Source organism: Modicisalibacter ilicicola DSM 19980 (genome assembly GCF_900128925.1).
GTDB lineage: Bacteria > Pseudomonadota > Gammaproteobacteria > Pseudomonadales > Halomonadaceae > Modicisalibacter > Modicisalibacter ilicicola.
This window is the reverse complement of the sequence record NZ_FQUJ01000003.1, coordinates 147,439-203,962: the sequence shown is the minus strand read 5'-3', so window position 1 is coordinate 203,962 and position 56,524 is coordinate 147,439. Positions and strand designations below refer to the sequence as shown.

Sequence of the window (56,524 nt, the reverse complement as noted above, 5' to 3'; positions counted from 1 at the left end):
AGGGAGGGCAGGCCGTAATCGTCGGCGAGTAGCGGTGCCGAAGGAGCGGCGAATGTCAGGGCGCCGACCAGCACCGAGATTGTCACAGAACGCAGCATGGCTATCCTCGCGATCGGGTAGCGCCAGTATCGGCCTCCCTTCTCGACATTGATTCGAGAAACAAAGTGCCTTTAAATCGAAACGATTTTCTATTTTCACGGGAGATGACATGGCTCTGCAACCTGACGATGTGCTCGATGCGCGCGGCCTGCATTGCCCGCTGCCGCTGCTCAAGGCGAAGCAGGCCTTGGCCCGTCTCGACACCGGCGCCGTGCTTTACGTGATGGCGACGGACCCGGGGTCCTGGAAGGACTTCGAAACCTTCGTCGGCCAGAGCAACGACGTCGAGCTGGTTTCCCGCGAGGAAGCCGAGGACGAATACCGTTACTGGATTCGCAAGGGTGCCGCCGTTACATGAAGATGAAGGAGGTCCTGAGAACCTGGGCCGAACGCTACTTCTCCGACGAGGAGGCGGTGGTCCTGTTGCTGGTGCTGATCCTGGGCTTCGCCATCGTGATCTGGCTGGGCAAGATGCTGGCCCCCTTCTTCACCGCCCTGATCATCGCCTTCCTGTTGCAGGGGATCGTCGGCTGGCTGGAGCGTCGCGGGATTCCTCGCCTGTTGTCGGTGCTGACGGTTTTCCTGATCTTCATGGGCACCCTGCTGGCCCTGGCGCTCGTGGTGATGCCGCTGGTCTGGAACCAGCTGGTCGAGCTGGTCCAGGAGACTCCGCGGATGTTCGCGCGAGTGCAGCAGCTGCTCGATGGCTTGCAGGCGCGCTATCCCACGCTGGTCACGCCGGATCAGATCCAGGCCTGGATCGCCACGGCGGGGCGCGAGGCCACCCAGCTGGGCCAGCGGGCGTTGACGCTCTCGCTGGCCTCCCTGGGGAACCTGCTGGGCCTGATCATCTATCTGGTGCTGGTGCCAATCCTGGTGTTCTTCCTGCTCAAGGATCGGGAGTCGCTCACCCGCTTCCTGCTTTCGCTGCTGCCGCAAAAACGCACCCTGATGACCGTCGTCTGGCACGAGATGGATCACCAGATCGCCAACTACGTGCGCGGCAAGGTGATCGAGATCTTCATCGTGGGCGTTGCGGCCTATGTCACGTTCTGGTTCTTCGGGCTGCCCTACACGGCCTTGCTGGGCCTGACGGTCGGGCTCTCGGTGCTGGTACCCTACATCGGGGCGGCGATCGCGACGATCCCCGTGGCGGCGGTGGCGGGTTTCCATTTCGGCATCAGCGACGAGTTCCTCTACGTGATCATCGCCTATGGGGTGCTGCAGGCGCTGGATGGCAACGTGCTGGTACCGGTGCTGTTTTCCGAGGCGGTCAACCTGCATCCGGTATCGATCATTCTTGCGGTCCTGTTCTTCGGCGGGATCTGGGGATTCTGGGGCATCTTCTTTGCCATTCCCTTGGCCACGCTGATGAAGGCGCTGGTGCGGGCCTGGCCCCGCACCGTGGGGCAGCGAGGCCAGCCTGTTCGCCAGGTCGATCTCGAAAACTGACATCACCTGGCCGCATGGAGCTCCCGGGCCGCTTCGAGCACCTCCTCGGCGTGCCCCGGGACCTTCACGCCGCGCCACTCCCGGGCCAGCTTGCCCTCCCTGTCGATCAGGAAGGTACTGCGCTCGACACCTAGATGCTCCTTGCCGTACATCTTCTTGAGCTTGATGACGTCGAACAGTCGACACAGCGATTCGTCCTTGTCGGAGATCAGCTCGAAGTTGAACTCCTGCTTGGCCTTGAAGTTCTCGTGGGCACGCAGACCGTCCCGGGAGACCCCGAAGACCCGCGTATCGACCTCGTCGAAGGCCGCCTTGCGATCGCGGAAATCGCCGCCTTCGGTGGTGCATCCCGGGGTGCTGTCCTTGGGATAGAAATAGATGACCACCTGCTTGCCCCGAAGCTGCGAAAGGGTGACGGTGGTGTCGCCGGTGGCCTGGGCGGTGAAATCGGGGACCGGTTGGCCGACGTTGATGCTCATGAGGTACTCCTTGCGGGTGGCAGAAAAGGTATCGAAGAGAGTATACGCAAGCACGCTCGGGCACCTGTACAGGCTTTCTTCGCCTGAGTACCATTTGCCCCTCGAACAGCGTGTCGAACGCAGCGGCCGTGACAGCCCCCATGACCTCGCCGAGGTGAGGTAACATGGCGGCTGGTCGCAGCATGGCCAAGGGCGGTTTCACAAGAGGACACCCCGAATGATCACAGGCAGCATCGTCGCGTTGGCGACGCCGATGAAGGTTTCCGGCGAGATCGACTGGGAGGCCCTGCGCCACCTGGTGGGCTTTCATCTCGACCACGGTACCGATGCCATCGTTGCCGCCGGCACGACCGGCGAGCCCACCACCATGTCCTTCGCCGAGCATTTCGATGTCATCCGTACCATCGTCGAGGAAGTGGCGGGTCGCATCCCGGTGATTGCCGGCACCGGCGCCAATGCCACCTCCGAGGCCGTCGAGCTGGCTCGCTACGCCCGGGAAGTGGGGGCCGACTACTGTCTGTCCGTCTGTCCCTACTACAACAAGCCGACCCAGGAAGGGCTGTTCCAGCACTTCAAGGCGGTGGCCGAAGGGGGTGACTTGCCGGTGATCCTCTACAACGTGCCCGGTCGCACCTGTTCGGATCTCTACAACGAGACGGTCTTCCGGCTGGCGGAGGTGCCCAACATCATCGGCCTCAAGGACGCCACCGGCAACCTGGAACGCGCCGAGGATCTCATCGAGCGTCTCAAGGGCAGCGACTTCGCCCTCTATTCCGGTGACGATCCCACCGCCTGCGAGTTCATGCTGATGGGCGGGCATGGCGACATATCGGTGACCGCCAACGTGGCACCCCGGGCGATGCACGAACTGTGCCAGGCCGCCGTGGCCGGCGACAGCGACAAGGCCCACCAGATCAATACGCGCCTGATGCCGCTGCATACCGCCCTCGGGGTCGAAGCCAACCCGATTCCAGCGAAATGGGCGCTCAACCGCATGGGCTATGCCGAAAAGGGTATTCGCCTGCCGTTGACCTGGCTCTCCGAGAAATATCACGCCACCGTCGATGAGGCCCTGCAGCTTGCCGGCGTGCTGGAAGAGTGACACCGCGCCGTGGCATCCAGGCAAGGCCTTGCAGGCCTTGTCGACCGCGCCCCCAAGAAAAGGTAGATGCATGAACCCCGTCTTCAAGTGGATACCGCTGGCCGTCGCGTTCGCCCTGGCGGCAAGCGGCTGCAGCCGCAGTGGCTATTACTACGATCGCAACGAGGAGTATCGCGAGGCCGAGCTGGCCGAGCCGTTGCAACTGCCCGAGACGCGTCGGGCCAGCCGCTACCAAGATGCCATGCCGGTCCCGCCGGCCAGCAACGACTTTCTGGCCGAGGGTGAGTTCGAGGCCCCGCGCCCCCAACCGCTGGCGGGCAGCCGCCAGGGCGAGCAGGCCTTCATCGAGGAGCGTGAGGCCGGTGCGGACCGCTGGTTGCTGGTCAACGCCGCTCCGGCCGCCATCTGGCCGAGGCTGCAGGCCTTCGTCGATCAGCGTGGGCTCGCTACCCAGGCGCTGGACGCCTCCAGTGGTCGCATCGTCACCGACCAGGCCACCCTCAGCGTACGCCAGGGGCTGCGTGGCAACACCAGCGAAGTGCGCTGCGAAAACGCTGCGGGTGTCCACTATGCCCAATGTCTGTCGGCCTTGAACGACTACCTGGCGTCCTTCGGCGAGCAGGAGCAGAGTGTCTCTCTGGCGGCCCAGAACCTGTCCCGGGATGATCGCGTGCGACTCGAGAATGCCGGTGGCGAATGGCAACTGCTCATGGCGCTGGGCTTCGATCGCGCCTGGTCGGAACTCTTCTACCAGCTCGAGAACAACTTCGCGGGCGAGGGTCGCCGGTTGCTCGACCAGAATCGCAGCCGTGGCGAGTTCCTGGTCGAGTATACTCCGCGCGGCGAGGAAGGCGGTTTCTTGGGTCTGTTCGGCGATGACGCGGAAACGCGGCGCTACCGGCTCGAGGTCGACGAACCCGGGCAGGGGACGACGCGAGTGCGCGTCGCGGCAGCGGACGAAGCGCCACTGAGCGGCAGCGACGCCCGGGAGCTGCTCGATACGCTGGCCGCCACCCTGCGCTGATGGGAACGCCACAGCCTGCCCGAGCCGGGGGGCAGCAGCTGCGCTTTGCCTCATTGGGCAGCGGCAGCAAGGGCAACGCAACCCTGGTCAGCGATGGCGAGACGCATATCCTCATCGACTGCGGTTTCGGCCTGCGGGAAACCGAGGCGCGTCTGGCCCGGCAAGGGTTGCACCCCCGACAACTGGCGGCGGTGCTGGTCACTCACGAGCATGGCGACCATATCCGGGGCGTCGGCGCCCTGGCGCGGCGTCACGGTCTGCCGGTCTATCTGAGTGCCGGCACCTGGCTCTCCGGGCGACTCGGTGACGTGCCCCGGCATCGGTTGATCACGCCCCAGACACGTTTCGCGATCGAAGGGCTGGAGATCGACCCGGTGACCGTGCCTCACGATGCCCGGGAGCCGGTGCAGTTCCGTATCGACGCCTGGGGGCGGCGGCTCGGGGTATTGACCGATCTGGGCCATCCCAGCGCCCACGTGACAAAGGCTTTCCGGGGCTGCGATGCGCTCATTCTGGAGTGCAATCATGACCCGGGGATGCTTGCCGAGGGGCCTTACCCGCCGCATCTCAAGCGCCGTGTCGGCGGCGACTGGGGGCATCTGGCCAATGGCCAGGCCCATGCGCTGTTGCGTCAGGTGGGACTGGACCGCCTGCAGCATATCGTCTGCTCGCATATATCCGAGCAGAACAACCGCCCCGAGCTGGCCCGGGAGACCCTCGACCCGCTGCTCGATGGCGACGAGAGGCGACTGGTCGTCGCCGCCCAGGACAAGGGAATCGATTGGCAATTCATTGCCTGAAGCGCGATCTTTTATGCCTGACCCAGGTGTTCCTTCCATCCACGACGTACCCTTTCGGAGACCCCCATGGAAAAACGCGACGCGCTGTATGCCGGTAAGGCCAAGTCCGTCTACCGCACCGACGATCCCGGTCGCTTGATCCTGCACTTTCGCGACGACACCAGCGCCTTCGACGGCAAGAGGAAGGAAGCCCTGGCGCGCAAGGGCATGGTCAACAACAAGTTCAATGCCTTCATCATGGGCAAGCTCGAAGAGGCGGGCATCCCCACCCATTTCGAGAAGCTGCTGTCGGATACCGAATGCGTGGTCAAGAAGCTCGACATGATCCCGGTGGAATGCGTGGTGCGCAATCTCGCCGCCGGCGGCCTGGTGCGTCGTCTTGGCGTGGAGGAGGGTATCGTGCTCGATCCACCGACCTACGAACTGTTTCTCAAGAACGACGACAAGGGCGACCCGATGATCAACGAGTCCCTGGCCGAGACCTTCGGCTGGGCGACACCGGCGCAGCTCGAGCGCATGAAGGCGCTGACCTTCCGGGTCAACGACGTGCTCAAGAATCTGTTCCTCGAGGGCGGCATGCTGCTGGTCGACTACAAGCTCGAGTTCGGCATGGTCGATGGCGAGGTGGTGCTGGGCGACGAGTTCTCGCCGGATGGCTGCCGGCTTTGGGACGCCAGGACTCGCGAGAAGATGGACAAGGACCGCTTTCGCCAGGGGTTGGGCGGCGTCATCGAGGCCTACGAGGAAGTGGGCCGGCGACTGGGCATCGATTTCGCCTGAGCGCTACGGCCGGGGTCGGGCGATTTCCAGCACCCTCATGACGAGGGTGTCGCTCGCTCTGGCCTCGGCACGAAAACGCACATCGACATCACGCAGGCGTACGCCGTAGACCCGCTCGTCGGCGACGTCGCCGCGATAGGCCGGGCGCGGGTCCTGGGCCAGTACCTGGATGATCAGCTCGCGCAGCGAGTCGCGGTCGGGGCGCCGGGCGAGAGCCGCCTCGGCCTCCGGCGAGAAGTCGACGGGGTGGCTCGGCGGCGCCGCCGGCGCGAAGCCGGCGTCGGCATCGGGGCGCGATTCCGCCCAGGGCAGGTAGGGCTTGATGTCCAGCACCGGGGTGCCGTCGATGAGGTCGTGGCCGCGCAGGTACAGGCGCACGCCGGCATCGATCTCGATGCTTTCCAGCTCCACCAGCGAGAGGCCCAGGCGATTGGGGCGGTGGGTACTGCGGGTGGCGAAGACGCCGGTTCGGGCATTGCCCCCCAGGCGCGGCGGCCTCACCAGCGCCGTCCAGCGTTTCGGGCTACGATGAAAGACGAAGGTCAGCCACAGATGACTGACCCGCTCGAGGCCTCGCACCGCATGGGGGTCGTCGAACGGCGGCAGCAGATGCAGCACCGCTCTTCCGGCGGGGGCTAGCCCGGGTTGACGGGGTACGCCGAACTTGTCGGGGTAGTCGCTGGCGATACGCCCGATGGGTGTCAGGGTGAAGGCGACCTCATGAAGAAGGTCTGAAGCGTGGTCGGTCATGGCACCATTATGCCGTGGGTGGACTCTTTTTTCTTGGCAAGAGGCATGAAGTGATCGATCTGGAAAAACTGGCCCGCGACCGCCGGGAACGTCTCGGTGCCCCTGGGGCGCGCTTCGAAGTCCCGACAGGAGACCGGGTGACATGATTCGCGCCATCGTCATGGATATCGAGGGCACCACCGGCTCGATCCGCTTCGGGCGTGATGTGTTGTTTCCCTATGCCCGTCGTCGCATGGCGGCGTTCGTTCGCCAGCGCGGGGAGGACCCGGCAGTGGCTGACCAGCTCGCCGCGACGCGTGAACTGGCCGGCGAGCCCGAGGCCGACCGGGAGCGGTTGGTCGCGATCCTCGACGAGTGGATCGCGGCGGATCGCCGGGTCACGCCGCTCAAGGCACTGCAGGGCATGATCTGGGAAGAGGGGTACCGTCGGGGAGACTTGACCGGCCATGTCTATCCCGATGCCGTCGAAGGCATGAAGGCATGGCACGCCGCCGGCATCCCGCTCTACATCTTTTCGTCCGGATCGGCCAGGGCGCAGAAGCTGCTGTTCGCCCATTCCGAGGCGGGGGATCTCACGCCACTGCTGACCGATTACTTCGACACCACCACCGGCCCCAAGAAGGAGGCCGAGAGCTATCGACGCATTGCGGCGCATCTGGGGCTGGCCGGTCACGAGATCCTCTTCCTGTCGGACGTGGTCGATGAACTCGATGCCGCTGCGGCGGCGGACTTCCACACCACGCAGCTGGTGCGCGAGGCAGGCATGATCACCGGTGACCATCCGGTGGCGGCAAGCTTCACGGCTGTAAGGCTCCCCGAGTCATGAACAGCATGCTCGATCGTGTGATCTTTCGCGTGGCCGTGCCGGGCGATGCGGCGGACCAGGGAGAAGTATTCCATCACGCCGTCATGCAGGGGGCGGCAGGACACTACACTCTGGCACAGCGGGAGGCCTGGGCCTCGGCGTTGCCCCGGGAAGCCAGTGCCTGGGCGACCCGACAACTGTTCTACCCGACCCTGGTCGCGGTCTGCGACAGACATTGCGTCGGCTTCGTCGAGCTCGATAGGGAGGGGGAGCGCATCGAGACGCTGTACGTCTGGCCCTCCCTGGCCCGGCGGGGCATCGGGTCACGTCTGCTGAGCTACGCCGAACAGGCGATGCGCGAGGAAGGGGTTTCCATGCTGCGCATCGAGGCCAGCCTGATGCTGTGGGCGGGCCTTGAGAGCCGCGGCTGGAGGCGCATCGGCGAAGAGTGGGTCGAGCGCCAGGGGCAGCGCCTGATCCGGGTGCGGATGGAGAAATCGCTGAGCAACTCTGAACCCTAGCGGGAATCGACCTGGATGACCCGCATCGACAGATCGATGGCCTTGACGTCCTTGGTCAGCGCGCCGATCGAGATGCAGTCCACGCCGGTGGCGGCGATCGCTTCCAGGGTCGTCTCGCTGACGTTGCCCGACGCCTCCAGGGTGGCCCGTCTGGCGGTGATGCGCACCGCCTCGCGCAGCTCCTCCAGCGAGAAGTTGTCAAGCATCACGATGTCGGTTCCGGCTTCGAGGGCCTGTTCGAGCTCCTCGAGATTCTCCACTTCCACCTCCACCGGCAGGTCTCTGGCGATGTTGCGCGCTTCCTTGACCGCGGCGGCGATGCTGCCACAGGCGGCGATATGGTTTTCCTTGATCAAAAAGGCGTCGTACAGGCCGATGCGGTGGTTGTGACCGCCCCCGCAGGTGACCGCGTACTTCTGGGCAAGACGCAGCCCCGGCAGCGTCTTGCGGGTGTCCAGCAGGCGCACGCCGCTGTCGGCGACACGCTGCACGTAATGACGCGTACGCGTCGCGGTGCCCGAGAGCGTCTGCAGCAGGTTGAGGGCGGCGCGTTCGCCGGTCAGCAGGCTGCGTGCCGGGCCTTCGAGCTCGAGGAAGACGTGGTCGGCGCTCAGGGAGTCGCCGTCGGCGGCATGCCAGGTCAGGTTGACCCGGGCGTCGAGACGCCGGTAGAGCTCGTCGACCCAGGCCACGCCGCAGAGCACGGCGTCTTCCCGGGAAATGACCCTTGCCCTGGCCCACTGGCGCTCGGGAATCAGTTGCGCCGTGATGTCGCCCGGACCGACATCTTCCGCCAGCAGATGCGCGGCACTGGTGCGGATCTCTTCAGCGAGTGCTTCGTAATAGTGCATGGGGACCTTGCTCCAGCATGTGCGACAATGGCCACCAGTATAAAGAAAGCCACCGGCATACGGCAGGGGAGAGCCTTCATGCGGATCGAAGCGCATTGGCTGCGGGAGGCCAGGCGAGTGCCATCGCCCAATTTCAACGAGCGACCCGACGACGAGATATCGGCCCTGGTATTGCATTCCATCAGCCTGCCGCCCGGGCGTTTCGGCGGTGACGCCATCGAGCGCCTGTTCACCAATTCCCTTGATCTTTCGGCCCATTCCTACTTTGCTAACCTCGAAGGCTTGAGAGTCTCGGCTCATCTCTTGATTCGCCGGGACGGTGAGCCGGTGCAGTTCGTGCCCTTCGACAAGCGCGCCTGGCATGCGGGCCGATCGCACTGGTGGGATAACGGGAGCGTGCGCAGTGGACTCAACGACTTCAGCATCGGGATCGAGCTCGAGGGGGACGAGGTCTCGCCATATCGGGAGCGTCAGTATCTCACCCTGAGTCGCTGCATCCGGGCGCTGGCGAGGGCCTATCCAGGCATCACGGCAAGGCGTATCACCAGCCATGCGCACATAGCGCCGCTGCGCAAGAGCGACCCGGGGCCAGCCTTCGATTGGGCTTATCTACGCCAATCCCTGTTGCGCGATCGGTGATCGTGTAGCTGGATTACATGACGTACGACTTCTGTCGAGGGGTGAGCCGTGTTCCGCAAATGCTCATGGTGCCGTGCAACAAGCTGTTTGGAAATAATTTCCACATTGCTTTCAATTGGCAGAGGGGGTGCTTTACGGTATCTTCGTCGCCAACGTTGGTGCATTCGTGGTGCACCTTTGTAAATAAATTACACGAGGCTTTCGGCGACGTCCCGGCGACATGGGGCTATACCGAAAAGCATCATGGCCCTTTTCGACAAGAGCAAGGGCGGCTGACATCACATCGTCATTCGGAGAGACGTCTATGAGTCTGGAGGCAAGAGAAGATATCGATCCGACCGAAACCGCGGAATGGTTGGAATCCCTGGAGTCGGTCCTGGATCATGAGGGCGAGGAACGCGCCCAGCACCTGTTGAGCCGTTTGGCCGACCGTCTGCGCCGTGACGGTGTGAAGGTGCCTTTCTCGGTGACGACTCCCCATCGCAACAGCATCCCCGTGCATCGCGAGGCGCGCATGCCCGGGGACATGTTCATGGAGCGACGCATCCGTTCGTTGATCCGCTGGAACATGGCCGCTCAGGTCATCCGTACCAACAAGAAGCACAAGGGCCTCGGCGGCCACCTGGCCAGCTACATGTCGAGCGCGACCCTCTACGAGGTAGGTTTCAATCACTTCTTCCGTGCCGCCAACGGCGATTTCAAGGGCGACATGGTCTACATCCAGGGCCACAGCTCGCCGGGCATCTACGCGCGCTCCTTCCTGGAGGGGCGCCTGACCCAGGAGCAGATGGACAAGTTCCGCCAGGAGGTCGACGGCGACGGGCTCTCCTCCTATCCGCACCCCTGGTTGATGCCGGACTACTGGCAGTTCCCCACGGTTTCCATGGGCATCGGCCCGATCACCGCGATCTACCAGGCCCACGTCATGAAGTACCTGGACGCGCGTGGCCTGCAGCCGATGCAGGATCGCAAGATCTGGGCCTTCCTGGGGGATGGCGAATGTGACGAGCCGGAGTCCCTGGGTGCCCTGCACCTGGCGAGCCGCGAGAAACTCGACAACCTGATCTTCGTCGTCAACTGCAACCTGCAGCGTCTCGACGGCCCGGTGCGCGGCAACTCTCGGGTCATGGACGAGCTCGAGGGCGTGTTCCGCGGCGCCGGCTGGAATGTCATCAAGGTGGTCTGGGGCCGGCTTTGGGACCCGCTGTTCGAGCAGGACAAGAAGGGCGTCCTGCAAAAGCTCATGGACGAGACCGTCGACGGCGAGTACCAGAACTGCAAGGCCCAGGGCGGTGCCTACACCCGCGAGAACTTCTTCGGCAAGTATCCCGAGACCAAGGCCATGGTCGAGGACATGACCGACGAGGACATCTGGAAGCTAAACCGCGGGGGGCACGACCCGCACAAGGTCTACGCGGCCTATCACGAGGCGGTCAACAACGCCAACGAGCGTCCCACCGTGGTGCTGGCGCACACCGTCAAGGGCTACGGCATGGGCGGCGGCTCGGGTGAGGCCGACATGGAGGCCCACCAGATCAAGTCGATGGATACCGAGGCGCTCAAGAAGTTCCGCGACCGCTTCAGTATCCCGATCACCGACGAGCAGCTCGACAGCGGCGACATGCCGTACTACAAGCCGGCGGACGACAGCCCGGAAATCAAGTACATGCACCGTCGCCGCGAAGAGCTCGGCGGCTACCTGCCGGCGCGCAAGAGCGACTTCGAGGCCATCGAGATCCCCGGGCTCGACGACAAGATGTTCGCGAGCCAGACCAAGGGCACCGGCGACCGGGAAGTCTCCACCACCATGTCCTTCGTGCGCATCCTGAACGGCCTGGTCAAGAACAAGCGCTTCGGCAAGCAGGTCGTGCCCATCGTGCCCGACGAGGCGCGCACCTTCGGCATGGAGGGCATGTTCCGCCAGCTTGGCATCTACACCTCCGAGGGCCAGAAGTACGAGCCCATGGATGCCGGGCAGATCATGTACTACCGCGAGGACAAGGCCGGCCAGATTCTCGAGGAAGGCATCACCGAGGCGGGCGCCATGTCGGCGTGGATCGCCGCGGCGACCTCCTACGCCAACAACCACCTGCCATTGCTGCCCTTCTACATCTACTACTCGATGTTCGGCTTCCAGCGCATCGGTGACCTGGCCTGGGCCGCCGGCGACATGCAGGCCCGTGGCTTCATGATGGGGGGTACCGCGGGGCGCACGCCGCTGAACGGCGAAGGCTTGCAGCACCAGGATGGCCATAGCCATATCCTGGCCTCGACCATCCCCAACTGCCGCAGCTACGACCCGACCTACGGCCACGAACTGGCAGTGATCATCCAGGACGGCCTGAAGCGGATGTATCAGGACAAGGAGAACTGCTTCTACTACATCACCCTGATGAACGAGAACTACCAGCATCCCGAGATGCAGGAGGGCACCGAGCAGGACATCATCAAGGGCATGTACCTGCTGCGCGAGGTAACGGGCAAGAAGGGCAAGGGCCACGTGCAGCTGATGGGGTCCGGGACCATCCTGCGCGAGGTAGAGGCCGCCGCCGAGATTCTCAAGGAAGAATATGGCGTGGGTTCCGACATCTGGAGCGTGACCAGCTTCAACGAACTGCGTCGCGAGGCCCTGGAAGTCGATCGCCAGGCGTTCCTCAAGCCCGACGACGAGCCGGGCAAGCCTCATGTCACGCGCTGCCTGGAGGGTCGCAAGGGGCCGGCCATCGCCTCCACCGACTACATGAAGCTGTTTGCCGATCAGGTGCGCGCCTGGGTGCCCACCGACTATCACGTGCTCGGCACCGACGGCTACGGTCGTTCGGACACCCGTGAGAAGCTGCGCCACTTCTTCGAGGTCGACCGCTACTTCGTCACCGTGGCGGCACTCAAGGCGCTGGCCGAGCGTGGCGAGATCGAGCGCAAGGTCGTGACGGATGCCCTCAAGAAGTACGGCATCGATCCGAACAAGCCCAATCCGCTGGTCTCTTGAGGCAGCGGTGACTGGCTTGGCGGCAGGACGGGCTACGCTAGAAGGGAAAGTGGCCCGACTGCCCCAAGTACGAATTGCGCCTGCGGCGAGCACGATAAGAAAGGAGCGCGACCTTGAGTAGCGAAATCATCAAAGTTCCCGACATCGGCGACAGCACCGACGTCGAAATCATCGAGATTGCGGTCTCCGAGGGTGATGTCATCGAACCCGAGGACACCATGATCACCCTCGAATCCGACAAGGCCAGCATGGACGTGCCGGCGCCCAAGGGCGGCAAGGTGGTCAAGGTGCTGGTCAAGGAGGGCGACACGGTCTCCGAGGGTGATGATATCCTCGAACTGGAAACCGAAGGCGGGGGTGACACCGAGTCCGACCAGGGCGACGAGGACGCTTCCGAGAAGTCGTCCAGCAAGCAGGACGCCAAGGAAGAGGAGTCGGCGGCCAAGAAGGAGGACGAGAAGCCGTCCAGGAAGAAGTCGTCGGGCGGCGGCAAGCGCACCGTCGAGGTCAAGGTGCCGGACATCGGCGACAGCACCGACGTGGAAATCATCGAGGTGGCGGTTTCCGAAGGGGACGAGATCAGCGAGGAAGACCCCCTGATCACCCTGGAGTCCGACAAGGCCAGCATGGACGTGCCCAGTCCCTACAGCGGCAAGCTCGTTTCCCTGGCGATCAAGGAAGGCGATACGGTCTCCGAGGGTGACCTGATCGGCACCATGGAGATCGCCGGCGAGGGCGACGAAGGTGACGACGGGGAGGACGGTGCCGAGAAAGAGACTGAACAGGCGTCGGCAGAGGCAAGCGATGACAGTGCCGAGGACGACGAGGGCGAGCAGGAGGATGCCAGCGGCGGAGAGCCCGAGCGCAAGGAGATTCGCGTGCCGGACCTCAGCGGCAGCGAAAACGTCCCGATCATCGAGATGGCCGTGGCCGAGGGCGACGAGGTCAACGAGGAGGACCCGCTGATCACCCTGGAGTCCGACAAGGCTTCCATGGATGTGCCCAGCCCCTACAAGGGCAAGCTCGTCGAGCTGGCGGTCAAGGAAGGCGATACCGTCTCCGAGGGGGACCTGATCGGCTACATGGAGGTGGCCTCCGAGGGCAAGGCCAAGCCGAAGAAGGCGGCGCAGTCCGACCAGAAGACGGCCACGTCCGAAAAATCCGAAAAGTCCGAGAAGCGCAAGGGCGACGAGGCCTCCAAGCCGAGTGCTCCTGCGACGCCGAGCCCGGAAGCGCAGATGGCCGAACAGAAGCCGCGCGAAGGCAAGCTGGTGCATGCCGGCCCGGCGGTACGCATGCTGGCACGAGAGCTGGGGGTCGATCTGACCCAGGTGACGCCCAGCGGGCCCAGGGAGCGGGTGCTCAAGGAGGACGTCCACGCCTACGTCAAGCAGGCGATGAAGCGTCAGGGCGAGGCGCCGGCGGCTGGCGCTGCCGCCGCCTCGGGCGGTGCGGGCATTCCGCCGGTACCTGCCGTCGACTTCAGCCAGTTCGGCGAGGTCGAGGAGCAGCCGATGGGACGTCTGCTCAAGCTGGGGGCCGACAACCTGCACCGCAGCTGGCTGAACGTGCCGCATGTAACCCAGTTCGACAAGGCCGACATCACCGAGCTGGAAGCCTTCCGCAAGTCGATGAAGGCCGAAGCCGAAGCCCAGGGGGCCAAGCTCACGCCGTTGCCGTTCCTGATCAAGGCCTGCGCCTATGCCTTGCGCCAGTATCCGCAGTTCAACGTCAGCCTGCATCCCGACGGCGACAAGCTGATCTGGAAGAAATACGTGCACATCGGGGTCGCCGTGGACACCCCGAACGGGCTGATGGTGCCGGTGATCCGTGACGCCGACAAGAAGTCGCTGATCGATCTGGCCAAGGAGTCCGTGGAGCTGGCCAAGAAGGCCCAGTCCAAGAAGCTCAAGCGCGAGGAGATGCAGGGCGGGTGCTTCACCATCTCGAGCCTGGGCTCGATCGGCGGGACGGCCTTCACGCCGATCGTCAACGCCCCGGAAGTGGCCATCCTGGGCATTTCCAAGTCCCAGATGGAGCCGGTCTGGAACGGTCAGGAGTTCGCCCCGCGGCTGATGATGCCGCTATGCCTCTCCTATGACCACCGGGCGGTCAATGGTGCTGATGCGGCGCGCTTCACCGCCCTGCTCGGGCAGCTGTTGAGCGATATCCGTCGGTTGTTGATGTAAGCGCCGACACCCCCGGCTAAGGAATTGCTGAATAAATCGCCGAGCGAAATGAAGTGCAAGGCGCACGGAGCGCAGAAAACGAGACATAACATGGGGTTAGGCGAGTTTTCGAGCACCGCGCAACGCAGTAATTCGTTCGTGTAGGCATTTATGCAGTGATTCCCTAAGGCGGCCTCGCAAGGCCGCCTTTTTGTTGGGTGTCATCCAGGCAGACCAAAGTGTTAATGGCACGCCCGATGGCGGGCGCTACAGTGAGTAACATGGACCGACGCGATCCCTGCGACGATCGTGTGCTTGTCTGGCTGCCGGGGCCCGAGTATCGTCGCTCGTCATGTTACGCCGCTAACAACTCAAGACTCGAAAAACTCAAGGAGCAGCACCGATGCGTTTGATTCTCTTGGGGCCCCCGGGCGCCGGCAAGGGCACCCAGGCCCAGTTCATCTGTGATCACTTCGGCATCCCCCAGATTTCCACGGGCGACATGCTGCGTGCTGCGGTCAAGGAAGGCAGCGAATTGGGTCTCAAGGTCAAGGAGATCATGACCACTGGCGGTCTGGTGTCCGACGACATCATCATCGCCCTGGTCAAGGAGAGAATCAGTGAGCCCGACTGCGTCAACGGCTTCCTGTTCGATGGATTCCCGCGCACGATTCCCCAGGCCGATGCCATGAAGGAAGCGGGGGTCAAGCTCGACCACGTGCTGGAAATCGCCGTCGACGACGAGGAGATCGTCAAGCGCCTGGCCGGCCGCCGGGTCCACCCCGCCTCCGGACGCGTCTATCACATCGAGTACAATCCCGCCAAGGAGGATGGCAAGGACGACGTCACCGGCGAGGCCCTGGTCCAGCGTGACGACGACCGGGAGTCGACGGTGCGCAATCGCCTGACGGTCTACCATGAGCAGACCAAGCCCCTCGTCGACTACTATCGGCAATGGGCGCAGCAGGAACCCGAGACGGCCCCGGCCTATCATCGCGTCGAGGGTACCGGCAGCGTCGCCGATATTCGCAAGCAGGTGATCGCGGCGCTGGAGGGCTGACTCCTCTCGATCGCCGGTCGTATCGGCCCGGGGCCTGTCCTCGGGCCGTTGCATTCCCGGGCGCGGGTTTTGCCCGCCCCGCGCTAGTCGTATAATGCGCGCTTCATTTCTCGACGGTGATCGCACATGGCAACCCTGCTGGCTCTGGACGCCTCCTCGAGTGCCTGCTCCTGCGCGGTGTGGCGCGACGGCGAGGTGATTTCCCGGTTCGCGCTCACGCCTCGCGAACACACCCGCCGCCTGATGCCGATGATCGACGAGGTCATGGCCGAGGCCGGGCTGGCACTGGCGGATCTTGACGGCCTGGCCTATGGGCGTGGCCCGGGCTCCTTCACCGGATTGCGAATCGCTGCTGGGGTGGCCCAGGGGCTGGCCTTCGGTCTCGAGCGACCGTTGTTCGGCGTCTCGACCCTCGAAGCCCTGGCCCTGGCAGCCCATCGCCGCCATCACCTACGTCACCTCGTGCCCGCGCTCGATGCGCGCATGAACGAGATCTACGTGGCAGCCTATCACTGCCATGACGGCGTCTTGACGTGCCTGATGGCCGAGTCGGTGATCAAGCCGGAGTACCTGAGGCTTCCCCCGGTCGGAAATGACATCGACTGGTGCGGCGTGGGCTCGGGCTGGACGCTATGGGAGGCCATGCCCGTTCCGACCAAGGATGGGCTGAGCCAGCGCCTTCCCGATCTGCAACCGGCCGCCGACGAGATGGTGCGTCTGGCAGCACGGGCCTTCGACGCCGGGGAAGGGCGGCCGGCTCAGGAAGTGACACCGGTGTATCTACGGGATCAGGTGGCGTCCAGGCGCGGCTGATTCGGCACCTTTTCAATCACCACGGGACTCATCGATGGATTGGCTACAGCTGGTAGCGCTGGCCCTGATTCAAGGGTTGACCGAGTTTCTTCCGATCTCCTCCTCTGCGCATTTGATCCTGCCTTCCCAGGTGTTCGGCTGGCCCGACCAGGGGCTGGCCTTCGACGTTGCCGTGCATGTCGGCACCCTGGCGGCGGTGGTGCTGGTGTTCCGCCACCAGGTGGTCGATATCCTGCGCGGCTGGTTTGGCCAGTTTGCGGGTTCGGGGGCGCTGGCCGCCCGGCAGACCCCTGCCAGCCGTCTGGGCTGGATGGTGCTGCTGGCGACGCTGCCGGCGGTGATCGCGGGGGCGCTCTTCAACGACCTGATCGAAACCTCGCTGCGCTCTTCCCTGGTCATCGCCATCACGACCCTCGGGTTCGGCCTGCTGCTGTGGTGGGCCGACGTGCGAGGCGTGCGCCGCCGTGACCTGACCACCTTGACCTTCAAGGCGGCACTGATCGTGGGGCTGTTCCAGGCCCTGGCACTGATTCCCGGTACATCGCGCTCGGGGATCACCATCACCGCCGCCTTGTTGCTGGGGTTCGATCGCCTGAGTTCCGCGCATTTCTCGTTCCTGCTGTCGATACCGCTGATCCTGGCCGCCGGCACCCTCAAGGGGCTCGAACTCGCCCAGAGCGGTAGCGACGCCGCCATTCACGATGTAGTGCTCGGCGCCGTGCTCTCCTTCGTTGCCGCGCTGGTCTGCATCAAGCTGTTTCTGGCCGCCCTCGAACGTATCGGCATGTGGCCGTTCGTGGTCTATCGCCTGGTGCTCGGAACCGCGCTGTTGCTGCTGTGGATGGCATGACCCCTTCCATCGTGGCAGTGGGTGAAGAGCTGCGGGTACTGGCCGAGCGGCTGGGCCTGCCCTGGGTGGCGACGCGGCCGGCAAGGGGGCTGGCGCTGATCGAGACCGCCGAAGGCCTGGCCATTGCCGGGCCACCCGCGGCCTATGGCAAGCCACTGACCGTGAATCTCGTATCGGGCAGGGCAGATCATCGGCGGCGCTTCGGTGGCGGTCGTGGCCAGCTTGTCGCCAAGGCCTGCGGCCTGGGCAAGGGAGTGACGCCCTCCATCGTCGATGCCACCGCCGGGCTCGGGCGCGACGCCTTCGTGCTGGCCGGCCTGGGCGCCGAGGTGCTGATGCTCGAACGGGTGCCGGCCATCTTCGCCCTGCTCGAGGATGGCCTGCGGCGTGCCCGGCACGACAGCGAGATCCGCCCCATCGTTGCCCGACTGGGGCTGAGACATGCCGATGCCGCCGTCGACTTGGCGAGCGTGGTGGCCGAGGCTGGCTTCGAACCGCAGGTGATCCACCTCGACCCGATGTTCCCCCATCGCAGCAAGTCCGCGCTGGTCAAGAAGGAGATGCGGCTGTTTCGTGAGCTTGCCGGCGACGACGACGATGCGCCGCGCCTGCTCGACGCTGCCCTGGCGGTGGCGACCCACCGCGTGGCGGTCAAGCGTCCACGCCAGGCGCCGCCCCTCGCCGGGCCCAGGCCGGCCCATGTCATCGAAGGCAGGACCAGCCGCTATGATCTCTATGTGCACCGCGCACTCAGGTGACGGCGAGACCCTCGTCCGGCTGCCGGGTGATCTGCTGCAGCCGGTGGCGCAAGGCGGGGTCGAAGAGGGATCGGCGACGCAGCTGTGCCACTTCCAGGGCGTCGTTGAAGCACAGTCGCTCCTGCTCCTGCCATAGCCAGCCCTGCTCTTCCAGCACGTCCAGCAATCCGCTGAACAGCGGACGGTCGAAGAACTCCGGGGCATTGAGACCGGAAAGCAGGGTCAAGCGCTCGGCCAGCTGGCGGCTGTGCTCCTCGAGGGATTCCCGGGTCAGGCTGCCGCTGGGGTAGCGCAGCAGTGTCGTCAGCAGCAGATAGTCGCGCTCCAGGGAGGGCTGGATCAGCCGGCCGAGCAGATGCAGACGCTCGCTGTTCGCGTCATGCCCTGGCGGGCGACTCCAGGTTTCCCCCTGGTGCAGCAGCAGGCCTTGCCGAGCCAGGGTGTCGAGCGTCTCGTCGAGGGCACTGGCGAAATCCATGGGGAGCGAGGCGAACAGCTCGCGGCTGACCAGCGGCCAGGCCGGTGCCAGGAGTTCGTGAAGGGTGGCCCGCTCGAAACGCGCGTTGTTGCGAAAGGCAAACGCCACCAGGGCCGGCAGGGCGAACAGGTGCAGGACGTTGTTGCGATACCAGGTCAACAGCGTGGCCTGCTGCTGGTTGGCGAGGATCAGTTCCCCCAGCGCCTGGTCGCGGCGCTCGATGAAGCCCAGCCATTCGGTCTCGTCGATCCATTCGCCCGGTTCGCCTTCGGGAAGGTTGAGCGTGGTGTCACCCGGGCCATGCCGCAACAGGTCGACCAGAAGCGCCGTCTGCGCCTTGAGCAGCCTCGCCTCGATGGCACGGTGCGACGTGGCCAGCAGCACCAGGGCCACGAGGTTGACCGCATTGAGGGCGGCCACGGCGTTGATCCGCTGGCCCAGGGTGCGGCCCAGGCTCGTCACCGTCGGGTTCAGCCAGGACGGGCGGGGAGCCTGGTCCCGGCGCCATCCGGGAGCACTGGCGTCGAGGAACTCGCCGAGCTTGAGCGGTTCCCCGACGTTGACCGCGACGCGCCCGAAGGGCTGGCGCAACTGGCCGAGTACCCGGAACAGGTCGAAGGGCGACTCCTTCTTCTTGCGTCCACCTTGCAGCTCCTTGAGATAGCTGGCGCTCTCCAGCACCTTCTCGTAGCCGATATAGACCGGCACGAAGGCCAGTTCGCGCTGGGTCCCGCGGCGGTAGGAGCGCAGCGTCATCGACAGCATGCCCGGCCGAGGGGCCAGCAGGCGACCGCTGCGGGAGCGGCCGCCTTCGATGAAGTATTCCACCGGATGTCCTCGGGACAACAGGCGATGCAGGTACTCGTTGAAGACCGCCGAATAGAGCCGGTTGTCCTTGAAGCTACGGCGCAGGAAGAAGGCGCCGCCGCGGCGCAGCAGCGGCCCCACGAGCGGCATGTCGAGGTTGCGCCCCGCGGCCACATGAGGCGGCATCAGCCCCTCGCGATAGAGCACGTAGGAAAGCAGCAGGTAGTCGATATGACTGCGATGGCAGGGCACGTAGATCAGGGTGTGGTCACCGGCCAGCGCCTTGGCGCGCTCGAGCCCCTGGACACGCACGCCGCCATAGAGCTGGTTCCAGAGTCGATGCAGCAACTGGTCCAGGAAGCGCAGCACCGGATAGCTCATGTTGGAGGCGATCTCGCGTCCATAGCGTCCGGCACGGCGCTCCATGCGCCCGGGCGACACCTTCGAGGACGCAGCACCTTCGGCTATGGCCCGCTGTATCTCGGGACTGCTCACCACGCCCTGGATCAGGGTATGGCGATGCGACAGATCGGGCCCCAGGACCCGCGTGCGGATACGGCGGAAATGCACCCGCAGCAGGCGGGAGACCTTGCGGCTCACCAGTTCGGGGGTTCGCCCGTCGATCAGCTCGCGCAAGGACAGGGGATCGCCGAGATAGAGCTCGACGTTCTTGCCGTTGACCAGTACCGATAGCAGCCGTTGCAGGCGCCCCGTAAACTGCCAACTGTCGGCGGCCAGCAGCTTTCTCAAGCCGAAGGTCTTGCCCGGCGCTCGCCCCCAGAACACGCTGACCGGTACCAGTCGCAGTTCCTGCCCGGCGTGAGGGGCGGTCTCGAGCAGACTGACGATCTCGGCAAAGGGGGCTCGCTTCCTCGGCGAGCCTCGCCACAGGCGCCGCTTCGAGGGCGACAGGGCAAGGCTGCATTTCAGGCTGTGGGAACCCAGATGCAGGCGCGCACTCGGCAAGGGCAGGCCGTGTCGCCGGCAGAAGGTCTCCAGGAGCAGCGTATCCGTCAGCGCCGGCTTGGGAAACACATAGATGATCGGTGTATCGTGACCGTAATCCAGCATGTGTGGAGCAGGTTCCACCAGGCGCAGATCGGTCCACCAGGCGAGCAGGCGTCGCAGCGGCGCACGCAGTGGAGTGAGCAGAAAAGTCAGCAAGGCCGCTCCCGGCAAACAGGAATGTTCCGGCATTATAACGGCTTGTGTCCTGTTCGAAGAGAGGATACCGAGAGCAGGAACACGGGCGCGCGATCGTCGGCTAAGGGAAAGCAATGCGCAACAGGAAAAGGCGTAGCGCCTGGCAGGAGGGTAACCGTTTCACGCTGCTCCCGGGGAGCCGGCGTTATCTTCCGGCCATCGGCTCCGCGATCGATCGCGCCCGGGAGTCGATCCTGCTCGAACTCTACCTCATGGAATCGGGACGCCTCGCGGATCGCCTCATCGCGGCCCTGGAACGGGCGGCTCGGCGCGGTGTCGCGGTGCGGGTGCTGCTCGACGGTTTCGGGGCCATGCGGCTTGCGGAAGCGGATCGCCAGCGCCTGCGAACCGCCGGCGTGGCATTGCGCTTCTTCAATCCGCTTGCCTGGCGGGCGCTGGGACAGAACCTGACCCGCGACCATCGCAAGCTGCTGGTTGTCGATGAACGGCTGGCCTTCACCGGGGGCTTCGGTGCCGCCGACGAATTCCTGGAGGCCTGGTTCGAGATCGCGGTACGCATCGAAGGGCCGGTCGTCGACGACTGGAGCGAGCTGTTCCTGAGCCTGTGGAACTCGTCTCTCACGCGAGGCAAACCGGAAGACATCCCTGCGCGGCAACCCCCGGCCCCGCGCAGAACCGGCCGGCGGTGCACGCCCGTCGAGCAGGGTGGCATGCTCGGGCGCGTGGTATGGGGTCAAGGGTATCGTTACCAGACTATCCGGCTCTCGTTGCATCAGCAGATCGCCCAGGCGCACCACCGCATCTGGTTCTGCACGCCCTACTTCGTGCCCACCCTGAGCCTGCGACGACGCCTGGCGCGCGCGGCCCAGCGAGGCATCGACGTGCGCCTGCTGCTGCCCGGTGACACCCACGATCACCCCGGGGTGCGCTATGCCGGGCAGCGTTTCTACGGCCGGTTGTTGCGGGCCGGCGTGCGCATCTTCGAATTTCAGCCCGCGTTCATCCACGCCAAGTTCTCCCTGGCGGATGACTGGACGAGCGTAGGCTCCTGCAACTTCGACCACTGGAGCCTGCAATGGAACCTGGAAGCCAATCAGGAGGTGCTGGACACGGGCTTCGCCGATCAGGTCGCCCTCCTGTTCGAATCCTGCTTCGCCCGCAGTCACGAGATCCTGCTCGAGCAGTGGGAGCAACGCTCCTGGTGGCAACGCCTTCGCGAGGGGGCGTACGGGACCCTGGATGCCTGGGTCACCCGTCTACGGTAGGCTTTCAGTGTTCAGCGCCGGCGCTTGTCGCCGCGCCCGGCAGGACGCTTCTTGCGCGGGGTGGGCTTGGGTGCTTCCGGGGGCACCCGATAGTGCAGATAGAGATCGAGCACCAGTTCGGGGAGCTGCTGGACGAGGCGCTCGAGCCGAAGGGGGTCGTCAATCAGCTCGGCCATGTCCGGCTCGTCGTCGAACAGGCCCGATAGCGCCATGAATGGCAACAGCAGGGTGGCGGCACTCTCCTCGTTGCCCTGGAACCAGGCGCCTTCGTCGAGAAACACCCCCTCCATGAACCCTGCGCACCAGTCGCCGATCGGGGTCTCTTCCGGCGCGATGCCGCCGAGTTCGAGCTCGAAGGGCAGCTCCGGGAGCTGGCCGTGCTCCAGGGCCTCGATGGCGTTGCGCCTGAGGCGCTCGAGCAGGCCGAGAATCTCGTTGCGTTCGATGTCGCTGCCGAAGTCGGGCTCGCCATGGAACAGCTCGCCAACCCAGGTGGCCGCCGGCACTTCCCGGGGCGCGACCGCCAGTGCCACCAGCAAGCCATGGGCGGAGACGAGATCCAGGGCATCGGCGTCGACCCGCTCGGAGTCGAGAAAATCGTCGAGCCGGTCCAGTTCGTCGTCGTCGAGCAAGGGGTAGGGGAGTGGAGTCTCTTGCATGTGGTTTCCCGGAGAGGCGAATATGAGCGTGGTCCGTATGCAGTGCAATGAGGCATTCTAGCATTTCATGAACTCCCCGACCCTTCCGACCCCAAGCGTTTCCGAACTGGCGGCGCTTGATCGCAGCGCGCTGCATGCGCGTCTCCACCAGCGCGTCGAGGCCGCCTGGGAGCTCGCCCAGGCTGTCTATCCCGGTCTTCCACGGCCACCGGCATGGCTCGATCTGCGGGGGAAATGCGCGGGGCAGGCGCATTTCGGCCGTTCGGGGTTGCGTTTCAATCCGGTGCTGCTCGGGGAGAACCGCCTGGCCTTCCTCGTCGAGGTCGTTCCCCACGAGATGGCCCACTGGCTGGTCCATCACCTCGAGGGAGGCGAAGCCATGCGACCGCATGGTCGCGAGTGGCAAGGCGTGATGCGCGGCTTGTACGGGCTCGAGCCACGAGCGACCCATCGTTTCGATACCCGCACGGCCAGCCCCGCCCCGCATCGCTATGCGTGCGCCTGTCGCAGCCACTATTTCAGCAAGCGGCGGCATCGGCTAGCTCATGCCGGCAAGCATTACGTTTGTCGCCAATGCCGCCAAAGGCTGGTCTGGTGTACCGGATAGGTGCTTCGATCTGTTTTTAATTTATTGAAATTAAAGGATAAAAAGTTTCTACGAAGGTCTAATAGGGGCAGGTGCCCCGACTGGGTATATCCTGAAAAGGACGTTTTGGTCGTCGACTCAGCGATCGACCGAGTCGGCACATGCACATCCAAGATACCCCAGCAGGGTACAGAGGCAACGACATGACTGAACAGCAGAGAGTCCACCCCGTGCGTGGGGATTTCGCCGCCAACGCCTGGGCCGACAAGGAAACGTATCAGAGCATGTACCAGCAGTCGGTGGACGACCCGGAAACCTTCTGGGGGGAGCAGGCCAAGCGCCTGGAGTGGACCAAGACGCCGACCAAGATCAAGCACACCGTTTTCGATACCCACAACGTCGACATCCGCTGGTTCGAGGATGGTGAACTCAACGCCTGCGCCAACTGCCTGGATCGTCATCTGGACAAGCGTGGCGATCAGCCGGCCATCATCTGGGAAGGCGACGATCCCGATCAGAGCAAGACCCTGACCTACCGCCAACTGCACGAACAGACCTGCCAGCTGGCCAACACCTTCAAGGCGTTGGGTGTAGGCAAGGGTGACGTCGTGACCCTGTACATGCCGATGATCCCCGAGGCCGCGATGGCCATGCTGGCCTGCGCGCGCATCGGTGCGATCCACTCCGTGGTGTTCGGTGGCTTCTCGCCGGATGCCCTGGCCCAGCGCATCGTCGATGCCGAGTCGAAGCTGGTCATCACCGCCGACGAGTCGGTGCGCGGTGGCAAGCAGGTGCCGCTCAAGGACAACGTCGATGCGGCATTGACCCGCAAGGGCACCGACGTGGTCGCCAACGTGCTGGTGGTCAAGCGCACCGGCGGCGAGATCGAATGGCACGACGGTCGCGATCTCTGGTACCACGAGCAGGTCGATCAGCAGTCTGCCGATTGCCCCGCAGAGCCGATGAATGCCGAGGACCCGCTGTTCATCCTCTACACGTCCGGTTCCACCGGCGCCCCCAAGGGGCTCAAGCACACCACCGGCGGCTACCTGCTGCACGCGGCCATGACCCATCAGTACGTCTTCGACTACCAGGACGGCGAGGTCTACTGGTGCAGCGCCGACGTGGGCTGGGTCACCGGCCACAGCTACATCGTCTACGGGCCGCTGGCCAATGGGGCCACCACGCTGATGTTCGAAGGGGTGCCCAGCTATCCTTCCCATGGGCGTCTGGGGGAGATCATCGACAAGCACAACGTGGCGATCCTCTATACCTCGCCGACGGCGATTCGCGCGCTGATGGCGCATGGCGACGACGTGATGGATTCCAGCAGGCGCGATAGCCTGCGTGTGCTGGGTTCGGTGGGCGAGCCCATCAATCCCGAGGCCTGGGAATGGTTCTATCGGGTCATCGGCAACTCGACATGCCCGATCGTCGATACCTGGTGGCAGACCGAGACCGGCGGCATCATGATCACCCCGTTGCCGGGTGCCACCGACCTCAAGCCCGGTTCCGCGACACTGCCCTTCTTCGGTGTCCAGCCGGCCCTGGTGAGCAATGAAGGCAAGATCCTCGAGGGGGCCACCGACGGTAATCTGGTGATTCTCGACTCCTGGCCGGGGCAGGCGCGTTCGATCTGGAAGAACCACGAGCGTTTCGTTCAGACCTATTTCTCCGCCTACCCGGGCATGTACTTCACCGGGGATGGCTGCCGCCGTGACGAGGATGGCTACTACTGGATCACCGGCCGTGTCGACGACGTGATCAATGTCTCCGGGCATCGCATGGGCACCGCCGAGATCGAGTCGTCCCTGGTCGCTCACGAGGCGGTGGCCGAAGCCGCGGTGGTGGGCTACCCCCACGACGTCAAGGGCCAGGGCATCTATATCTACGTCACCCTGAAGGATGACTACGAGCCCAGCGAGGAGCTTCGCAAGGAGCTCGTTCAATGGGTGCGCAAGGACATCGGTCCGATCGCCTCGCCGGACGTCATCCAGTGGTCGCCGAGCCTGCCCAAGACGCGCTCCGGCAAGATCATGCGCCGCATCCTGCGCAAGATCGCCGCCAACGAGACCGAAGGGCTCGGTGATACCAGTACCCTGGCGGACCCGAGCGTGGTCGACGACCTGATCGAGAATCGCGCCAACCGTTGAGCGTTCGCCCCTCATTCGAGCGTACACCCAGACCGGCTCCGAGAGCCGGTCTTTTCGTGGGCGCTCGGTGGATCCGTTCGTTAAGCGCGATGCTTGGGAATCGGGTCCGGCATGGGGTAACATGCTGTAAGGAAATGGTGAACATGTGGGCGTCACGGCAGATGGCGCGTCCGCTTAGCGCGTAAGGATCCGGAGTAGACTCAATGGCCTTTGCCCAGAAATTCATAGTCGCCGATGATCACCCGCTGTTTCGTGCGGCATTGACGCAGGCCTTGCGTCAGGTCGCTTCCCAGGCGGAAATCGTCGAGGCGGACACCATGGAGGCGACCACCGAGGTGGTGACTCGCCATCCGGATGCCGACCTGATCCTGCTGGATCTGCACATGCCCGGCGCCCACGGGTTTTCCGGCCTGATCCAGCTGCGCGGGCAGACGCCGGATATTCCGGTGGCCGTGGTATCGGGCAGCGACGAACCCCATGTGGTACGCCGGGCCATTGATTACGGCGCTTCCGGCTTCATCCCCAAGTCGTCCTCCCTGACGGTGATCGCCGAGGCGGTGAACGAAATTCTCGATGGAGAGATCTGGCTGCCCGAAGCCCTGGCCGCCGCGCTGGGCGAGTCCAACGAAGAGGAGACCCGCTTCGCCGAGGCGATCGCCTCCCTGACCCCTCAGCAGTTCCGCGTGCTCAACATGCTCACCGAAGGCCTGCTCAACAAGCAGATCGCCTACGAGCTGAACGTCTCGGAAGCCACCATCAAGGCCCACGTGACCGCCATCCTGCGCAAGCTGGGCGTGCATTCGCGCACCCAGGCGGTGATCGCCGCGCAGAAGCTCGAGGTCGAGCCGCCCAAGGTCGAATCCTAGGGGCACGAGCTCAGGTCGTCTGGCGGGCAGCCCGGCTGGCCTGCAGTGTGCGCGTCAGCAGGGCGCGCAGTGCCGCGGGGCGTACCGGCTTCAGCAGCAGCTGGTAGCCGGCGCGCTTGATCTCTTCAGCCACTTCGTCGGTGCGGTCGGCCGTGATCACGATGCCCGGAATCGGACCCTGGAAACGTTCGGCCAGGGCATCCAGCGCCATCAGTCCGGTGACCTCGTTGTCCAGATGGTAATCGGCGAGTACCGCATCGGGATCTTCCTCCAGATGGCGCAGGATCGACCTGGCGCCCCCGATCGACGTGGCGGTGAAGACTTCGCACCCCCAGCCCGAGAGCATGGACTTCATGCCCTCGAGGATCAGCGTCTCATTGTCGATGCACAGAATCCTGGTGCCCGCCAGCTTGTTGCTGGTGCGTCGGCTGGGCATCTCGTCACGTGCGAGCGCGATCTCCTGGGCGGGTACCCGGGGAACTTCCACCGAGAACAGCGTGCCCGCCCCTTCCCGGGAACGTACTCGGATGGGATGCTCCAGCACACGGCTCATGCGATCGGCGATGGAGAGTCCCAGCCCCAGCCCCTTCTCGCTCTCCTTGTGACGCGAAGCCTGGTCCAGGCGGCGAAATTCCTGAAATATCTCGGCCTGCTTCGACTCGGGGATTCCGGGACCGGTATCCCAGACCTCGATGGCCAGGCGCTGGCCATGGCGCCGGCATCCCAGGAGCACCCGGCCGTGCTGGGTGTAGCGAAGCGCGTTGGAGAGGAAGTTCTGCACGATGCGGCGCAGCATCTGGGTGTCGCTGTCGACCCAGGTCTGTGTTGCCACCACATGCAGATCGAGGCCACGCTCCTCGGCCATGACGTCGAATTCGGCACGCAGGGGCCGAAAGATATCCGCCAGGGGGAAATAGGTGCGCCGTGGCGTGAGGGCGCCGGCATCGAGCTTGGAGATGTCGAGCAGGGTGCCCAGCAGTTCCTCGGCAGCCTGCAAGGAGTTGTCGATATGGCCGACGGTACGCTTGAGGTCGTCGGCGTCGTTCTGCTGTGAGAGGGCGGAGGTGAACAGGCGTGCGGCGTTGAGGGGCTGCAGCAGGTCGTGACTGGCGGCGGCCAGGAAGCGAGTCTTCGAGGCGTTGGCGTCCTCGGCGACCTGCTTGGCCTGACGCAGGGCCTGCTCGGCCTCGGCACGCACCCGGTTCTCCTTGCGCAGGGCAGCGTTGGCCTTGGACAGCGCCTGGGTCCGCTCCCGCACCCGTTCCTCGAGGTTCTCGTTGGTCTCCTGCAGCGCGATCTCGGCCAGCCGACGTTCGGTGATGTCCTGGTAGAGCGAGAAGAAACCGAGGATGGCGCCGCTGTCGCCGAAGTGGGGGGTATAGGTGACCAGCATGTAGCGGGTGCCGCCATCGCCATCATCCAGCGAGATCTCGAAGCTGACCCGTTCGCCTTTCAGCGCCCGTTGCATCCAGGGGGCACGATCCCGGGCGATGGCCGGCGACATCACGTCTTCCACCCGCTCGCCGATCACGGAATTGCGGTCGATGCCGAAGGCCTGCTCGTAGGCGCGGTTGGTGAAGAGATAACGGCACTCCTTGTCGAAATAGGCGATCAATGCCGGCACGTTGTCGGTATAGATGCGAATGTTGTTCTCGGAACGAATCAGCGCCTCCTCGGTGCGCTTCTGCAAGGTGATGTCCTGGTAGGTGTAGACGAAGCCACCGCCAGGCATGGGGTTGCCCTGGACGTCCAGCACGCTGCCATCCTGGCGGTAGCGCACGTAGCGATGCGGCTGCCCCTGGCGAATGTTGTCGAGCAGCGAGTCGACATGCTCCTCGGGATCGCCGGGCCCGTACTCGCCGTTGTGGGCGTTGTAGCGGAAGATCTTGTCGATCGGAGCGCCGACCCGGATCAGGTGATCGGGAAAGCGAAACAGCTCCAGGTAACGCTGGTTCCAGACCACCAGGCGCAGGTTCTGATCGACCACGCTGATGCCCTGGTTGACGTTCTCGATGGTGGCCTGGAGCAGGGCCCGGTTGAATTCGAGTACCTGGGACGCTTCGTCGACGATGGAAATGACATCCGAGATGCCGATACCGCGCCCCTGGAGTGCCGAGTTGACGACGATGCGTGCCGACGAGGCCCCGAGTACCGAGGCCAGCAGCCGCTCGGTGAACTGGATGACGTCGATCGAGGCGCGGGCATTGTATTCCAGGAATTGGCCGGTACGCCGGGCATAATCGTCGAAGGCGCCTTGCACCTGGCTCGCCCCCAGGAAACGCTCGCACAGCACTCTCAGGTCATCCACGGTGGTGGCGCCGGTCCAGGGGCGGTTCACCGACGTCTGGCGGGTCTCGACACTGTCGACGAACAGCGAGGCCTGGATACGTTCGACGACCCGCTGCGAGGTGACCTGCGAGACGAAGATGTAGCCGAACAGGTTGAGCCCCAGGGAAAGCATCACACCGTGGGTGAAGGGGTCACCGACCTTGAGCCCGAACAGCTGGGTCGGCGACAGCCAGTCGATCCCCAGGGGGCTGGCGGTAAGCCAGTGCCCCGGCACGACACCGGCATTGACCAGGGTCGGCAGCAGCAGGGCATAGGCCCAGACCGCAAAGCCGACATTCATGCCGGTGATGACCCCCAGGCGATTGCCGCGCTTCCAGTAGAGCCCGCCGAGCAGGGCCGGGGCAAACTGCGCCGCGGCGGCGAAGGAGAGCATGCCGGTGGAGGCCAGGGAACTGAACTCCGCGGTCAGCTTGTAGAAACCATAGGCCAGGCCCAGGATCACCAGGATGGTGACGCGTCGAGCCCGCAGCACCAGACGGCCGTAATCCTGCGCCTTGGTATCGAACCAGCGCAGACGGAACAGCAGGGGGATGACGATCTCGTTGGACACCATGATCGAGACGGCGACGGCGGCGACGATCACCATGCCGGTGGCCGCGGAGAAACCGCCGATGAACGTCAACAAGGTCAGGAGTTCGTTGTCGGCGGCCATGGGCAGCGCCAGCATGTAGGTGTCCGGCGAGACGCGATCTTCAGGGAACAGGGTGAGGCCCGCGGCAGCCACCGGCAGCACGAAGAAGCCGATGGCGACGAGGTAGAGAGGAAACAGCCAGCGGGCTCGGGCGGCATCGTCCGGGTGGGTGTTCTCGACCACGGTGACATGAAACTGCCGAGGCAGGCAGAAGACCGCCAGCATGGCGAGCAGCGTCTGGGCCCAGAAGCCTCGACCGAAGTCCTGCTCCTCCAGCTGGCGCTGCAGTTCGAGAAAGTTGTCGGCGCGACCGAGCAGATCGCCCAGTCCGTCGAACATGCCCCAGGTGACATAGGCACCGAGGGCCAGGAAGGCGAGCAGCTTGATCACCGACTCGAAGGCGATGGCATGGATCAGCCCCTCGTGATGCTCGGTGGCATCGGTGTGCCGGGTACCGAACAGGATCGCGAAGACGGCCATGACTGCCGCGACATAGAAGGCGGTGTCCGCGAACAGGGGCGCCCGGGTCATGTCCGACGAGGCGGTGAGCACCGTGAAGGAGGTGGCGACGGCCTTCAGCTGCAAGGCGATGTAGGGCAAGGTACCGATCAGCGCCACCAGGCTGGCAAAGGCGGCCAGCGATTGGGTCTTGCCGTAGCGTGAGGCGATGAAGTCGGCGATCGAGGTGACGTTCTGGCGCTTGGCGACCCGGATCATCTTGGCCAGTACCGGCCAGAACAACAGGAAGGTCAGCACCGGGCCGACGAAGATGCTGGCGAAGGACCAGCCGGAGGTAGCGGCCTGGCCCACGGCGCCGTAGAAGGTCCAGGAGGTGCAGTAGATCGCCAGGGCCAGGCTATAGATGACCGGCCGGCGCTGCATGGCGCCGACCAGTTTGGCGCGGCGGTCGCCGCGCCAGGCGATGAAGAACAGGATGGCGATGTAGAGCAGCGAGACGGCGATCAGCAGCCAGCCTTGGAACATGATAGGTACCCCCTTGCCAGTGCCTATTCTAGGGCAACGCGGACGCTTGAGGCATCACCGTAGAACTCGCCGTGCCATGCGAGAAAGGGGGTCATGCATCGGGGCAGATGGCCTGGAACAGGGACGTGGATTCGTCGATGCTCTGCAATCCGGACAGATCGGGCTGGCGATTTTCCTCGCTGATTGGCAGTTTCTCCCGGGCCGCGCAGTTGATCAGATAAGCCTGGTGCGTGACCCGGTCCTGGTACCCCTTTTCGAACCGGTAAAGGATGAACTCGACCAGCGACTCCCCTCCGATTCGTGATCTCACCAGGCTGTCCTGATCGACGACGTCGAAGGCGGTCGTCATGGGGAACAGATAGGTCCAGGGACGCCAGAGCATCTGCTCCTGCTGGGTGGACACCACCGTCGCCGATTCCGGTAGCTGCTCCCGCTTGGCGTCGAACCAGGAATACTCGTAGTGAATCTGGTACGCCAGCATGCCCAGCCCCGCAAACACCGGGACCACCCAGCGGGGCAGGCGGTTGCCGCTGATGAAGCGTAGCAGAAGCCCCACTCCCGCCGCCCCCAGGCCGGCGAATGCCGCTGCAATCAGATGCCATATCATAGATCGATCGTCTCCAAAGCAATCGGGCTTCCCGAGGGAAGCCCGATTGGTACTGTTTTCCCGACACTGTGTCAGGTCGCCATTATGGCTTAGTGGTCGACTGCGGTACCAGCGCCTTTCGGATAGCGGACGCTTTCTACCAGTTCCTGGATCTCCTTCGGCGGTGCCTCGGTGGCATTGGAGACGATGAAGGCCACGGCGAAGTTGATGATTGCACCCACGGCGCCGATGGACAGGGGCGAGATGCCCAGCACGTAGTTCTCCGGAATGTCTGCCAGGTTGTTGGTGCCCGGAATGAAGAACCAGCCCTTGTAGATGAAGATATACACCAGCGTGAAGGCCAGCCCCGTGAGCATGCCGGTGATCGCTCCCTTGTTGTTCACGCGCTTGGAGAAGATGCCCATCATCAGCGCCGGGAACAGCGATGCCGCGGCGATACCGAAGGCCAGTGCCACCACCTGGGCCGCGAAGCCTGGTGGGTTGGCGCCCAGGTAGGTGGCGACGATGATGGCCACCGACATGGAGATTCGCGCGGCCAGGAGTTCGCCTTTCTCGGTGATTCGAGGATTGATCGACCCCTTGATCAGGTCGTGACTGATGGCCGAGGAGATGGCCAGCAGCAGGCCGGCGGCCGTCGACAGGGCCGCTGCCAGCCCCCCGGCGGCGATCAGGCCAATGACCCAGCCGGGCAGATTGGCGATCTCCGGGTTGGCGAGTACCAGGATGTCACGGTTGACCTCCAGTTCGTTGCCTTCCCAGCCGCGTTCCTGGGCGGTCGGCGCGAAGGATTCGGTGTCGTTGTACAGCTGGATACGGCCGTCGTCGTTCTTGTCCTCGAACTGGATCAGGCCGGTGACTTCCCACTCCTTGATCCAGTTGGGGCGATCCTCGTACTGGATGGGCTCGGCGGTGGGGCCGTCGGGATAGATGGTGGTCATCAGGTTCAGACGGGCCATGGAGGCTACCGCCGGGGCCGTCAGGTAGAGCAGGGCAATGAAGACCAGGGCCCAGCCGGCCGACCAGCGGGCATCGGCAACCTTCGGCACGGTGAAGAAGCGGATGATGACGTGGGGCAGGCCCGCGGTACCGATCATCAGCGACAGGGTGAACAGCACCATGTTCAGCTTGTTGTCCACGTCTGCCGTGTACTGGTTGAAGCCCAGCTCGGTGATGACCTCGTTGAGCTTGGCCAGCAGTGGCATGCCTGACTCGCTATGATCCGAGAAGAGGCCCAGCGGGGGCAGCGGGTTGCCCGTCAGCTCGAGCGAGATGAACACGGCGGGGATGGTATAGGCGGTGATCAGCACGCAGTACTGGGCGACCTGGGTGTAGGTGATGCCCTTCATGCCCCCGAGCACGGAGTAGAAGAACACCACGATCGCCGCGATGATCAGGCCCATGGTGGCATCGACTTCCAGGAAGCGCGAGAAGGCCACGCCGGCGCCGGCCATCTGACCGATGACGTAGGTGACGGAGGCGACGATGAGGCAGATCACGGCCACCAGGCGCGCGTTCTTGCTGTAGAAACGGTCGCCGATGAACTCCGGTACCGTGAACTTGCCGAACTTGCGCAGGTAGGGTGCCAGCAGCGTCGCCAGCAGGACGTAGCCGCCGGTCCAGCCCATCAGGAAGGTGGAGTTGGCATAGCCCCCCGCGGCGATCAGTCCCGCCATGGAGATGAAGGAGGCCGCCGACATCCAGTCGGCGCCGATGGCCATGCCGTTGGTGACCGGATGCACGCCGCCGCCCGCGACATAGAAGTCTTTCGTCGAACCGGCCTTGGCCCAGATGGCGATGGCGATGTAGAGGGCAAACGACGCGCCCACGAACAGGACGTTGATAGCGAATTGACTCATGCTGGTTTACTCCCCGAGCCCGAACTTTTCATCAAGCCGGTTCATTTTCCACGCATAGAAGAAAATGATACCGATGAAGGTCAGAATGGAACCCTGCTGGGCAAACCAGAATCCCAGGTCCGTCCCGCCGACGGGGATGCCTGACAGCAAAGGGCGTAGCAGGATGGCAAAGCCGTAAGACACCAGGGCCCAGACGATCAGACAGCCAGCAATCAGGCGAACATTCGCCGACCAGTAGGCAGCAGCATTGGATTTATCATCTGCCATATTATTGCTCTCCGCTTGTTTTTAATGAGGGAATTGCACCGAGAATTAATCGGAACCAACAGGGCAGTCGCTAGCCTGCGACAACCATCATCGGCACGGTCGAACCGCTGCCTCGATGTGGTGGGAGTAGGTGAAGCAAGCCGCTAGAGATTCAATCAGTGTGTTCCATGCGACTAAAGTCACTCTCCCATCACGCTATTGGTCTCCGTTGCTCTCTACCCGACCAAGACGCTTCATCGACATCCGATTGCGCTTCGTGACTCGACATTAATATTGGGCAACAAGCGCAAAAAATAAAATCCTATACTTTGGTACTATGAGGAAAACAAGATTTAATGGTGTTGAAAAAAATTACAAACAAAACAATTGCTTATATGAGAATCGGCCGACCAGGTCGGGGCCTCGTGCGCGAATCATAGGACGATGGTCTAGGCAGTGTTGCATGGGACAATAGTCTAGGTTCGAAGGTATAGAACGATAGTTGAGCTTTTTTTGAAAAACGTGATGTTGCTATTCTTGCCTGTGTATTATCGGTGTCGATAGTCGCGGCCGGTTTTCGAAGTTCTTTATCGCCAATAATCCAGTGGGAGTCGACATGAAGAGGGCTGCATGATGGTCGACATCGATCTTTCACAACCGCCCTTCTCGCTGCTCGACGAGTCGGGTAAGGCGCGGGTCAGCAAAGGGGTCGACCTGGGCTATTTCGACAACGAGGAAATCATTCTCGATGCCGGCCAGCCGGGCGAGTTCGTCTTCATCATCCACAAGGGCGAAGTCGCCGAACTGGACAGCACGCTTCCCGGCGATCAGGGCCGTATCGGCCATTACTCCGCCGGCGATCTGTTCGGCGCGATCAGCATCATCAACGGCAAGAGCCGCTACCGCTTCAAGGCTGAACAGGAGACGCTCTGCTATCTGCTTCCCAAGGCGCTTTTCGAGCAGCTCTGCGAGGCGTATCCCGCCTTTGCCGAGTTCTTTCGCCAGACCCTGGCCAACAAGACCCGCCTGCTGATCGAGCAGCGTAACGAGGGCGGCATGACCATGGCGGGTTTCATGCTGGCGAGCATTGCCGACTGCATGCGCCCTCCGCTCATCGTCGGCGAGGCGACGACCGTGGCGCAAGCGGCGGCGGCACTCGACGACAGTCATGCCGATAGCGTGCTCATTCAGGCGGCAGGACGCTTCGGCATGGTCACCAAGACCGACCTGCTCAACGCCCTGGTACTGGAGGGGCTCGACAAGGGCAGCCCGGTGCTGGGGATCGCTCAGTTCACGCTGGTCTCCGCGAAGCCCGGCGACTATCTGTTCCAGGCCCTGGTGAGCATGACCCGGCACAAGGTCTCCCGGGTGGTCGTGCTGGAGAACGAGACCCCGGTAGGTGTCGTCGAATTGACCGATGTGCTCAGCTATTTCTCGAGTCGTTCCTACATGGTTAGCCTGGAGGTGGAACAGGCCGACGATCTCGATGCGCTCGCCGTGGCCAGCGCCCGCTTGCCGGAACTCGTCAAGGCGTTGATGGCCCAGGGCGTCAGGCTGCGCTTCGTCATGGACCTGCTGGCCGCGCTCAATGGGCGCATCGTCAACAAGGCATTCCAGTTCATCGTGGCCCCGCCATACCAGGCCCAGTGCTGTCTGCTCGTCATGGGCAGCGAGGGGCGCGGCGAACAGATACTCAAGACCGACCAGGACAATGCCCTGATCCTGGCAGACGGCAGCGACTGGCCGGACTGTGCCGCCGACATGCAGCGCTTGACCGAGACCCTGATCAAGCTGGGTTATCCGCCGTGCCCTGGCAACATCATGGTATCGAATCCCGGGTGGGTGAAGAGCGAATCGGCATGGCGCGAGACGATCACTCATTGGGCCGCCAAGCGTGACGGGGCATCGCTGATGAACCTGGCGATCATGCTGGACGCTCATGCGGTGGCGGGCGATGCGACGCTGCTCGAGGGGCTGCGTGCCCATCTCTTCGAGTGTTGTACCCGGGACGAGCTGTTGCTTTCCTATTTCGCTCGTGCTGCCTTGAGCTTCTCCACGCCCCTGACCCTGTTCGGCACCCTCAAGAAGCCCGAGCACGGCATCGACATCAAGAAAGGCGGCATCTTCCCCATCGTGCATGGCGTGCGCACCCTGGCCCTGGAGCGACGCATCCAGCCCACCTCGACCCTCGCCAGACTGGAAGCATTGGCAGAAGAGGGCCGCCTGGAAAGGGATTTTGCCGAGGATCTGGGGGAAGCGCTCTCCTTGTTTGCCGAGCTGCGACTGCAGCAGCAGCTGGCGCGCCTCGAGGGTAGGCAGAAGAGCGAGGAACCCAATCGCGTGGTGGTGCAGTCACTGTCTTCCCTGGAACGGGACCTGCTGCGGGAAGCGCTGGGTATCGTCAAGAGCTTCAAGCAGCGTCTGTCTCATCGCTTTCATCTGGAGTATTAGGGAGGGGGAATACCACAATGCTTCGATCGATACGCCGTGCCGCCGACCGCCGACGTCAGGCCGATGGTCAGTATGGCTGGCTGTTCAATCCCTATACCGGTGATGAGATGGTCTCCATCGACTGCGAAACCACCGGGCTCGACCCCAAGACGGCCGAACTGGTGTCCGTGGCGGCGGTACGCATCAAGGAGGGACGGGTACTGATCAGCGATTCTCTGGACCTGCGGCTGCAGTGCCCGGAAAGTCTGAGTGGTGATTCGATCAAGATTCACGGCCTGCGCGGTATCGACCTCGATGGCGGCGAGACACTGGACGAAGCCCTGGAAAAGTTGCTCGATTTCATCGGCAATCGGCCGCTGCTCGGCTGGTGCATCGATTTTGACCTGGCCGTGATCAATCGTCACCTGAGGCCTCGCTTCGGTTTCGACCTGCCCAACGCCTGCCTGGACATGGTCAACGTCTACCGGCGCGAGGTACGCAGGACACGCCCGGACCTGGAGCCCGATCTGCGTTTCGAGGCGATGGCCAAGGCGCTTGGCGTCCCGGTGATGGGGCGGCATACCGCGTTGGGTGATGCCGTGACCACGGCATTGATGTACGTTCGCCTGAAGAATGGCTCGCGCCGGGCATCCTAGAAGGGGCTGGGAGAGGCTCACCGTCGCATGTCGCTCGGAGCGGTGGTAGCATGGGTGCCCCTTGAATTCACTGCGTAGCGTCACATCCATGTCAGAACTCAGCGGCCCCCAGAAGTACGAGTTCAACAAGCTCCAGAAGCGCCTGCGTCGTCAGGTCGGCAATGCCATCATCGATTACGCCATGATCGACGAGGGCGACAAGGTCATGGTCTGCCTCTCCGGCGGCAAGGACTCCTATACCCTGCTCGAGATCCTGCGCAACCTGCAGCGCAACGCGCCGGTCGCCTTCGAGCTGGTGGCGGTCAACCTGGATCAGAAGCAGCCGGGCTTTCCCGAGCACGTGCTGCCGGACTATCTGGAGGGCATCGGCGTGCCCTACCACATCCTCGAGCGGGATACCTACTCGGTGGTCAAGGAGAAGACGCCGGAGGGCAAGACCACCTGCGCGCTCTGTTCACGGTTGCGGCGCGGGTCGCTGTATGGTTTCGCCGAGGAGATCGGGGCGACCAAGGTGGCGCTGGGACACCATCGCGAGGACATTCTCGAGACGCTGTTCCTCAACATGTTCTACGGTGGCACGCTCAAGGCGATGCCGCCCAAGCTGCTCTCCGACGATGGCAAGAATATCGTGATTCGCCCGCTGGCCTACTGCCGGGAGGCGGACATCGCCGAGTTCGCCCGACTCATGGCGTTCCCGATCATCCCCTGTAACCTGTGCGGCTCCCAGCCCAACCTGCAGCGTCAGGTGGTCAAGGAGATGCTGGGCGAGTGGGAGAGGACACACCCGGGCCGGCTCGAGACGATGTTCAAGGCGGTGACCAACGTGGCCCCCTCCCAGCTTGCCGACCGCGATCTCTTCGACTTTCATGCCCTCGAGGCCAGGCGCGAGGCGATGAACGCCAACCGCATCGAGGCGTTCGATCTGCTGACCCGCGAACTCTGAGTAAGGCGTCCGCCCCGTGATGCCACGACTACCCGTGGCCGGCATGGGGCGAGGCCGCCTCGCCCGGCAGGAACTGCAGCCCCAGGGACCACAGCTGCCATAGGGCAAAGGCGATGATCGTGAGCGCCGCCAGGGTGCGGGTGGCGGGGTGGCGAATCAGGGCGGTCATCTGCCGGGCGGCGACACCGGTGACCAGCAGCGCCGGCAGCGTGCCCAGCCCGAAGGCGCCCATCAGGGCCGCGCCGCGTCCCGGATCGCCGCCGGCCAGGCTCCAGGCCAGCATCGAATAGACCAGCCCGCAGGGCAGCCAGCCCCAGACAGCCCCCAGGGCGATCGCCTGGGGCACCCGGACTACCGGCATCAGACGTCGGCCGGCGGGTTCGATATGGCGCCATAGCTGCCGACCCAAGGCCTCCACTCGCGTCAGCCCGCGCCACCAGTTGGCAAGATACAGGGCCATCAGGATCAGCATGACGGCCGCCAGCAGTTGCAGGGCCAGGCGCAGCGCATCGTGGGTGCTGCCGAGCAGCGTGCCCAGGCCCGCCACCAGCGCCCCGGCTGTCATGTAGCTTGCGATCCGCCCCAGGTTGTAGCCGAGCAGCAGGCCGCCGAGTCGTGCGGTGCTGCGCATGCTGGGTGGCACGGCGAAGGTCAGGGCGCTCATGATGCCGCCGCACATGCCGATGCAGTGGGCACCGCCCAGCAGGCCGAAGACGAAGGCTGCCGCCAGCGGTGGCAGGTCGAGGCCGGTGGGATCCATCAGCGGCGTGGGGCGTTCTGGTCGCCGGCGTCTTCCCGGTCGCGCCCCTCGCCGGGGCCATCCTCCTCGTGACCCTGACGCTCCCGACGGCGTGCCCGCTTGCGACGTCGCTGTTCCGGCGTCAGGTCATTGTCGTCCTCGTCGAAGAGAATGCGATGGGCCGGGCCCTCCAGGTCGTCGAACTGGCCGCTCTTGACCGCCCAGAAGAACGCCCATACCGCAAAGGAGAGCAGCAGCAGGGAGAGGGGGATCAGCAGGTAGAGAATACTCACGACGATTCCACCATGGTCGAGGACGGCACGGGCAGGCGTGCCCGGTTGAGCCGCAGCGCGTTGCCCACCACCACCAGCGAGCTAGCCGACATGCCCAGGGCGGCGACCCACGGGGGGATCAGGCCCAGGGCAGCCAGGGGCAAGGCAAGAACGTTGTAGCAAAGCGCCCAGAGGAGATTCTGCCGGATCAGATGACGCGTCAAGCGCGCGAGCCTTACCGCATCGACGATACGCCACAGTCTCGGGCTCATCAACAGGGCGTCGGCGCTGGTCCGGGCAAGGTCGGTGGCATCGTTCATGGCCACCGAAACATCGGCGGCGGCCAGCACCGGGACATCGTTGATGCCATCGCCCACCATCACCACGCGCTCCCCCCGGGCCTGCAGTGCCTGGATATGCTCGAGCTTGGTTTCCGGGGTCGCGCCGGCCTGCCAGGACTGGATGCCGAGTTCCCTGGCCAGTATGCCCACGGTGCTGCTGACGTCGCCGGAGAGCAGCTCCACCTCGAGGCCCAGGTCGCCAAGGGCGGCAACGGTGGCCCGGGCGTCGTCGCGCAGCGTGTCGTCGAGGCGGAACCAGGCCAGTGGCGTCGCCTCGCGAGGGCCGATCAGGGAGAGCAGCAACCATTGACCGCCTTGACCGGGAGGCGCGGGAGGCGCGTCCATCGCGAAATCGGGTCGTCCCAGGCGGTAACGCTGTCCATGGATGTGGCCTTCGAGGCCCTGGCCCGGGAGGTTGCGTACCTCGCTGGCGGTCAGCGGTGTGCTGTCCTGCTCTTGTGGGCCCCGATCGCGAAAGGCCCGGGCGATGGGATGTTCCGAGTGGGCCTCCAGGGCCGCCGCAAGCGAGCGTGCCTGCTCGCTGTCCAGGTCCCTGGCCAGGGGGCGCACCTCCCGCAGACGCATGCGGCCCTCGGTGAGCGTGCCGGTCTTGTCGAACACCACGCGGGTCGCCTGGGCCAGCCCCTCGATGGCGTTGGCCCGGGTGACCAGCACGCCGCGACGCCGCAACTGGCCATGGCTGGCGGTCAGCGCCGTAGGGGTCGCCAGGGCCAGGGCGCAGGGGCAGGTCACCACCAGCACGGAAAGCGTCACCCAGAGCACGCGAGAAGGATCGACGAAGCTCCAGACGATGGCGACCGCGAGGCTGACGACCAACAGGCTCGAGACGAAGCCGTGGGCCATGCGCGAGGCCTGCTCGGCGATCTTCGGCCGGCTGGCGAAGGCGCGGTCGCTGAGTTCCATGATGCCGGCGGCCCGGGCGTCGCGGCCGGTGTGGGTGACCTCGATCTCCAGGGGGCTCTCGACGTTGAGGCTGCCTCCGGTGACGATGTCGCCGACCCGGCGGCCGACGGGAAGCGTCTCGCCGGTGAGCATCGATTCATCGAGGCTCGACTGGCCGGCGACGATGATGCCATCTGCCGGCACGCCATGCCCGGGACGCACGCGGACGCGATCGCCGGCACGCAACTGGTCGGCGGGCAGGACACGTTCACTGCCATCGGCCTCGAGACGAATCGCGCTGGAGGGCAGCACGCCGGAGAGCGCGTTGCCGCTGTGGCCGTTGCGCCGCCGGGCGCGCATCTCGATGTAGCGGCTGAACAGCAGGAAGAAGGTGAACATGGTCACCGAGTCGAAATAGACCGGGGTGCCATGGACATCGTCGCTGCCGGTCAGAACCGCGTAGGCGCTGGCCAGGTAGGCGCCGAGGATGGCGATCGACACCGGCACGTCCATTCCCAGGTGGCGCGTGCGCAGATCCCGCAGGGCATTCCTGAAGAACGGCAGGGCGGAAAATGCCACCACCGGTGTGGCCAGCGCCAGGGAAAGCCAGTGGAACAGCAGGAAGAATCCCTCGCTGATCTCGCCGGGACCCGAGACATAGAGGGGGATGGAAAACATCATGACCTGCATCATCGCCACCGCGGCGACGATCAGGCGACGGATGGATTGCCGCTCCTCGCGCTGGAGTTTCTGCTGGGCCAGGTCCGGCTCGTAGGGCTGTGAGGGATAGCCGATGGCCGCCAGTTCGGCGAGGATGCGCGACAGCTTGAGACGCTCGGGATCCCAGGCCAGATGCAGGCGATGATGGCTCAGGTTGACGGCGCTCGACTCCAGGCCATCCAGGGCGTTGAGTCGGTGCTCGATCAGCCAGGCGCAGGCGGCACAGGTGATGCCGTCGACCGCCAGGGTGACCTGGCGCCGGCCGTCTTCGGTCGGATGCACGAACTGAGCCTGGAGATCGGGATCATCGAAGACCACCCAGGCTTCCGTGCTCTGGATCTGCCGATCGTCGGGGCGTTCCGGCAGTTCGGTGCGGAAACGGTAATAGCTTTCCAGGCCACCGTCGACGATGGCGTGCGCCACTGCCTCGCAGCCCGGGCAGCACAACGGGTGACGCTCTTCGTCGAGTTCGATATGCCAGGGGGCGCCTCGAGGCACGCTTGAGCCACAGTGGTAGCAGCCGATATCGCTGTCGATGGAGCTCGCCAACGTGCTCATGTCCCTCCGGCGGTGGCACGCAGTATCAGCGGCTCCTGCTGAGGAAGTTCGATCTCGCCGAGGAGGCGCCATTCGGGGGTGTCGGTCTGCGGTTGCAATTGTACGTACCAGCGGTACTGCAGTGCCCGGGGGAGTTGGCCGACATACTGGGCGCCCCGCACCTGCTCGAGGGTCACGCGCTGGTCGCGATCGCCCCGGGAAGGGAAGATCAGGTCGAGCTGCAGCTGTTCGGGCCGGGCCTCGCCCTCGAGGTTCACGACGACATCGCCGGTAAGTTCGTCGATGCGCAGGGTGGCCACCAGACCCAGCTCGGCGGCCCGCCGATCCTGTTCCAGGGTCTGGTTGATGGCCAGCCCTTCCTTGTAATAGTCATCGACGACCATGCCGTCGAAGCTGGTGATCGAGACCACCAGGAAGGTGGTGCCCATGGCCACCGCGAGGCCCAGGATGCCCAGCAGGAACCAGGGCCAGAATTCCTTGTACCAGGGGCGCGTCTGCGTCGTCATGGATTATCTCCGCGCCTGACCCAGGAAGCGCGCTTCCTTGGCCAGCGTGATGTCGGGGTCGTCCTCGGCCTCGACGTTGATGGTGATTGCCTGACTCGGTGCATCGAGGGCCTCGGGCGAGACGGCGAGTTGCAACGGTAGCGTGGTGCTGCGGCCGGCGTCCACACTGACGGTATCGTTGCCGATCAGGGCAAGGCCTTCCAGCCCTTCGGGCGTGATCCGGTAGCGGTGCGGCCGGTCGTCTAGGTTGCGGATGGTCAGGGTATAGGCGTTGGTGATGTCGCCTTCGCGGGTCATGCTGTAGAGCTGGTTGCGATCGCGTTCGACATCCACGTCAAGGGGCAGGCGATCGCTGACGGTCCAGACGAACAGCCCGATCATGATGACGAGCGCCGCGAGGTAACCCAGCAGGCGTGGGCGCAGGATGTGTGTCTTGCCGCCTTCCAGGGAGTGCTCGGTGGTGTAGCGGATCAGCCCGCGCGGGTAATTCATCTTGTCCATGACGCTATCGCAGGCATCGATGCAGGCGGCGCAGGTGATGCACTCGTACTGCAAGCCATCGCGAATGTCGATACCGGTGGGGCAGACCTGCACGCAGAGGCCGCAGTCGATGCAGTCGCCCAGCCCTTTCTCGCGATGGTCGATGCTGCGCTCGCTACGCTGGTCGGTATTGCGCTTGCGCGCCCCGCGCGGCTCGCCCCTGGCCTCGTCGTAGGAGACGATCAGGGTATCCTTGTCGAACATCACCGACTGGAAGCGGGCATAGGGGCACATGTAGATGCATACCTGCTCACGCAGCCAGCCGGCGTTCAGGTAGGTGAAGAGGGTGAAGAAACCGACCCAGAAGAGTGCCCAGCCGCCCACCGAGAGCGTGGCGAAGTCCGCGATCAGGCCGCGTATCGGCGTGAAGTAGCCCACGAAGGTCAGGCCCGTGGCGAAGGCGATCGCCAGCCAAAGGAGATGCTTGGCGCTCTTGCGCGCTGCCTTTTCCCCGCTCATCGACTGCTTGTCGAGTTTCATGCGCCGATTGCGGGTGCCCTCGGTGAGGTGTTCGACCCAGATGTACAGCCAGGTCCATACGCTCTGGGGGCAGGTGTAGCCGCACCACACGCGTCCGGCGAACACCGTGATCAAGAACAGGCCGAAGGCGCAGATGATCAGCAGCCAGGAGAGCAGCATGAAATCCTGGGGATAGAAGGTGCCGCCGAGAATATGGAACTCCCGGGCGGGCAGGTCGAACAGGATGGCCTGGCGGTCGCCCCAGTAGAGCCAGGGGATGCCGAAATAGAGCGCCATCAGCACCCAGTTGGCACTACGCCGGAGACGCTGGAAAAGTCCCTTTATCTCGCGCACATAGATATGCTCGCGTCGAGCATACATCTCCTTCTTTGCGCCATGGTGCGGATCGTGGGTGCCCACGGCGGGGTCCGGGGTCACGTTCCGAAGGGGGATCTTGTCCGTCATGAAGTCACCTGTCGTGTCACGGTGAGGCGTGAAGCTTGGGCGCTGCAAGCACCCTGGCGGGAAGCGTTGTCTTTAGCCGCTTATCGATTTTATCGAGTGTGGCGTGGGAAGGGGGATGGGTGCGACCGCCGGCCGCACCGCGGTTTACATCGGTAGGGATCAATTGGACAGGCTGTAAACATAGGCAGCGACGAGGTGGACCTTGTCTTCGCCGATATAGGCCGCCTGGGCGGGCATGTGACCGTTGCGACCGTTGCGCAGCGTCTCGAGCACCGCCGCGTAGGTGTCCTGGCCGGGTTGACGGTAGAGCCAGACATCATCGGTCAGATCGGGCCCTCCGATCCCCTGGTTGCCCTTGCCTTCCGGACCGTGACATGCCGCGCAGGCCGAGGCGAAGATCGCCGCGCCCTGGCTGGCGCTGTCGGCGTCATGCTCCTCGCCGGAGAGGCTCAGCACGTAGTTGGTGACGTTCTGCAGGTTGGCCTCACCCAGCTGCTGCCAGGCCGGCATCAGCCCGTTGCGCCCATTGTTGAGCGTGGTGATGATGTTCTCCGGCTCGCCGCCATACAGCCAGGCGTCGTCGGTCAGGTTGGGAAAGCCGTAGCCGCCCTGGGCGTTGGAGCCGTGGCACACGGCGCAGTTGTTGAGGTAGATGCGCTCGGCCACGCGCATGGCCTCGCCATCCTGGGCCAGCTCCGGTACCGGCACCTCGCTGTACTTGGCGAAGATGGGCGCATACTGCTCCTGGGCATAGGCCACCTCCTCTTCCCACTGGTTTTCCTGGGACCAGCCCAGCACACCCTGGAAGTTGCCGAGGCCGGGATACAGCAGCAGATAGCCGACAGAGAAGATGATGGTGCCGACGAACAGCATGAACCACCAGCGCGGCAGGGGGTTGTCGTACTCGTCGATGCCGTCGGCGCTATGCCCTGTCGTCTCGACTTCGCCCTCGGCCGTGGGCTCTTTGTCGGTCCTGCGGTTGGCAAAGAGTATCCACCAGCAGAACACGATGGTGCCCAGGGTGATGACGATGATCCAGATGCTCCAGAAACTGGAAAGGGAGTTTCCCCAAAGGTTATTCATGAATTCTTGTCTCCCTCGTCATGGCGGGAATGTGCACTGTCTTTTGAGTGGCCGGCATCATGGCGGTCGCGCTTGTCCTCATCGGCGAACGGCAGATTCTTTGCCTCGTCGAAATCCTTCTTGCGACGCTTGGAGTAGGCCCAGAACACGATGCCCAGGAAGGCGATCATGATCAGCAGCGTGGTGATGCCGCGAAAGGTTCCGATATCCATGATTCAGCGGGTGTCCTTGAGTACGGTGCCGAGCTGCTGCAGATAGGCCACCAGCGCGGTGATTTCCTGTTCGCCGCGTACCTCCTGGGCGGCCCCGGCGATCTGCTCGTCGGTGTAGGGCACGCCGAGCGCCTTCAGTGCGCGCATCTTGGTGGCAGTGTCTTCACCGGTCAGGGTGTTCTCGAACAGCCAGGGGTAATCCGGCATCTTCGATTCCGGCACCACGTCCCGCGGGTTATAGAGGTGCGCGCGGTGCCAGTCGTCGCTGTAGCGGCCGCCGACCCGTGCCAGATCGGGGCCGGTACGCTTGGAGCCCCACAGGAAGGGGTGGTCGTAGACGAACTCGCCTGCCACGCTGTAATGCCCGTAGCGCTCGGTCTCGGCGCGGAAGGGCCGAATCATCTGGGAGTGGCAGCCGACGCACCCTTCGCGGATGTAGATGTCGCGCCCTTCGAGTTCCAGGGCCGAGAGCGGCTCGAGGCCCTCCACGGGCTCGGTCGTCTTCTCCTGGAAGAACAGCGGCACGATCTCGGCCAGCCCACCGAAGCTGATCACCACCAGGATCAGCACGGAGAGCAGCCCGACGTTCTTCTCAAGTATCTCGTGTTTCATTGGTGTACGTTTCCCCGGTTGTTTAGGCGGTCTGCAGGACCGGCTCTTGTTCGCGCGCGATGCTCTTCGTCGTCATGTAGACGTTGTAGGCCATCAGCAGCATGCCGAAGGCAAAGAAGCAGCCGCCGATCCAGCGCACGATATAGCCGGGGTGGCTGGCCTCGAGGGCCTCGACGAAGGTGTACATCAAGGTGCCGTCGGCATTGACCGCACGCCACATCAGGCCCTGCAGGATGCCGTTGACCCACATGGAGGTGATGTACAGCACGGTGCCGATGGTGGATAGCCAGAAGTGCACGGCGATGAGCTTGACCGAGTACATTTCGGTGCCGCCGAACAGACGCGGAATCAGGTGATACAGCGAACCGATGGTGATCATCGCCACCCAGCCGAGCGCGCCGGAGTGGACGTGGCCGATGGTCCAGTCGGTGTAGTGAGACAGGGCGTTGACGGTCTTGACCGCCATCATCGGGCCTTCGAAGGTGGACATGCCGTAGAACGACAGGGCGACGACCAGAAAGCGCAGGGTCGGGTCGGTACGCAGCTTATGCCAGGCCCCGGAGAGCGTCATCATGCCGTTGATCATGCCGCCCCAGGAGGGTGCCAGCAGGATGATCGACATGATCATGCCCAGCGACTGGGCCCAGTCGGGCAGGGCGGTATAGTGCAGGTGGTGCGGGCCGGCCCACATGTAGGTGGTGATCAGGGCCCAGAAGTGCACGATGGACAGGCGATAGGAATAGACCGGGCGCTCGGCCTGCTTGGGAACGAAGTAGTACATCATGCCCAGGAAGCCCGCGGTGAGGAAGAAGCCGACCGCGTTGTGGCCGTACCACCACTGGGCCATGGCGTCGATGGCACCGGCGTAGGCCGAATAGGACTTCATGGCCGAGACCGGGACCTCCGCGGAGTTGACCACGTGCAGGACGGCAACCGTCAGGATGAAGGCGGCGTAGAACCAGTTGGCGACATAGATGTGCGAGGTCTTGCGCTTGTAGATGGTGCCCAGGAAGACGATCGCATAGGCGACCCACACCACGGTGATGAGGATGTCGATCGGCCATTCGAGCTCGGCGTACTCCTTGGATGTGGTGAGTCCCAGGGGAAGGGTGATGGCCGCCAGCACGATCACCAGTTGCCAGCCCCAGAAGGTGAAGGCGGCCAGCTTGTCGGAGATCAGGCGCGTCTGGCAGGTACGCTGCACGATATAGTAGGAGGTGGCCATCAGGGCCGAGCCGCCGAAGGCGAAGATCACCGCGTTGGTATGCAGCGGGCGCAGACGACCGAAACTTGTCCAGGGCAAGCCGAAGTTCAATTCCGGCCAGACCAACTGTGCCGCGATGAAGACACCCAGGCCCATGCCCACGATGCCCCATACCACAGTCATGATGGCGAACTGCCGAACTACCTTATAGTTGTAGGTCGGGTGTTCAAATGCTGTGCTCATGTCATGTTCCCATTGAACGCGTTGTTGGGGAGGCGCTCCCGGACGAGAGTATGTCTCAGCTCTTCCGCCCGCATCATGATATCGATCAAGAATGCGGCCGCCGATTCTAGCGCAGCCGACGACCAACCTGAATGGAGCCATCGTCGATTGCAACGGGGCAGAACCTAGCTGCCCACCGCCGATGTTGCCAGATAAAGCCGCCTTGTTAAGTACCGAAGAAAGTCAGTGCGCGACTTTGACGACCGCAGCGCCCCCATTCTTCCGAGGGGGCAATAGTTTAAAGTAAATTTCCTCCTCGGAGTAACATGCATGATGCTCGGTTGTCCCCCTTCGGCAGGGGGTATTGGCGGTATGCGACATCATGCCGCACGGCGGCGGTGTCTCGCCGGCGATGCTTGCTCACGCGGGCAGAAACGAGCGATCCAAGGTAATGGCAAGTCGATGAAAACGAAACGGAAAGCGCCTTGTCTCCGGAGCGACGAAAAGCGTTGACATTCCATGGATGCGCTGTAGAATGCAGCGCCACGTGACGGGTGGTTAGCTCAGTTGGAAGAGCACCAGCCTTACAAGCTGGGGGTCACTGGTTCGAGCCCAGTACCACCCACCATTCGCCTTCTGGCAATGGGCCTCACGTAATCGGAAATCACGGGGACCGGTAGTTCAGTCGGTTAGAATGCCGGCCTGTCACGCCGGAGGTCGCGGGTTCGAGTCCCGTCCGGTCCGCCATTTCCTGGCATCGCCCGAACGATGCCGCACCAGCACTGCACATCCTGGGTCACCGGTCTTGAGGGTCAAGACGCAGATGACAACTGGACCGGTAGTTCAGTCGGTTAGAATGCCGGCCTGTCACGCCGGAGGTCGCGGGTTCGAGTCCCGTCCGGTCCGCCATCCAGCGGTTGCATTGCGGGTACTGTCTTGTCGATAGGGGTGGTTAGCTCAGCCGGTTAGAGCACCAGCCTCACATGCTGGGGGTCACAGGTTCGAGTCCTGTACCACCCACCACACGGACCGGTAGTTCAGTCGGTTAGAATGCCGGCCTGTCACGCCGGAGGTCGCGGGTTCGAGTCCCGTCCGGTCCGCCACTGTCGATAGCCGATGCTAACCTCGAGTCTCATGGCTCGGGGTTTTGTCGTTCTGATATCCCATTTCCTCTTTATTTCATGGGGCTGCGCCCTTGGTCGGGCTTGTGCCTTGGTCGCACTTCGCTACACTGCTCATACAGTCGTTTGAATTTTCTGCGAGGAGCCCGCCGTGCCTGCCTACCCCCATCTGTTCCGATCCCTCGATGTAGGTGCCGTCACGCTCAAGAATCGCGTCCTGATGGGTTCCATGCATACCAACCTGGAAGAGGCCCCCGAGGGCTTCGCGCGCCTGGCCGCGTTCTACGCCGAGCGTGCTCGGGCCGGGGTGGGGCTGATCGTGACCGGCGGCATCGCTCCCAATCCCGAGGGTGCGGTGTTCCAGGGGGCGGCCAAGCTGACCACGCCCGAAGAGGCGGCCCGGCATCGCGAGGTGACGGCGGCAGTGCACACCGAAGACAGCCGGGTCTGCCTGCAGATATTGCATGCCGGTCGCTACGCCTACTCGCCGGAGCTGGTGGCACCCTCGGCCATCAAGTCGCCGATCAACCCGTTCACGCCCCGGGCCCTGTCCTCGGCGGAGGTCGAAGCGCAGATCGAGGACTACGTGAGGTGCGCACGGCTGGCCAGGGAGGCCGGGTACGACGGCGTCGAGGTCATGGGCTCGGAAGGCTATCTGATCAACCAGTTTGTCTGCCTGCGCACCAATCACCGCGACGACGAATGGGGCGGCGAATTCGCCAGGCGCATCCGTTTCCCGGTCGAGATCGTGCGTCGCATCCGCCAGTCTCTCGGCGAGGACTTTTTGATCATCTATCGCCTGTCGATGATCGACCTGGTCGAGGAGGGCAGCACCTGGGAGGAGGTGGTGGCCCTGGGTCGGGCCATCGAGGCGGCCGGCGCGAGCCTGATCAACACCGGGATCGGCTGGCACGAGGCCCGGGTGCCGACCATCGTCACCAGCGTGCCCCGGGCGGCCTTCACCGAGGTGACGCGGCGCATGAAGGCGGAGCTGTCGATTCCGCTGATCACGACCAACCGCATCAACATGCCCGAGGTGGCCGAACGGGTACTGGCGGAAGGCCATGCGGACATGGTGTCGATGGCGCGGCCTTTCCTCGCCGACCCCGAATGGATTCGCAAGGCCGAGGCCGGGCTCAGCGACGAGATCAACACCTGCATCGCCTGCAACCAGGCCTGCCTCGATCACACCTTCCAAGGCAAGTTGACCTCCTGCCTGGTCAACCCGCGTGCCTGTCACGAAACCGAACTCGACATCCTGCCGACCGAGTCGCCGAAGGCGATCGCCGTGGTGGGGGCCGGGCCGGCGGGGCTGTCCAGTGCCATGACCGCCGCCGGTCGCGGCCACCGGGTGGTGCTGTTCGAGCGTAACGACGAACTCGGCGGCCAGTTCAACTTCGCGCGGCGCATCCCCGGCAAGGAAGAGTTCGACGAGACGATGCGCTATTACCGGACGATGCTCGACAAGCATGGCGTCGAGGTGCGCTTGAACACGGCGCCCGACCTGCAGACGCTGACCGGGTTCGACGAGGTCATTCTGGCCACCGGGGTCCGCCCGCGAAACATCGAGCTGCCGGGCAGCGACCATCCCATGGTGGTCAGCTACCCCGAGGCGATCCTGCACCCGGAGCGGATCGGGCGGCGTGTCGCTATCATCGGCGCCGGGGGCATCGGTTTCGATGTGGCGGAACTGCTGACCCATGTCGGCCACCCAACCCTCGAGCCCGAGGCCTGGTACGACGAGTGGGGGGTCGATCTCGGGGTGAGCAACCGCGGTGGGCTCAAGGCCCCGGAGCGCCCCGGCACGCCACGCCAGGTCTATCTGCTGCAGCGCAAGAGCTCGAAGCCTGGCAAGGGGCTGGGCACCTCTACCGGTTGGGTGCACCGCGTGTCGCTGCGGCATCGCGATGTCGAGGCCATCCCCGGGTGCGAGTACCTGGCGATCGACGACGCGGGGTTGCATGTGCGCATCGATGGTCAGGAGCGGTTGCTTGAGGTCGACAGCGTCGTCGTCTGCGCCGGCCAGGAGTCCGTGGTGGAGCTGCTCGAACCGCTGCGTGCCGGCGGAGTATCGGTGCATGTGATCGGCGGGGCGGACAAGGCGGCCGAACTCGATGCCAAGCGGGCCATCGATCAAGGCACACGCCTGGCCGCGCGGCTGTAGACGGAATGCGTGTGCCCCGGGAACGGGTGAAACATTCTTGTTACACAACTTCCTTATTTGCGGGGGCGAACCAATCCCGGCCCCCGGCGCTCTTACCAATAAACAAGAGCGTGCGTGAGTTTGCGTTGAAAACGCAGGAAAAGCTCTCCCTCGCCAGCTGTTTTATCCGTCTATGCTGATAAATACGCCTGTCCGGAGCGCATTGACGTTTGTCGAGCGGCCGGGGATCGCGACCAAGGAGGCTTCGATGAGTATCTTCGATCATGTGCAGAACCGCTACGAGCAGGTTCAGCAAGAAGAAATGAGTCTTCAGGAGTACCTGGAGTTATGCCGTGAAGACCCCTCCGCCTACGCCTCGGCTGCAGAACGCATGCTACAGGCCATCGGCGAGCCGGAGGTGATCGACACGGCGAAGGACCCACGCCTGTCACGCATCTTTACCAACAAGGTCATCCGTCGTTACCCAGCCTTCTCGGAGTTCTACGGCATGGAGGAGGCCATCGAGCAGATCGTGGCTTACTTCCGGCATGCTGCCCAGGGCCTGGAGGAGCGCAAGCAGATCCTCTACCTGCTCGGCCCCGTCGGGGGCGGCAAGTCCTCCCTGGCCGAACGGCTCAAGCTGTTGATGGAGCGCGTGCCCTTCTACGCCATCAAGGATTCGCCGGTCTATGAGTCTCCCCTGGGGCTTTTCTCGCCCGAGCAGGATGGCGAACTGCTCGAGAAGGAGTACAACATCCCGCGCCGCTACTTCAAGAGCGTGATGTCGCCCTGGGCGGCCAAGCGACTCAAGGAGTACGGCGGCGATATCTCCAGGTTTCGGGTGGTGCGTCTGCATCCCTCGCGGCTCAATCAGATCGCCATCTCCAAGACCGAGCCGGGGGACGAGAACAATCAGGATATCTCCTCGCTGGTCGGCAAGGTGGATATCCGCCAGCTCGAGCTCTACTCCCAGGACGATCCGGATGCCTACAGTTTCTCCGGCGGCCTGTGCAAGGCCAACCAGGGGGTGATGGAGTTCGTCGAGATGTTCAAGGCGCCGATCAAGGTGCTGCACCCGCTGCTCACGGCGACCCAGGAAGGCAACTACAACCCGACCGAGGGCATGGGGGCGATCCCCTTCGAAGGTGTCGTGCTGGCCCACTCCAACGAGAGCGAATGGCAGCAGTTCCGCAACAACCGTAACAACGAGGCGTTTCTCGATCGGGTCTACATCGTCAAGGTGCCCTATTGCCTGCGGGTCTCCGAGGAGATCAACATCTACAAGAAGCTGCTCGAGCACTCCTCGCTGAACGAAGCCCCCTGCGCACCGGATACCCTGCGCATGCTGGCCCAGTTCTCGGTGCTGTCGAGACTCAAGGAACCCGAGAACTCGAGCATCTACTCCAAGATGCGCGTCTACGATGGTGAGAACCTCAAGGATACCGACCCCAAGGCCAAGTCGATCCAAGAGTACCGCGATGCGGCCGGCGTCGACGAGGGCATGGACGGTCTATCGACCCGTTTCGCCTTCAAGATTCTCTCCAAGGTGTTCAACTTCGACACCCACGAGATCGCCGCCAACCCGGTGCATCTGCTCTATGTGCTCGAACAGCGTCTCGAGCACGAGCAGTTGCCCAAGGAGACTCATGAGCGCTATCTACGTTTCATCAAGGAGTTCCTGGCCCCGCGTTATGTCGACTTCATCGGCAAGGAGATTCAGACCGCCTACCTGGAGTCCTACAGCGAATACGGCCAGAACATCTTCGATCGCTACGTGACCTACGCCGATTTCTGGATCCAGGATCAGGAGTACCGCGACCCGGAGACCGGCGAGCTGTTCAATCGTCAGGCGCTCAACGAGGAGCTGGAGAAGATCGAGAAGCCGGCGGGAATCTCCAACCCCAAGGATTTTCGTCACGAGGTGGTCAACTTCGTCTTGCGTGCGCGGGCCCAGAACAATGGCATGAATCCCAGCTGGCAGTCCTACGAGAAGCTCAAGGGCGTGATCGAGAAGAAGATGTTCGCCAATACCGAGGAGCTTCTGCCGGTGATCTCGTTCAATGCCAAGGCGTCTGCCTCGGATCTGCGCAAGCACGAGGATTTCGTCGCGCGCATGGTCGATCGCGGCTATACCGAGAAGCAGGTGCGGCTGCTGTCCGAGTGGTATCTGAGGGTGCGCAAGTCCCAGTAGCGCCCCCCACCGCCCGGGAGGAGAGACGGCAAGTGGCGCCTCTCCTCCCGGGGCCCGACTCCGCGCAGGGGAGGTAGGCATGAGCTATTTCATCGATCGTCGACTCAACGCACGCCACAAGAGTGCGGTGAATCGACAGCGATTCCTGGACCGCTATCGTACCCACATCAAGCGTTCGGTGGAGGAGGCGGTCAATCGCCGCTCGATCACCGACATGGAGCGCGGCGAAAAGGTATCGATCCCGGCCCGGGACATCTCCGAGCCGGTCTTCCAGCATGGACCGGGGGGGAAGCGCACCATCGTCAGTCCCGGCAACAAGGAGTTTGTCGAGGGCGATCGACTGCGCCGCCCCAGTGGGGGGGATGGCGGCGGGGCCGGTGAGGGCAGCGCCTCCAACCAGGGCGAGGGCATGGATGAGTTCGCCTTCTCACTGACCCGGGAGGAGTTCCTCGATTTCGTGTTCGACGGCCTAGAATTGCCTCATCTCGAGCGCAAGCAACTGGTGGACCTCGAGGAGGTGCGTCCGGTGCGCGCCGGCATCTCCAAGGACGGGGTGCCCTCGCGGATCAACATCGTGCGATCGATGCGCGAGGCCCAGGCCCGGCGCATCGCCATGCGCGCTCCGATCCGGCGTGCCCTGCGCGAGGCGGCGGAGGCGCTCGAGGCGGAGGAGCGCAAGGACCCGGTGCTGCGCAATCCGGCGCGCATCAACGAGCTGAAGGCCGAAATCGAGCGGCTCGAGAAACGGCTCGAATCGGTGCCCTTCATCGATACCTACGATCTGCGCTACAACCATCTGGTCAACCAGCCTCAGCCCTCCAACAAGGCGGTGATGTTCTGCATCATGGATGTCTCGGGATCGATGACCCAGTCCCACAAGGACATCGCCAAGCGCTTCTTCCTGCTCTTGTACCTGTTCCTGGAGCGCAACTACGAGAAGGTGGAACTGGTCTTCGTGCGTCACCATACTGCCGCCAAGGAGGTCGACGAGGAGGAGTTCTTCTACTCCCGGGAGACCGGCGGCACCATCGTCTCCAGCGCCCTGACCCTGGTCGACGAGATCATCACCAAGCGCTACCCCGCGGCGCAATGGAACCTCTACGTCGCCCAGGCCTCGGACGGCGACAACTGGGACGACGACTCCACCACCTGTCGCCAGCTGCTGGTCAAGTCGCTGATGCCGCGTTTGCAGTACTATACCTACGTCGAGATCACCCCCCACGCGCACCAGGCGCTGTGGGAGGAGTACGAAAGCGTGCAGGACGATTTTCCAGAACGTTTCGCCATGCGACAGATCGTCGAGGCGGGAGACATCTATCCCGTGTTTCGCGAACTGTTCCGCCGCCGTGCCGTGGCGTGAGTCGCGACACAGGCGGCCATGACGCCGGGCCGACAGGATCCTTGTCGTCCGGCCAGGAGGCAGCATGACCCAACGATCCCCCATTGCCACCGGTTCCGACTGGAACTTCGAGATGCTCACCGACTACGAGCGGGAGATCGCCCGGCTGGCGGACGAGTATCGCCTGGATACCTATCCCAACCAGATCGAGATCATCACCTCGGAACAGATGATGGACGCCTACGCCAGCGTGGGCATGCCGGTGGGCTATCACCACTGGTCCTTCGGCAAGCAGTTTCTCGCCGTCGAGCAGGCCTATCGCCGCGGGCAGATGGGGCTGGCCTATGAGCTGGTGATCAACTCCGACCCGTGCATCGCCTACCTCATGGAAGAGAACACCCTGATGATGCAGGTGCTGGTCATGGCGCACGCCTGCTACGGCCACAACTCCTTCTTCAAGGGCAACTATCTGTTTCGCACCTGGACCGATGCCTCGGCGATCGTCGACTACCTGGTGTTCGCGCGCAAGTATGTTTCCGAGTGCGAGGAGCGCTTCGGCGTGGCGGCGGTGGAGCAGCTGCTGGACGCCTGCCATGCGTTGCAGAACTACGGCGTCGATCGCTACAAGCGCCCGTCGCCGATCTCCGCCGAGGAGGAGGCGCGTCGTCAGTCCGAACGCGAGGAGTACCTGCAATCCCAGGTCAACATGCTGTGGCGTACCATCCCTTCCTTCCAGGGGCAGGAGCCGTTGCCCCAGGATGATGACGAGGACCCCCTGGGCCTGCGTCAGCAGGGGCATTATCCGGCCGAACCCCAGGAGAACCTGCTCTATTTCATCGAGAAGAATGCACCGCTCCTCGCACCCTGGCAGCGCGAGATCGTACGAATCGTGCGCAAGCTGGCACAGTATTTCTATCCCCAGCGCCAGACCCAGGTGATGAACGAGGGCTGGGCGACCTTCTGGCACTACACGCTGATGAATCGGCTCTACGACGAGGGGCTGGTCGACGAAGGGCTGATTCTCGAATTTCTGCAATCGCATACCGCGGTGGTCAGCCAGCCGGGGTTCGATCATCCACACTACAACGGCATCAATCCCTATGCGCTCGGGTTTGCCATGTTCAGCGACATCCGGCGCATCTGCGAGGCGCCGACCGACGAGGACCGCCAGTGGTTCCCGGACATCGCCGGCAGCGACTGGCTCGATACCCTGCATTTCGCCATGCGCAACTTCAAGGACGAGTCCTTCGTGCAGCAGTTCCTGTCGCCCAAGGTGATCCGCGACCTGAAGCTGTTTTCCCTGGTCGACGACGATAGCGAGGAAATGCTGGAGATCGAGGCCATTCACGACGATCGCGGCTATCAGCGCATCCGCGAAGCCCTGTCGGTGCAGTACGCGCTATCGGTGCGCGAGCCCAACATCCAGGTATGGAAGGCCGACATCCGCGGCGACCGCTCGCTGACGCTGCATCATGTACAGGACCGGCGACGCCCCCTGGCCAAGAGCGTCTATCCGGTGATGCGCCACCTGCACCACTTGTGGGGCTTCCCGGTCAAGCTGGTCTCGATGGAAGACAAGGAGGTGGTGCGACGCTACCAGTGGCCCCTGCCCGAGAAGGTCGGGGAAAAGTGACGACGGTAACGGGGCGATGAGACCCGCGCCGGCAATCTCCGGCGCGGGTCACGGCAGGTGACTGCCAGGGGTCAGGCTTGCTTGGTCCAGGACTGGCACCAGCCGTTCGGCTCGACGCTATTCTGCGGGAACAGCTGACAGCCGTTGTTGTCCTGCTGGAAGAACATGCAGTTCGAGCACAATTCACCATCCTCATAGGCGGGGTGGTCGCTGGCCTCTTCGGCCTCCTTGACGTAGTTGAGCGCCTTGGCCTGGGGGTTCTCGGGATCGAGCGGCTCGAGTTCCTGGGCGAAGGCGCGCCGGGACAGGAGGCCGGCTCCCAGAGGAAGGGCGGCGAGACCGAATAGACTATGGCGCATGAACACACGGCGGCTCTGATTGGCCATGGTATCTCCTTGATTTTTCATGGGTAAGTCACGGTTCAAGGGCGTTGATTCGCCTCTATTGTGCACTGTCGCAATATGCTGCCATGCTTATGACAGATCGAAACACTCCAAGGTTCGATGATTTTATCCTAGTCGATGCCGGCGGCGTTCACTAATTTCGGGGTGGCTATCGATCACATCACGAAGGCTTCAGGGGTTGTCAGGGGAGGGTGGCGTGCGTTATACGATTCTTTCCAGTCCGGTGGGGGAGCTCCTGCTGGCCGGTGATGAGGCGGGTCTGCATCACCTATGGTTTCTCGATGGCGCGCAAGCGCCGCCCGATACGGATCAATGGCAGCGCGACGACGACGCCCTCGCGAGCCCTCGGGAAGAGCTGTCGGCGTATCTCGAGGGGCGACGGCGTCATTTCAATGTCGATATCGTGCCCGGGGGCAGTGAAGCCCAGCGGGAAGTGTGGGCGGCGGTGATGCGCATCCCCTACGGGCAGACTCGGACCTACGGCGAACTGGCTCATCGATTGGGGCACGACAAGGCGGTCATTTCCGTCAGCAGTGCAACCGCGGCCAACCCGCTGCCGATCCTGATCCCCTGCCACCGAGTCGTCGCGGCCAGCGGTATCGGAAGCTACGTCGGGGGCGAAGCCATCAAGCAGCAATTGCTGGATCTCGAAGGCCGCCATCGTCCCGAATGAGTGCTCGCGTCGCGCGTGGAGTTGATATACTGCGTGGCGACATTGGGTCGGTCGCGTGCCGGACCCATCCTGAGTTCAGGCAAGGAGCCGTTCGATGCAGAATGCCGTGATTCTAATCAATGCGGAGAAAGGTCAGATCAAGGCCGTGGCCGAACGCCTGGCCGAAGTCGAAGGCATCAGTGAGGTCTACTCGACCTGCGGACGTTACGACCTGGTCGCCATCGCACGCACCACTGACTTCGAGAGCCTGGCGGAACTGGTCACCGGCCGCCTCATGCAGGTCGAGGGTATTCGCGAGACCGAAACGCTCAATGCCATGCAGGTGCATTCGCGGCATGATCTGGAGACCATGTTCAGCGTGGGCCTTTGAGACTTGGCTGAAAAGCGTCTGCGCTTTGTCCATACGGCGTTAAAAATTGGCTCAAGATACTCATTTACTTCGTGTAAACTCGCGTGCGAGCCCAGTCCGTTCTCTCGCCAATTTTTGCCTTGTCTGGACTTTGCTCGCCTGCTTTTCAGTACAAGTCTATGCGTGACCCGAGCACTTTTTTTGATTCACAAAATTCGAATAAATCTTGATGCTGCTTTCCTTACCCTTTCTACGCCGTCAGGTTCGCAATCTGGGAGTCTCCCTGCTGTTCGTGCTGGCGGCCAGCGGTCTGTGGTACTGGCAGGAGCAGGACGTTCGCGACCGCTTGAGCTGGATGGGCGTGCCGACCTGGGACGAGCCAGGGTTCACCAGCTTCCACCGCGTGTTGCGCAACGAGGGCGTGCTGATCGGCTGGTCGGACGTGCGGGTCAACCCGCTGTGGGTGAGCTATCGCCTGCACGAGGTGGACGATCCATACAGCGGGCCGCGCCCGGATTTTCGCCGCGACTGGCGCACCCTCTGGCCCATCGCGCCGCAGAGCTACTTCGGCAGCGGCTACGATCGCGGACACCTGGCACCCAACTACGCCATCGCCGCGGTGCACGGACGCGACGCCCAGGCGCAGACCTTCCTGATGTCGAACATCTCGCCCCAGCGGCCGAACCTCAATCGCAAGCTCTGGCAGCGTCTGGAAGAGGTGATCATCGATCACTTCGTGCCGCGCTTCGGGGTAGTCGAGGTGATCACCGGGCCGGTCTTTCCGGCTAACCTTATCGACAATGCCTTCAACCGGGTCGGCCTGGTGGAAGTGCCCCAGGCGTTCTACAAGATTCTCGTGGTCCCGAGCGAGCGACCCAGGGCCCTGGCGTTTCTGATGCCGCAGACGGTGAAGGGCAATGAGCCTCTCGATCGTTATCTCGTGAGCATCGACGAGATCGAGGCGCGCACCGGGTTGGACTTCTTTTCCTTGCTGCCGGATGAGGTCGAAGATCGCCTCGAGAGCGAGGTGAGCAGACAAGGGTGGGCGCTGGGGAGCGTCGCCAGATTACCCTCGCGCTATTGACATGCGTGTCGCGGCATAACCGCCATGGGAAGGCGTCGATGATGATGCGTGTGGTGCCCAGGAGAGGACTTGAACCTCCACGTCCGTAAGGACACTAGCACCTGAAGCTAGCGCGTCTACCAATTCCGCCA

The 56,524-nt window shown here is 63.8% G+C and carries 49 protein-coding genes and 6 tRNA genes (1 of these 55 cut by a window edge); 34 read left to right on the top strand and 21 right to left on the bottom strand.

All coding sequences use genetic code 11. The features are described 5' to 3' along the window. Positions 1 to 98, bottom strand: the 5' end (the start) of a protein-coding gene (locus BUA41_RS03555; RefSeq protein ID WP_072819800.1) for a M48 family metalloprotease. 1,348 nt of this gene lie to the left of the window's left edge; 98 of the gene's 1,446 nt are visible here — the first part of the coding sequence; it begins with the start codon at positions 96 to 98; its stop codon lies off the left edge, out of view. Positions 99 to 208: 110 nt separating this feature from the next. Between BUA41_RS03555 and BUA41_RS03550 the strand changes: the two genes are divergently transcribed. After that, the gene (locus BUA41_RS03550; protein WP_072819798.1) at positions 209 to 457 is read left to right on the top strand and encodes a sulfurtransferase TusA family protein; all 249 of its coding nucleotides are present in this window, start codon (positions 209 to 211) and stop codon (positions 455 to 457) included. Next, a complete protein-coding gene (locus BUA41_RS03545; RefSeq protein ID WP_072819797.1) occupies positions 454 to 1,551 on the top strand; it encodes an AI-2E family transporter in 1,098 nt (365 codons plus the stop codon). The genes BUA41_RS03550 and BUA41_RS03545 overlap by 4 nt, the downstream gene beginning before the upstream one ends. 2 nt (positions 1,552 to 1,553) lie before the next feature. Here the strand turns inward: BUA41_RS03545 and BUA41_RS03540 are convergent, their stop codons facing one another. Next, positions 1,554 to 2,030 carry a peroxiredoxin gene (locus BUA41_RS03540; protein ID WP_072819796.1) on the bottom strand — a complete coding sequence of 159 codons (477 nt, stop codon included), beginning with the start codon at positions 2,028 to 2,030 and terminating at the stop codon, positions 1,554 to 1,556. 217 nt (positions 2,031 to 2,247) lie between these two features. Between BUA41_RS03540 and dapA the strand changes: the two genes are divergently transcribed. The 4 genes from dapA to purC all read left to right on the top strand — a co-directional run bounded on the left by dapA (position 2,248) and on the right by purC (position 5,736). Beyond that, positions 2,248 to 3,132 (top strand): 4-hydroxy-tetrahydrodipicolinate synthase, encoded by an 885-nt coding sequence (gene dapA, locus BUA41_RS03535; RefSeq protein WP_072819795.1) that lies wholly within the window; start codon positions 2,248 to 2,250, stop codon positions 3,130 to 3,132. Between the two features lie 70 nt (positions 3,133 to 3,202). Beyond that, complete coding sequence (locus tag BUA41_RS03530) at positions 3,203 to 4,156, top strand: NlpB/DapX family lipoprotein (RefSeq protein ID WP_072819794.1); 954 nt, start codon at positions 3,203 to 3,205, stop codon at positions 4,154 to 4,156. Continuing rightward, positions 4,156 to 4,956 carry an MBL fold metallo-hydrolase gene (locus tag BUA41_RS03525; RefSeq protein ID WP_072819793.1) on the top strand — a complete coding sequence of 267 codons (801 nt, stop codon included), beginning with the start codon at positions 4,156 to 4,158 and terminating at the stop codon, positions 4,954 to 4,956. The genes BUA41_RS03530 and BUA41_RS03525 overlap by 1 nt, the downstream gene beginning before the upstream one ends. Before the next feature lie 66 nt (positions 4,957 to 5,022). After that, positions 5,023 to 5,736, top strand: a complete 714-nt coding sequence (purC, locus tag BUA41_RS03520; protein ID WP_072819792.1) for a phosphoribosylaminoimidazolesuccinocarboxamide synthase — start codon at positions 5,023 to 5,025, stop codon at positions 5,734 to 5,736. A 3-nt stretch (positions 5,737 to 5,739) separates the two neighbouring features. On the opposite strand, the gene tsaA is transcribed toward purC, so the two are convergent. Continuing rightward, positions 5,740 to 6,486 (bottom strand): tRNA (N6-threonylcarbamoyladenosine(37)-N6)-methyltransferase TrmO, encoded by a 747-nt coding sequence (tsaA, locus tag BUA41_RS03515; protein WP_072819791.1) that lies wholly within the window; start codon positions 6,484 to 6,486, stop codon positions 5,740 to 5,742. 142 nt (positions 6,487 to 6,628) lie between these two features. Between tsaA and mtnC the strand changes: the two genes are divergently transcribed. After that, positions 6,629 to 7,312, top strand: coding sequence for an acireductone synthase (mtnC, locus tag BUA41_RS03510; RefSeq protein ID WP_072819790.1), 684 nt, complete (start codon positions 6,629 to 6,631; stop codon positions 7,310 to 7,312). A gap of 5 nt (positions 7,313 to 7,317) precedes the next feature. After that, positions 7,318 to 7,812: a GNAT family N-acetyltransferase gene (locus BUA41_RS03505; RefSeq protein WP_072820161.1), complete on the top strand. Its 495-nt coding sequence runs from the start codon at positions 7,318 to 7,320 to the stop codon at positions 7,810 to 7,812. Here the strand turns inward: BUA41_RS03505 and nadC are convergent. Next, positions 7,809 to 8,663, bottom strand: a complete 855-nt coding sequence (nadC, locus tag BUA41_RS03500; RefSeq protein ID WP_072819789.1) for a carboxylating nicotinate-nucleotide diphosphorylase — start codon at positions 8,661 to 8,663, stop codon at positions 7,809 to 7,811. The two genes, BUA41_RS03505 and nadC, sit on opposite strands and share 4 nt — an antisense overlap. A 78-nt stretch (positions 8,664 to 8,741) precedes the next feature. Here nadC and ampD point away from each other — a divergent pair, with 78 nt between their 5' ends. The 7 genes from ampD (at position 8,742) to BUA41_RS03465 (ending at position 17,940) form a co-directional block, all read left to right on the top strand. Continuing rightward, positions 8,742 to 9,302, top strand: a complete 561-nt coding sequence (gene ampD, locus BUA41_RS03495) for a 1,6-anhydro-N-acetylmuramyl-L-alanine amidase AmpD (RefSeq protein WP_072819788.1) — start codon at positions 8,742 to 8,744, stop codon at positions 9,300 to 9,302. A 304-nt stretch (positions 9,303 to 9,606) separates the two neighbouring features. Continuing rightward, entirely contained in the window at positions 9,607 to 12,291 is a 2,685-nt protein-coding gene (gene aceE / locus BUA41_RS03490; protein ID WP_072819786.1) for a pyruvate dehydrogenase (acetyl-transferring), homodimeric type, read from the top strand. A gap of 113 nt (positions 12,292 to 12,404) precedes the next feature. Next, the gene (gene aceF / locus BUA41_RS03485; protein WP_072819784.1) at positions 12,405 to 14,480 is read left to right on the top strand and encodes a pyruvate dehydrogenase complex dihydrolipoyllysine-residue acetyltransferase; all 2,076 of its coding nucleotides are present in this window, start codon (positions 12,405 to 12,407) and stop codon (positions 14,478 to 14,480) included. 382 nt (positions 14,481 to 14,862) lie between these two features. After that, positions 14,863 to 15,519, top strand: coding sequence for an adenylate kinase (adk, locus tag BUA41_RS03480; protein WP_072819782.1), 657 nt, complete (start codon positions 14,863 to 14,865; stop codon positions 15,517 to 15,519). Positions 15,520 to 15,645: 126 nt separating this feature from the next. Then, positions 15,646 to 16,332: a tRNA (adenosine(37)-N6)-threonylcarbamoyltransferase complex dimerization subunit type 1 TsaB gene (gene tsaB / locus BUA41_RS03475; RefSeq protein ID WP_072819780.1), complete on the top strand. Its 687-nt coding sequence runs from the start codon at positions 15,646 to 15,648 to the stop codon at positions 16,330 to 16,332. 34 nt (positions 16,333 to 16,366) lie between these two features. Beyond that, positions 16,367 to 17,182, top strand: a complete 816-nt coding sequence (locus tag BUA41_RS03470; RefSeq protein ID WP_072819774.1) for an undecaprenyl-diphosphate phosphatase — start codon at positions 16,367 to 16,369, stop codon at positions 17,180 to 17,182. Next, positions 17,179 to 17,940 (top strand): class I SAM-dependent methyltransferase, encoded by a 762-nt coding sequence (locus BUA41_RS03465; protein ID WP_072819773.1) that lies wholly within the window; start codon positions 17,179 to 17,181, stop codon positions 17,938 to 17,940. Before BUA41_RS03470 ends, BUA41_RS03465 begins: the two co-directional genes overlap by 4 nt. Here BUA41_RS03465 and plsB read toward each other — a convergent pair. Beyond that, a complete protein-coding gene (gene plsB, locus BUA41_RS03460) occupies positions 17,933 to 20,389 on the bottom strand; it encodes a glycerol-3-phosphate 1-O-acyltransferase PlsB (RefSeq protein ID WP_084671113.1) in 2,457 nt (818 codons plus the stop codon). The genes BUA41_RS03465 and plsB overlap by 8 nt on opposite strands. 113 nt (positions 20,390 to 20,502) lie before the next feature. Between plsB and BUA41_RS03455 the strand changes: the two genes are divergently transcribed. Next, entirely contained in the window at positions 20,503 to 21,654 is a 1,152-nt protein-coding gene (locus BUA41_RS03455; RefSeq protein ID WP_072819771.1) for a phospholipase D-like domain-containing protein, read from the top strand. Positions 21,655 to 21,665: 11 nt separating this feature from the next. On the opposite strand, the gene BUA41_RS03450 is transcribed toward BUA41_RS03455, so the two are convergent. After that, positions 21,666 to 22,313, bottom strand: a complete 648-nt coding sequence (locus BUA41_RS03450) for a YecA/YgfB family protein (protein ID WP_072819770.1) — start codon at positions 22,311 to 22,313, stop codon at positions 21,666 to 21,668. Between the two features lie 67 nt (positions 22,314 to 22,380). On the opposite strand from BUA41_RS03450, the gene BUA41_RS03445 reads away from it, so the two are divergent. From BUA41_RS03445 to BUA41_RS03435, 3 genes are all read left to right on the top strand, one after another. Further along, a complete protein-coding gene (locus BUA41_RS03445) occupies positions 22,381 to 22,920 on the top strand; it encodes a SprT family zinc-dependent metalloprotease (protein WP_072819769.1) in 540 nt (179 codons plus the stop codon). Between the two features lie 182 nt (positions 22,921 to 23,102). Then, positions 23,103 to 25,052 carry an acetate--CoA ligase gene (gene acs, locus BUA41_RS03440; protein ID WP_072819767.1) on the top strand — a complete coding sequence of 650 codons (1,950 nt, stop codon included), beginning with the start codon at positions 23,103 to 23,105 and terminating at the stop codon, positions 25,050 to 25,052. A gap of 203 nt (positions 25,053 to 25,255) precedes the next feature. Next, positions 25,256 to 25,918: a response regulator gene (locus tag BUA41_RS03435; protein ID WP_072819766.1), complete on the top strand. Its 663-nt coding sequence runs from the start codon at positions 25,256 to 25,258 to the stop codon at positions 25,916 to 25,918. A gap of 10 nt (positions 25,919 to 25,928) precedes the next feature. Here the strand turns inward: BUA41_RS03435 and BUA41_RS03430 are convergent, their stop codons facing one another. The 4 genes from BUA41_RS03430 to BUA41_RS03415 all read right to left on the bottom strand — a co-directional run bounded on the left by BUA41_RS03430 (position 25,929) and on the right by BUA41_RS03415 (position 32,612). After that, complete coding sequence (locus tag BUA41_RS03430) at positions 25,929 to 29,882, bottom strand: hybrid sensor histidine kinase/response regulator (RefSeq protein ID WP_072819765.1); 3,954 nt, start codon at positions 29,880 to 29,882, stop codon at positions 25,929 to 25,931. Positions 29,883 to 29,973: 91 nt separating this feature from the next. Continuing rightward, positions 29,974 to 30,489, bottom strand: a complete 516-nt coding sequence (locus tag BUA41_RS03425) for a hypothetical protein (RefSeq protein WP_072819764.1) — start codon at positions 30,487 to 30,489, stop codon at positions 29,974 to 29,976. Positions 30,490 to 30,578: 89 nt separating this feature from the next. After that, positions 30,579 to 32,345, bottom strand: coding sequence for a sodium:solute symporter family protein (locus BUA41_RS03420; RefSeq protein WP_072819763.1), 1,767 nt, complete (start codon positions 32,343 to 32,345; stop codon positions 30,579 to 30,581). Positions 32,346 to 32,351: 6 nt separating this feature from the next. Beyond that, positions 32,352 to 32,612, bottom strand: coding sequence for a DUF4212 domain-containing protein (locus tag BUA41_RS03415; RefSeq protein ID WP_072819762.1), 261 nt, complete (start codon positions 32,610 to 32,612; stop codon positions 32,352 to 32,354). 612 nt (positions 32,613 to 33,224) lie between these two features. Here BUA41_RS03415 and BUA41_RS03410 point away from each other — a divergent pair. The 3 genes from BUA41_RS03410 (at position 33,225) to ttcA (ending at position 36,620) form a co-directional block, all read left to right on the top strand. Then, positions 33,225 to 35,042 carry a DUF294 nucleotidyltransferase-like domain-containing protein gene (locus tag BUA41_RS03410; RefSeq protein WP_072820159.1) on the top strand — a complete coding sequence of 606 codons (1,818 nt, stop codon included), beginning with the start codon at positions 33,225 to 33,227 and terminating at the stop codon, positions 35,040 to 35,042. A 17-nt stretch (positions 35,043 to 35,059) separates the two neighbouring features. Continuing rightward, a complete protein-coding gene (locus BUA41_RS03405) occupies positions 35,060 to 35,677 on the top strand; it encodes a 3'-5' exonuclease (protein WP_072819761.1) in 618 nt (205 codons plus the stop codon). 88 nt (positions 35,678 to 35,765) lie between these two features. Beyond that, positions 35,766 to 36,620: a tRNA 2-thiocytidine(32) synthetase TtcA gene (ttcA, locus tag BUA41_RS03400; RefSeq protein WP_072819760.1), complete on the top strand. Its 855-nt coding sequence runs from the start codon at positions 35,766 to 35,768 to the stop codon at positions 36,618 to 36,620. Between the two features lie 28 nt (positions 36,621 to 36,648). On the opposite strand, the gene BUA41_RS03395 is transcribed toward ttcA, so the two are convergent. The 9 genes from BUA41_RS03395 to ccoN all read right to left on the bottom strand — a co-directional run bounded on the left by BUA41_RS03395 (position 36,649) and on the right by ccoN (position 45,477). Further along, positions 36,649 to 37,380: a sulfite exporter TauE/SafE family protein gene (locus tag BUA41_RS03395; RefSeq protein ID WP_072819759.1), complete on the bottom strand. Its 732-nt coding sequence runs from the start codon at positions 37,378 to 37,380 to the stop codon at positions 36,649 to 36,651. Further along, positions 37,380 to 37,652, bottom strand: coding sequence for a cbb3-type cytochrome oxidase assembly protein CcoS (gene ccoS / locus BUA41_RS03390; protein WP_072819758.1), 273 nt, complete (start codon positions 37,650 to 37,652; stop codon positions 37,380 to 37,382). The genes BUA41_RS03395 and ccoS overlap by 1 nt, the downstream gene beginning before the upstream one ends. Then, positions 37,649 to 40,153 (bottom strand): heavy metal translocating P-type ATPase, encoded by a 2,505-nt coding sequence (locus BUA41_RS03385; protein WP_072819757.1) that lies wholly within the window; start codon positions 40,151 to 40,153, stop codon positions 37,649 to 37,651. The genes ccoS and BUA41_RS03385 overlap by 4 nt, the downstream gene beginning before the upstream one ends. Beyond that, entirely contained in the window at positions 40,150 to 40,659 is a 510-nt protein-coding gene (locus tag BUA41_RS03380; protein ID WP_072819756.1) for a FixH family protein, read from the bottom strand. The genes BUA41_RS03385 and BUA41_RS03380 overlap by 4 nt, the downstream gene beginning before the upstream one ends. 3 nt (positions 40,660 to 40,662) lie before the next feature. Next, a complete protein-coding gene (gene ccoG / locus BUA41_RS03375) occupies positions 40,663 to 42,123 on the bottom strand; it encodes a cytochrome c oxidase accessory protein CcoG (RefSeq protein WP_084671110.1) in 1,461 nt (486 codons plus the stop codon). Between the two features lie 159 nt (positions 42,124 to 42,282). Next, positions 42,283 to 43,206, bottom strand: a complete 924-nt coding sequence (ccoP, locus tag BUA41_RS03370; protein ID WP_072819754.1) for a cytochrome-c oxidase, cbb3-type subunit III — start codon at positions 43,204 to 43,206, stop codon at positions 42,283 to 42,285. Next, positions 43,203 to 43,418, bottom strand: a complete 216-nt coding sequence (locus BUA41_RS03365) for a CcoQ/FixQ family Cbb3-type cytochrome c oxidase assembly chaperone (protein ID WP_072819752.1) — start codon at positions 43,416 to 43,418, stop codon at positions 43,203 to 43,205. The genes ccoP and BUA41_RS03365 overlap by 4 nt, the downstream gene beginning before the upstream one ends. A gap of 3 nt (positions 43,419 to 43,421) precedes the next feature. After that, complete coding sequence (gene ccoO / locus BUA41_RS03360) at positions 43,422 to 44,030, bottom strand: cytochrome-c oxidase, cbb3-type subunit II (protein ID WP_072819750.1); 609 nt, start codon at positions 44,028 to 44,030, stop codon at positions 43,422 to 43,424. Positions 44,031 to 44,052: 22 nt separating this feature from the next. Continuing rightward, complete coding sequence (ccoN, locus tag BUA41_RS03355) at positions 44,053 to 45,477, bottom strand: cytochrome-c oxidase, cbb3-type subunit I (RefSeq protein WP_072819747.1); 1,425 nt, start codon at positions 45,475 to 45,477, stop codon at positions 44,053 to 44,055. A gap of 531 nt (positions 45,478 to 46,008) precedes the next feature. On the opposite strand from ccoN, the gene BUA41_RS03350 reads away from it, so the two are divergent. From BUA41_RS03350 to BUA41_RS03310, 9 genes are all read left to right on the top strand, one after another. Next, a tRNA-Val gene (locus BUA41_RS03350) sits at positions 46,009 to 46,084 on the top strand. Positions 46,085 to 46,126: 42 nt separating this feature from the next. After that, positions 46,127 to 46,203, top strand: a tRNA-Asp gene (locus tag BUA41_RS03345). 85 nt (positions 46,204 to 46,288) lie between these two features. Then, positions 46,289 to 46,365: transfer RNA gene (locus BUA41_RS03340), tRNA-Asp, on the top strand. 37 nt (positions 46,366 to 46,402) lie between these two features. Then, positions 46,403 to 46,479, top strand: a tRNA-Val gene (locus BUA41_RS03335). A gap of 3 nt (positions 46,480 to 46,482) precedes the next feature. After that, positions 46,483 to 46,559: transfer RNA gene (locus BUA41_RS03330), tRNA-Asp, on the top strand. A gap of 169 nt (positions 46,560 to 46,728) precedes the next feature. Then, complete coding sequence (locus BUA41_RS03325) at positions 46,729 to 48,741, top strand: NADPH-dependent 2,4-dienoyl-CoA reductase (RefSeq protein ID WP_072819745.1); 2,013 nt, start codon at positions 46,729 to 46,731, stop codon at positions 48,739 to 48,741. A 247-nt stretch (positions 48,742 to 48,988) separates the two neighbouring features. Continuing rightward, on the top strand, positions 48,989 to 50,911 hold the full coding sequence (locus BUA41_RS03320) for a PrkA family serine protein kinase (RefSeq protein ID WP_072819743.1): 1,923 nt from the start codon (positions 48,989 to 48,991) through the stop codon (positions 50,909 to 50,911). 79 nt (positions 50,912 to 50,990) lie between these two features. After that, the gene (locus BUA41_RS03315) at positions 50,991 to 52,271 is read left to right on the top strand and encodes a YeaH/YhbH family protein (RefSeq protein WP_072819741.1); all 1,281 of its coding nucleotides are present in this window, start codon (positions 50,991 to 50,993) and stop codon (positions 52,269 to 52,271) included. A 64-nt stretch (positions 52,272 to 52,335) separates the two neighbouring features. Further along, positions 52,336 to 53,883, top strand: coding sequence for a SpoVR family protein (locus tag BUA41_RS03310; protein WP_072819739.1), 1,548 nt, complete (start codon positions 52,336 to 52,338; stop codon positions 53,881 to 53,883). Positions 53,884 to 53,954: 71 nt separating this feature from the next. On the opposite strand, the gene BUA41_RS03305 is transcribed toward BUA41_RS03310, so the two are convergent. Then, the gene (locus BUA41_RS03305; protein WP_072819737.1) at positions 53,955 to 54,269 is read right to left on the bottom strand and encodes a high-potential iron-sulfur protein; all 315 of its coding nucleotides are present in this window, start codon (positions 54,267 to 54,269) and stop codon (positions 53,955 to 53,957) included. Between the two features lie 214 nt (positions 54,270 to 54,483). On the opposite strand from BUA41_RS03305, the gene BUA41_RS03300 reads away from it, so the two are divergent. The 3 genes from BUA41_RS03300 (at position 54,484) to BUA41_RS03290 (ending at position 56,393) form a co-directional block, all read left to right on the top strand. Further along, positions 54,484 to 54,960, top strand: a complete 477-nt coding sequence (locus tag BUA41_RS03300) for a methylated-DNA--[protein]-cysteine S-methyltransferase (RefSeq protein WP_072819735.1) — start codon at positions 54,484 to 54,486, stop codon at positions 54,958 to 54,960. 94 nt (positions 54,961 to 55,054) lie between these two features. Continuing rightward, complete coding sequence (locus BUA41_RS03295; protein WP_072819733.1) at positions 55,055 to 55,330, top strand: Lrp/AsnC family transcriptional regulator; 276 nt, start codon at positions 55,055 to 55,057, stop codon at positions 55,328 to 55,330. A gap of 208 nt (positions 55,331 to 55,538) precedes the next feature. Continuing rightward, positions 55,539 to 56,393 (top strand): DNA/RNA non-specific endonuclease, encoded by an 855-nt coding sequence (locus tag BUA41_RS03290; RefSeq protein ID WP_072819731.1) that lies wholly within the window; start codon positions 55,539 to 55,541, stop codon positions 56,391 to 56,393. A gap of 51 nt (positions 56,394 to 56,444) precedes the next feature. On the opposite strand, the gene BUA41_RS03285 is transcribed toward BUA41_RS03290, so the two are convergent. Beyond that, positions 56,445 to 56,523, bottom strand: a tRNA-Leu gene (locus BUA41_RS03285). Position 56,524 lies beyond the last annotated feature (1 nt).

Excerpts from the sequence above, each read along its gene's own strand:
- BUA41_RS03550 (WP_072819798.1), top strand. The coding sequence starts at position 209 with ATGGCTCTGCAACCTGACGATGTGCTCGATGCGCGCGGCCTGCATTGC.
- BUA41_RS03545 (WP_072819797.1), top strand. The coding sequence starts at position 454 with ATGAAGATGAAGGAGGTCCTGAGAACCTGGGCCGAACGCTACTTCTCC.
- BUA41_RS03540 (WP_072819796.1), bottom strand. The coding sequence starts at position 2,030 with ATGAGCATCAACGTCGGCCAACCGGTCCCCGATTTCACCGCCCAGGCC.
- dapA (WP_072819795.1), top strand. The coding sequence starts at position 2,248 with ATGATCACAGGCAGCATCGTCGCGTTGGCGACGCCGATGAAGGTTTCC.
- BUA41_RS03530 (WP_072819794.1), top strand. The coding sequence starts at position 3,203 with ATGAACCCCGTCTTCAAGTGGATACCGCTGGCCGTCGCGTTCGCCCTG.
- BUA41_RS03525 (WP_072819793.1), top strand. The coding sequence starts at position 4,156 with ATGGGAACGCCACAGCCTGCCCGAGCCGGGGGGCAGCAGCTGCGCTTT.
- purC (WP_072819792.1), top strand. The coding sequence starts at position 5,023 with ATGGAAAAACGCGACGCGCTGTATGCCGGTAAGGCCAAGTCCGTCTAC.
- tsaA (WP_072819791.1), bottom strand. The coding sequence starts at position 6,486 with ATGACCGACCACGCTTCAGACCTTCTTCATGAGGTCGCCTTCACCCTG.
- mtnC (WP_072819790.1), top strand. The coding sequence starts at position 6,629 with ATGATTCGCGCCATCGTCATGGATATCGAGGGCACCACCGGCTCGATC.
- BUA41_RS03505 (WP_072820161.1), top strand. The coding sequence starts at position 7,318 with ATGCTCGATCGTGTGATCTTTCGCGTGGCCGTGCCGGGCGATGCGGCG.
- nadC (WP_072819789.1), bottom strand. The coding sequence starts at position 8,663 with ATGCACTATTACGAAGCACTCGCTGAAGAGATCCGCACCAGTGCCGCG.
- ampD (WP_072819788.1), top strand. The coding sequence starts at position 8,742 with ATGCGGATCGAAGCGCATTGGCTGCGGGAGGCCAGGCGAGTGCCATCG.
- aceE (WP_072819786.1), top strand. The coding sequence starts at position 9,607 with ATGAGTCTGGAGGCAAGAGAAGATATCGATCCGACCGAAACCGCGGAA.
- adk (WP_072819782.1), top strand. The coding sequence starts at position 14,863 with ATGCGTTTGATTCTCTTGGGGCCCCCGGGCGCCGGCAAGGGCACCCAG.
- tsaB (WP_072819780.1), top strand. The coding sequence starts at position 15,646 with ATGGCAACCCTGCTGGCTCTGGACGCCTCCTCGAGTGCCTGCTCCTGC.
- BUA41_RS03470 (WP_072819774.1), top strand. The coding sequence starts at position 16,367 with ATGGATTGGCTACAGCTGGTAGCGCTGGCCCTGATTCAAGGGTTGACC.
- BUA41_RS03465 (WP_072819773.1), top strand. The coding sequence starts at position 17,179 with ATGACCCCTTCCATCGTGGCAGTGGGTGAAGAGCTGCGGGTACTGGCC.
- BUA41_RS03455 (WP_072819771.1), top strand. The coding sequence starts at position 20,503 with ATGCGCAACAGGAAAAGGCGTAGCGCCTGGCAGGAGGGTAACCGTTTC.
- BUA41_RS03450 (WP_072819770.1), bottom strand. The coding sequence starts at position 22,313 with ATGCAAGAGACTCCACTCCCCTACCCCTTGCTCGACGACGACGAACTG.
- BUA41_RS03445 (WP_072819769.1), top strand. The coding sequence starts at position 22,381 with ATGAACTCCCCGACCCTTCCGACCCCAAGCGTTTCCGAACTGGCGGCG.
- acs (WP_072819767.1), top strand. The coding sequence starts at position 23,103 with ATGACTGAACAGCAGAGAGTCCACCCCGTGCGTGGGGATTTCGCCGCC.
- BUA41_RS03435 (WP_072819766.1), top strand. The coding sequence starts at position 25,256 with ATGGCCTTTGCCCAGAAATTCATAGTCGCCGATGATCACCCGCTGTTT.
- BUA41_RS03430 (WP_072819765.1), bottom strand. The coding sequence starts at position 29,882 with ATGTTCCAAGGCTGGCTGCTGATCGCCGTCTCGCTGCTCTACATCGCC.
- BUA41_RS03425 (WP_072819764.1), bottom strand. The coding sequence starts at position 30,489 with ATGATATGGCATCTGATTGCAGCGGCATTCGCCGGCCTGGGGGCGGCG.
- BUA41_RS03420 (WP_072819763.1), bottom strand. The coding sequence starts at position 32,345 with ATGAGTCAATTCGCTATCAACGTCCTGTTCGTGGGCGCGTCGTTTGCC.
- BUA41_RS03415 (WP_072819762.1), bottom strand. The coding sequence starts at position 32,612 with ATGGCAGATGATAAATCCAATGCTGCTGCCTACTGGTCGGCGAATGTT.
- BUA41_RS03410 (WP_072820159.1), top strand. The coding sequence starts at position 33,225 with ATGGTCGACATCGATCTTTCACAACCGCCCTTCTCGCTGCTCGACGAG.
- BUA41_RS03405 (WP_072819761.1), top strand. The coding sequence starts at position 35,060 with ATGCTTCGATCGATACGCCGTGCCGCCGACCGCCGACGTCAGGCCGAT.
- ttcA (WP_072819760.1), top strand. The coding sequence starts at position 35,766 with ATGTCAGAACTCAGCGGCCCCCAGAAGTACGAGTTCAACAAGCTCCAG.
- BUA41_RS03395 (WP_072819759.1), bottom strand. The coding sequence starts at position 37,380 with ATGGATCCCACCGGCCTCGACCTGCCACCGCTGGCGGCAGCCTTCGTC.
- BUA41_RS03385 (WP_072819757.1), bottom strand. The coding sequence starts at position 40,153 with ATGAGCACGTTGGCGAGCTCCATCGACAGCGATATCGGCTGCTACCAC.
- BUA41_RS03380 (WP_072819756.1), bottom strand. The coding sequence starts at position 40,659 with ATGACGACGCAGACGCGCCCCTGGTACAAGGAATTCTGGCCCTGGTTC.
- ccoG (WP_084671110.1), bottom strand. The coding sequence starts at position 42,123 with ATGACGGACAAGATCCCCCTTCGGAACGTGACCCCGGACCCCGCCGTG.
- ccoP (WP_072819754.1), bottom strand. The coding sequence starts at position 43,206 with ATGAATAACCTTTGGGGAAACTCCCTTTCCAGTTTCTGGAGCATCTGG.
- BUA41_RS03365 (WP_072819752.1), bottom strand. The coding sequence starts at position 43,418 with ATGGATATCGGAACCTTTCGCGGCATCACCACGCTGCTGATCATGATC.
- ccoO (WP_072819750.1), bottom strand. The coding sequence starts at position 44,030 with ATGAAACACGAGATACTTGAGAAGAACGTCGGGCTGCTCTCCGTGCTG.
- ccoN (WP_072819747.1), bottom strand. The coding sequence starts at position 45,477 with ATGAGCACAGCATTTGAACACCCGACCTACAACTATAAGGTAGTTCGG.
- BUA41_RS03320 (WP_072819743.1), top strand. The coding sequence starts at position 48,989 with ATGAGTATCTTCGATCATGTGCAGAACCGCTACGAGCAGGTTCAGCAA.
- BUA41_RS03315 (WP_072819741.1), top strand. The coding sequence starts at position 50,991 with ATGAGCTATTTCATCGATCGTCGACTCAACGCACGCCACAAGAGTGCG.
- BUA41_RS03310 (WP_072819739.1), top strand. The coding sequence starts at position 52,336 with ATGACCCAACGATCCCCCATTGCCACCGGTTCCGACTGGAACTTCGAG.
- BUA41_RS03305 (WP_072819737.1), bottom strand. The coding sequence starts at position 54,269 with ATGGCCAATCAGAGCCGCCGTGTGTTCATGCGCCATAGTCTATTCGGT.
- BUA41_RS03295 (WP_072819733.1), top strand. The coding sequence starts at position 55,055 with ATGCAGAATGCCGTGATTCTAATCAATGCGGAGAAAGGTCAGATCAAG.
- BUA41_RS03290 (WP_072819731.1), top strand. The coding sequence starts at position 55,539 with ATGCTGCTTTCCTTACCCTTTCTACGCCGTCAGGTTCGCAATCTGGGA.